Genomic DNA, 50,977 nt, shown 5'->3' with positions numbered 1-50,977 from the left:
CCAGCACGACCGCTGTAGCAGGCCAGCCGCGCCTGCGCCGCCACCGCGCAGGGCTCGCCCTCGCCGATGGCCACGCCCCAGCGCAGCGCCAGCTCGCGCCAGGCGGTGGCGGCGTCGGGGCGCGCAGCTGCCAGCAGGGCGGCGACATCGTCGGCCGGCGGGGGTGAGGCCGCGGCGGCCGACGAAGCCGATGCAGTCGCCGCGGCGGGCATGGAGGCAGGCGCCGAAGCCGCCGCCGTCGCATTCGGCGCGCTGGCCGCCGCCGCAGCCTTGGATGGCGAATCCCCACGCGGCCACAGCCCCAGGCCGGCCGCCGCGGCAGCCACTGCGGCCAGCGCCGCAGCGACCACCCAGCGCCGGCCGACCGGCGGCGGCGCGCGGTCGAAGACCTCGCGCGCTGCCTGTACCACTGTGCGCCGGTCGGCGCGCGCCTGGCCGCCGCCATAGGCGCCGAGCAGGGCGCGGTCGGCGAGCAGGTTGATGCGCCGCGGGATGCCGCCGCTCAGGCGGTGGATGGCGCGGCGCGCATCGGCATCGAAGGGCAGGCGCCCGCGCAGGCCGGCCACCACCAGACGGTGGGCCAGGTACTGGCGCGTCTCGTCGAGCGAAAGCGCGCCCAGGTGGTAGCGGGCGATGATGCGCTGGGCCAGTTGCTCCAGCCCCGGCTGGGCCAGCATGCTGCGCAGCTCGGGCTGGCCGATCAGCACGATCTGCAGCAGCTTGCGTTCGGCCGTCTCCAGGTTGGTGAGCAGGCGCAGCTGCTCCAGCACCTCGGCGCTCAGGCTCTGCGCCTCGTCGATGACCAGCAGCGCCTGGCGGCCCTGGGCATGGGCCTCGAGCAGGAAGAGGTTGAGCGCATCGACCTGGGCCTTGAGGCCGGACGGGGCGGCCGGCGGCGCGATGCCGAACTCGGCGCACACCGTCTGCAGCAGTTCGGCCACGCTGAGCTTGGGGTTGAAGACATAGGCCACGACGCAATGCGACGGCACCTGCTCCAGGAAGCAGCGGCCCACCGTGGTCTTGCCGGCGCCGATCTCGCCGGTCAGCAGCACGAAGCCGCCGCCCCCGCCCACGCCATAGAGCAGATGGGCCAGCGCCTCGCGGTGGCGCTCGCTCATGAACAGGAAACGCGGGTCGGGCGCGATCGAGAAAGGTTCGCGGTCGAGACCGAAGTGCGCTGCGTACATGGCCGCACGATAGCAAGCCGCGCAACAAGCTTGTCCGGGCGTGCGGCGGGGAAACGCTTTGTGTCCGGCGTGAAATACCTCACGAATCGTCGCCGACACTGCGCACCCCACCCCGGAGCCGCCGATTTGGACCCGACCCCTCTGCTGCGCACCAGCCTGCTCTACATCCATCTGCTGCTGTGCGCGTTTGCGCTGCACCGCGTGCTGAGCACCGACTGGCAACTGCTGCGGGGCCGCATCAGTGCGCGCGCCCTGCAGACCGCCAGCCGCCATATCGCCTGGCTGTTTGCCGCGCTGTGGTTCACGGGCCTGGCCCTCATCGCCGTCGACACCGGCTTCGACACCGAGGTCATCGCCCAGCGGCCCAAGCTGGTGGCCAAGCTGCTGGCAGTGCTGGTGCTCACGGCCAACGGCCTGCTGCTGAACAAGTGGTGCCTGCCTCGCCTGGTAAGCGAAAGGCCGTTGGGCCGCGGCGAGGCCGCGCTGCTGATGTGCAGCGGCGCCCTCAGCACCGCAAGCTGGCTGGTCGCCGCCTTCTACGGCGTGGCGCGCGCCCTCACCGGCTGGGCCATCGAGCACCACCTGGCGCTGTACGGCGCGGTGGTGGCCATCGCGATGATGGCGGCCCTGCCCCTGGCCGGCCGCCTGCACGAGGGCCGCGCCGAACGCGCCAAGCGGTTGCGCCAGGGCCAGCGGTTGCCGCGCAGCGCAGCCCCGCCCGCGGCGGTGGCGCGCCAGGCGGCCTGAGCCGCTTCACGCCGCCCGGACGGCGATGATCACAACCGCCAGACGCGCGGCGCTTCTTCAGCCAGGCCCCAGGCGAGGCCGCGCCAGGCGGCGCGCACCCGCATCAACAGGGCCAGCGCCGGCTCGACGCCCGGCGCCAGCACGCGCAGCACCAGCACCTGGGGCTGGACCGCAGTGACACCGGCGACGAGGGCGGCAGCACCATGGGCAGCCGGAGACTGGCCGGCCATGGCCTCGCGCGCCGCTTCGAGCAACGCTTCACGGCGCGCCGACACCAACGCTTCTCCCGCCGCAAACCACAGCGTGGCCAGCACGCGGCGGCCGGCCCAGCCCAGCTTTGAATCGAGCAGGGCCCCATCATCGGCAGCCACGAGGCCGCGATCCAGCCACACGCCGGGCAGTTCCAGGTGCTGGCGGAACCAGCCGCTCGCGAAGGGCCGGCCCGAGGCCGGCAGGCCCAGGGCCAGCAGTTCCCAGCCCATCATCTCGGCGCCGGGCGCGAGCTCGGCCACGGTCTCGTTGTCGGCGCGACAGCCGGGGTAGGCCAGGGTCTCCAGCGGCAGCCATTCCAGGCGCGCGCCGGCGGCCACCCGCAGGCGTGCGCGCTGCGACGCGGGCTCGCCGTCGCTGCGGTAGTAGCGCGTGGCGCCGGCGGTGGTGATGAGGGCGTGGGCACCGGCCTCGACGCGGGCGTCTATGCGCAACTCATCGCCACCGGCGATGCCGCCCGGCGGATGCACCAGCACATGGTGGCAGATGCCCGCGCCCTCGGGGTAGAGGGCCTGCAGCACGCGCAGCGGGCCATGGTGCAGGTCGTGGGCGCGCGTGGCCGCGCCGTCGCGCCAGTAGCGCAGCTGGAGCTCGCCCTGCCAGCTCATCGCCGACAGCCCGCGTCGATCAGCACGGCGGCAGGTCGAAAGGCATGCGCGCGATGTCGCGGATGGTGGCCGCTGCCGTGGTCTTCATGCGGCGAGGCCTTCAACGAGCTGGCGCAGGGCGGCGACGCACAAGTCGGCGTCGTCGGCCGTCACCGTCTCCAGCGGGTTGTGGCTGATACCGGCGTTGCCGCCGCGCACGAAGAGCATGGCCTGGGGCAGGGCCTCGTGCAACTTCATCGCGTCGTGGCCGGCGCCGCTGGGCAGGCGGTGCAGCGGCAGGCCCAGTGCGGCCACGGCCGCCTCCCAGCGCGCCTGCCACGCCGGCGCGCTGGGTGCCGCGGCGGCGCTGGCGATCAGCTCGGTCTGGAAGGCGAGGCCGCGCACGCGGCAGATGCGCGCCAGCTCGGCCCGCACGTCGGTGGCCAGGGCATCGCGGGCGGTGTCGGTGGTGGCGCGCAGGTCGAGGCTGAAGCGGCAGCGACCGGGCACGACATTCACCGAGCCGGCCGGCACCTCGAGCATGCCCACGGTGCCCACGACATCAGGCACGGCGGCGGCGCGCTTCTCGACGAAGAGCATCAGCTCGGCCACGGCGCAGGCGGCGTCGCGGCGGGCGTCCATGGGCGTGGTGCCGGCGTGGCTGGCGCGGCCGATCACCTCGCCGCGGTAGCGCAGGCTGCCGTTGATCGAGGTGACCACGCCCAGCGGCAGATCCAGCGCGTCGAGCACCGGCCCTTGCTCGATGTGGACCTCGACGAAGGCCAGGTAGCGCGCGGGGTCGCGCCGCAGCGCCGCGATGGCCTCCAGCGTGGCCGGCAGGCCGGCGGCGCGCATCGCCTCGCGCAGGCTGATGCCTTCGGCGTCAAGCTGGTCCAGCCAGGCGGCGTCGAAGCCGCCGACCAGGGCGCTGGAGGCCAGAAAGCTGGTCGGGAAACGCTGGCCCTCCTCCTCGGCAAAGGCGACGACCTCGATGCCGAAAGGCAGGCGGCGCCCGGCCGCGTGCAGCTCGGCCACCAGGGCCATGGGCACGAGGATGCCCAGGCGGCCGTCGTAACGGCCGCCGTTGCGCACGGTGTCGTAGTGCGAGCCGGTCAGCAGCCGCGGCGCCAGAGCCTGGCTGCCGTGGTAGACGCCGACGACATTGCCGACGGCATCAATCCCCACCTCGTCGAAGCCGCATTCCTGCATCCAGGCGCGCAACTGGGCCGCCACGGCGCGGTGGGCTGCGGTCAGGTAGGTGACGGTGAGTTCGCCGCGATCCTTGTAGCCGGGGTCGCTGTGGGCGGCCAGGGCCTCGGCCCAGTCCCAGACACGCTGGCCCAGGGTGGGCGTGAAGCCGAACTTGTCGTTCAGGCGCAGCCGGGCGATGCGGTGGATGTTGCGCAGCGCCTCGGCGAATTCGAAGTCGGGATGGCCGGCCAGGCGGCGCTCGAAAGCGGCGATGATCTCGGCGCGCGCCAGTCCGCTGCCCCGCGGCCCGCGCACGGCCAGGATGAAGGGCCAGCCGAACTTGGCGTTGTAGTCGGCGTTGAGGCGCTGGATGTGGGCAAATTCTTCCGGCGTGCAATCGGCCAGGCCGGCGCGGCCCTGCTCGTGCGTGCTTTCGGCCGTGAGGCTCTGGCTCACCATGGCCTTGCCGGCGAGTTCGGGGTGGGCGCGTATCAGGCGCAGTTGCGTCTCGCGCCCGGCCTCGCGCACCGACAGCACCAAGGCCTGGGCCAGCGCCGCCAGGCTGGCAAAGCCGGCCGCAGGGCGGCGCGCGAAGGCCAGTTCCGCCACCCAGGGCGAGAGTTCGTAGGTGCCATCCAGCAGCGCGACGAAGCCGGCGCGATCAGCGGCATTGAGCTGTGCGAGCGTGAGCATGTCGGTCATCCTGGTAGGGCCGATTCGGCCGGTCTCATCGCCACAGGAAAGCGGTGGCAGGGTCAAAAGGATGCTGGCTGCGCCAGTGGCGCGCGATGTCGATGCGGCGGCAGATCCACACCGCCTCGCGCGACTGCACATGGTCGAGAAAGCGCTGCAGCGCGCCAATGCGCCCCGGCTTGCCGAGGATGCGGCAGTGCATGCCGATGCTCATCATCTTGGGCCTGTCCTCGCCGGCCGGATCGCCCTCGGCGTAGAGCGCCTCGAAGGCGTCGCGCAGGTAATTGAAGAAGTGCTCGCCGGTGTTGAAGCCCTGGGCCTGGACGAAGCGCATGTCGTTGGTGTCCAGCGAATACGGCAGCACCAGGTGCGGCGCCAGCGTGCCGTCGCTCTTCTTCACCTGCAGCCAGAAAGGCAGGTCGTCGCCGTAGTAGTCGCTGTCGTACTCGTAGCCGCCCTGGTCGGCCACCAGGCGGCGCGTGTTGGGGCTGTCGCGCCCGGTGTACCAGCCGGCCGGCCAACGGCCGCCGGTGAGCTCGCTCAGCAGGTTCGTCGCCAGCGCGATGTGCTTGCGCTCGGTGGCCTCGGCCATGTGCTGGTGGTGTATCCAGCGCAGGCCGTGGTTGGCGATCTCGTCGCCGCGTGCCAGGAAGGTCTGCACCAGCTCGGGGTAGCGCTCGAGCGCGCTGCCGACGCCGAACACCGTGAGCGGCAGGCCGCGGCCGTCGAACTCGCGCAGGATGCGCCAGATGCCGGCACGCGAGCCGTACTCGTACATCGACTCCATCGTCATGTGCCGGTTCTCGTAGGCCTGGGCCGTGACCAGCTCTGACAGGAAGGTCTCGGTCGTGGCGTCGCCGTGCAGCGGATTGTTCTCGCCGCCCTCTTCGTAGTTGAGGACGAACTGAACCGCGATGCGGGCGCCGCCCGGCCAGCACGCATGGGGCGGCCGGCGGCCGTGGCCGCGCAGGTCGCGGGGGTAATGGGTACTCATGCGGGTGCTCATGCGGCTCGCCTCGCTGCGTTGGCCAGGGACAGGCAGGGATTGTGCCGGGGCCGGGTTTGCCCAGCGCCCTGCTGGCCAAGCCCTCATGGCGCTACAGTCGGCCGCCATCGCCAAAGGATCGACCAACCATGGGCCACCTCAGCACCCACGTCCTCGACACCGCCCACGGTTGCCCGGCAGCGGGCATGCGCGTCAAGCTGCAGCGACGGGATGGCGATGAGCTCACCACGCTGCGCGACCTGGCGCTCAATGACGACGGCCGCGCCGACGGCCCGCTGCTGGCGGCGCACGAGATGGCGGTGGGCCGCTACCGGCTGGTCTTCGAGGTGGCGCCCTACTTCCGTGCACGCGGCGTCGCCCTGCCCGAGCCGCCATTCATCGATGTGGTGCAACTCGACTTCGGCATCGCCGACGCCGCGGGCCATTACCACGTACCCCTGCTGGTGAGCCCGTGGGCCTACAGCAGCTACCGCGGCTCCTGACGGCGCCCACGGGCACGGGGCTTGCACGCTTGCCGCCATCACCTGGAGGACCTCGATGACCACCCGCCTGCACCGCCTGGCCCTGCTCGCCCTGCCCACGCTGTTGATCGCCGCGGCGCCCGCCCTTGCCGCCTACCCCGAGAAGCCGATCCGCATCGTCGTCACCTTCGCTGCCGGGGGGGCCAGCGACATCGTCGCACGCGCCATCTCCGAGCCGCTGGCCAAGGCCCTGGGCCAGGCGGTGATCGTCGACAACAAGCCCGGCGCCGGCGGCACCATCGGCGGCCTCGAGGTGGCGCGCTCGGCGCCCGACGGCTACACGCTGATGCTGTCGAACTCGACGCCCCTGTCGATAGGCCCGTTCACCGTGCCCAGGCAGCCCTATGACCCGGTCAAGCAGTTCAGCCATGTGGCCATGCTGGGCATCGCCCCGGTGGTCATCATGGCCCATCCGAAGACCGGGCCGGCCGCGCTGAAGGATTTGCCCAGGTTCGCCGCCGCCAACCCGGCCCAGGGCAGCTTCGGCAGCGGCGGGCCGGGCTCCATCGGTCACATCGTCGGCGAAATGATCAAGCACGAACTGAAGTTCGGCATGACCCATGTGCCCTACCGTGGCGGCGCGCCCATGACCACCGACCTCATCGCCGGCACCATTCCGGTCGGTATCGACGTCATCACCGCCTATGTGCCGATGATGAAGGCGGGCCAGATCAAGGGCCTGGCCGTGACCTCGCGCAAGCGCTCTGCACTGGCGCCCGAGGTGCCCACGGTGGTTGAACTCGGCCTGCCGCAGTTGCTGGCCGAGAACTACTTCGGCGTCTCCGGCCCCGCCGGCCTGCCCAAGGAAGTGGCCGACAAGCTGGCCCACGCGCTGGCCGACATCGTGGCCGACCCGGCCATCGTGAAGCGCTTCGAGGAACTGGGCATCGCCACCGTGAAGATGAACAGCGCCGAGTTCAGCGCCTTCGTCGCGCGGCAGGTGGCCGACTGGGCGCCGGCCCTCAAGGCGGCCGACCTCAAGAACAACTGATCCGGGCCCGCAGTCTTCCGGGCCGGCCGTGGAAAGCTATCTGCTCGATTGGGCCGGCCTGCTGCTGCGCTGGACCCATGTCATCGTCGCCATCGCCTGGATCGGCTCGTCCTTCTACTTCGTCTTCCTCGACAACAGCCTGCTCGCGCCGCAGGACCCGGCGCTCGCAGCCAAGGGCGTGGGCGGCGAGCTGTGGGCCGTACACGGCGGCGGCTTCTACAACCCGCAGAAATACCTGGTGGCGCCGAAATCGCTGCCGGAACACCTGCACTGGTTCTTCTGGGAGAGCTATTCCACCTGGCTGAGCGGCTTCGCGCTCTTCACGGTGATGTACCTCTTCAACGCCAGCCAGTTTCTCGTCGACCGCCGCGTCCATGATTGGCAGCCCGGCATGGCGGTGGCGGCCGCACTCGCCTTCCTGCTGCTGTTCTGGCTGGTCTATGACCAGATCTGCCGACGCGTGGGAGAGGCCCGCGGCCAGGTCGGCGGCGACACCCTCGTCGCTGGCCTGGTGCTGGTCTACGTGGTCGGAGCCTCGTGGGCCGCCTGCCAGCTCTTCGCCGGCCGCGCCGCCTTCCTGATGGTGGGCGCGATGCTGGCCACGGCGATGAGCGCCAACGTCTTCTTCTGGATCATTCCGGGCCAGCGCAAGGTGATCGCGCAGATGAAGGCCGGCCAGGCCGTCGAGGCCATCCACGGCCAGCGCGCCAAGCAGCGCAGCGTCCACAACACCTATTTCACGTTGCCGGTGCTGGTGGCCATGCTGTCCAACCACTACGGCTGGCTTTACCAGGCGCGCCACAACTGGCTGGTGCTGGTGTTGCTGATGCTGGCCGGCGCGCTCATACGCCACAGCTTCGTGGTGCGCCACAAGGCGCTGGCCCAGGGCCGGCGCGTACCCTGGGAATATGCGGCGGGGGGCACGACGGTGCTGCTGGGGCTGGCCATCTGGCTGGCACCGGCGCCGCGCCCGCAAGCGGTGGCCAGCGCCCCGCCGGTGACGCTGGCCCAGGTCCACGCCGTCGTGCAGCAGCGCTGCGTGCTCTGCCACAACGCCCAGGTCAACCAGAAGAACGTGGCCCTGCACACCCCCGAGTTGCTGCGCCAGCACGCCCAGGCCGTCTACCAGCAGGCCGTGGTGCTGAGGCTGATGCCGCTGAACAACGCCACCGGCATCAGCGACGAAGAACGGGGCCTCGTCCAGCGCTGGTTCGAAGGCGGCGCGCCCTAGGCGCGTGAGCGGCCAGCGGCCGATTCGGGGTCTACCCGCAGGCCGGCGCCGACGGCGCCTCGGCGTGTCTTGCCTGCGCCAGAATGCCGGCACGACAGGCCAAAACTCCAGGAGACAAGCCCATGTTCGGCCAGATGATGCAGATGCCGCTGCTGATTTCCTCGCTCATCGTCCACGCCGAACGCCACCATGGGGACCAGGAGGTGGTGTCGCGGCGGGTCGAGGGCGACATCCACCGCACCACCTACCGCCAGATCGCCAGGCGCTCGCGCCAGGTGGCGCAGGCCCTGGCCACGCTGGGCGTGTCGCCCGGTGATCGCGTGGCCACCCTGGCCTGGAACGGCTACCGCCACATGGAGCTGTACTTCGGCGTCAGCGGCTCGGGCGCGGTGCTGCACACGCTGAACCCGCGCCTGCACCCCGACCAGGTGACCTACATCGCCGACCACGCCGAAGACCAGGTGCTGTTCTTCGACATGACTTTCTGGCCCCTGATCCAGGCTGTGGCCGGGCGCACCAAGACCATCCGCCACTGGGTGGCGATGACGGACCGCGCCCACATGCCACCGGCCGATCAGGCCGCCAAGGTGGGCGGCCTGCTGTGCTACGAAGAACTGGTCGAGGCCCAGGACGGGCGCTACGAGTGGCCGCGCTTCGACGAGAACACCGCCAGTTCGCTGTGCTACACCTCGGGCACCACAGGCAACCCCAAGGGCGTGCTCTACAGCCACCGCAGCACCCTGCTGCACACCCTGTCGGCCGCCCTGCCCGACTGCCTGGGCGTGAGCGCCGCCGACGTGGTGCTGCCGGTGGTGCCGATGTTCCACGTCAACAGCTGGGGCATCGTCTACATCGCGCCCATGACCGGCGCCAAGCTGGTGCTGCCCGGCGCCGGGCTCGACGGCAAGTCGCTCTACGATCTGTTCGAGAGCGAGGGCGTCACCATCTCGGCCGGCGTGCCCACCGTCTGGCAGGGCCTGCTGGCCTATGTCGACGCCAACGGGCTGAAGTTCAGCACCATGCGCAAGAGCGCCATCGGCGGCTCGGCCTGCCCGCCGGCGATGATCAGGAAGCTCCTCGACGAGTACGGCGTGTACGTCATCCACGCCTGGGGCATGACCGAGATGAGCCCCATCGGCACCGCCGCCGCCTTCAAGAGCCAGCATGTACACCAGACGCCCGAGCAGCGCCTGGCCGTGATGTCGACCCAGGGCCGCGCCGTCTTCGGCGTCGACATGAAGATCGTCGGCACCAACGGCGCCGAACTGCCCTGGGACGGCAAGGAGGCCGGCGACCTGCATGTGCGCGGGCCCTGGATCATGGCCCGCTACTTCAAGAACGAGGGCGGCGACCCGCTGCAGGACGACTGGTTCCCCACCGGCGACGTGGCCAAGATCAGCCCCGAGGGCTACATGATCATCACCGACCGCAGCAAGGACGTGATCAAGAGCGGCGGCGAGTGGATAGGCAGCATCGACCTCGAGAACATCGCGATGGCCCATCCGGCGGTGGCGATGGCCGCATGCATTGCCGCCAAGCACCCCAAGTGGGACGAGCGGCCTTTGCTGGTGGTGATGAAGAAGCCCGGGGCCGAGGTCACGCGCGACGAGCTGGTCGCCTTCTACGAGGGCAAGATCGCCAAGTGGTGGACGCCTGACGACGTGGTCTTCGTCGATGCCATTCCGCTGGGCGCCACCGGCAAGATGCAGAAGATCAAGCTGCGCGAGCAGTTTCGCGACCACAAGCTGCCGACGGCCTGAGGTGCGCGGGTGCGGCCCCGGCCTGGCGCCGGGGGCCGCCGCCCGTCATTCGTTGCCCGGTATGCGCGCCGGATGCAGTTGCACCGGCTTGGCGCGCGACTTGCGCATGCGGATGTTGAGCATCTCCACCGCCAGCGAGAAGGCCATGCCAAAGTAGACATAGCCCTTGGGCACATGGTGGCCGAAGCCCTCGGCCACCAGCACCACGCCCACCACCACCAGGAATGACAGCGCCAGCATCTTGATGGTGGGGTGGTCGGACACGAAGCGGCCAATGGGCCCGGCGAAGACCATCATCAGTCCCACCGAGGCGATGACCGCGGCGATCATGATCTTCACGTCGTCGACCATGCCCACTGCGGTGATGATGGAGTCGAGCGAGAACACCAGGTCGACCAGCATGATCTGCAGGATCACCGCGGTGAAGGTGGCCTTCACCGCGCTGGGGCCGTGTTCTTCCTCGCCTTCCAGCGACTGGTGAATCTCGCCCGTGCTCTTCCAGATCAGGAAGAGGCCGCCCAGGATGAGGATCAGGTCGCGCCCCGAGATGCCCTTGCCGAACACACTGAACAGCGGCGTCACCAGGCCCACGATCCAGGCCAGCACCAGCAGCAGGCCGATGCGCATGAACATGGCCATGAACAGGCCCAGCCGGCGCGCGAACTCGCGCCGCTCCTTGGGCAGCTTGTCGACCAGGATCGAGATGAAGATGATGTTGTCGATGCCCAGCACCAGTTCCAGCGCGGTCAGCGTGGCAAAGGCGATCCAGGCCTGGGGATTGCTCAGTATTTCCATGGCGGCCGATTCTCCGCGAGCGGCCGGCCCGCGCCCCTGAAATCTGCCAGGCAGCCCCACGACGGGTGGGCTCTTGCCCCGCGCACCCCGGGTTGCGAAGCTCAGGCCGCCTCGGCCTCGGTGGCGATGCGCGGCAGTGCGATGCGGAAGGTGGTGCCGGCGCCGGGTTCGCTGCACACCGTGAGACGGCCTCGGTGCTTGGCGACGATGCTGTGCGAAACCGACAGCCCCAGCCCCGTGCCCTGCCCCACCGGCTTGGTGGTGAAGAAGGGCTCGAAGATGCGGCTCAGGTGCTCGGGCGCGATGCCGCGGCCGTCGTCGGCGATCTCGACCCAGACCTCGGTGTCCGAAGCACCCGTGCGTACAGTGATGCGGCCGCGCTGCTCGATGGCCTGGGCGGCGTTGACGAACAGGTTCATGAAGACCTGGTTCAGCTGCGCAGGCACGCACAGGATGGGCGGGATTTCGCCGTACTCCTTGACGACGTTGGCCTTGTACTTGATCTCGTTCCAGACGATGCTGAGCGTGCTGTCCAGGCCCTCGCGCAGATCGGCCCAGACCAGCTCGTCGCTGCTGACATGGGCCAGGTCGCGCAGGTTCTTGACGATCACGCGCACGCGGTCGGCGCCGTCGCGCGACTCGGCCAGCAGCTGCACGATGTCGTGGCGCATGTAGTCGAGGTCGTGCTCGCGCCAGGCCTCGTCCAGCGGCCGCAACTCGGCCGGCCCCAGGTGCTGGCGCGCGCTGCGCATGCACAGGTCCAGCACCGCCAGCAGCTCCTGCACGTATTCGGCCAGCGTGCCCAGGTTGGAGTGGACAAAGCCGATGGGATTGTTCAGCTCGTGCGCCACGCCGGCCGCGAGCTGGCCGATGGAGGCCATCTTCTCCGATTGCAGCAACTGGCCCTGGGCGGCGCGCAGCTGCTGGTTGAGCGCGTCCAGTTCGGCCACGCGCTGCTTGAGCGCCAGATCGGCGCGCCGGCGCCGCACCTGGCGCCAGATGTCATTGCCCAGCAACTGCAGCGTGGCGACCGAAAACTCGTCGTAGTCGGTCTCGGCATTGCCCAGGGCCATCAGCATGCACACGCGCTCGTCCTCGACCACCGGCACGCAGGCCAGGCGGCGCAGCGGCGCGTGGCCCTCGGGCAGGACGCGGCAACCGGCTTGCGCAGCCGAGAGCGCATCGGCGTCGTTGACAACCAGGGCGCCCCGCGAGCGCCACGCCTGGGTCCACAGGCCGGCCTGGTCTATAGCGCAGTGGCGGTCCGGCGGCGCCGCCAGGCCGGGCAACGCACCGGGTGTCCAGGTCACCAATTCGAGGGCCTCGTCGGTGTCGTCGACATAGTGCAGAAAGCCGGCACGGCTGTGCGTCAGGCGCTCGCCTACCTGCAGCGCCTGGGCCACGAAGTCGTGCTCATCCATCTCGCCGCCCAGGGCGTTGAGCTCGAGCATGGCGGCCACGCGCTCGGCAACGCGGTGGCGCAGCGTCACGTCCAGCGTGAGCCCGCCCAGCATGGCGCGGCCGTCGCTGCCCGTGACCCTGAACTTGTGCGATTCGTACCAGCTGTTGCCCAGGGGCTCCTCGACCACCTGGCTGCGGCCCGACTCCAGGACTTCGCGGTCATCGCGGTCGAGCTTGGCGCCGAATTCGCCCGGGTAGATCTCGGCATTGGTCTTGCCGATCACGGTGGCCGGGTCCAGCCCGAGCAGGGTCTGGAAGCCGCGGTTGACCAGCACCGCGCGCAGGCCCTCATCCTTGAGATAGGCGGCGCCGGGAAAGTGGTCGATGAAGCGCTGCGTCATCGCCAAGGCACCGGCGGCCTGGCGTTCGCTGGCCTTGCGACGCGAGATGTCCTGCACGCACAGCGAAAGGCAGCCGGCCATGCCCTCGCCGTCGAAGCTGCGCAGCGACACCAGCACGTCGACCGCACCGCCATCGGCGCGTGCCACGCGCGATTCCACCGCGGCACCGCCAGGACGGCCGGCAAAGATCTCGCCCAGTTCGCCGCTGGCCGCATCGGCGAAGACCGGGGCCACGCTCTCGAGCACCGAGGTGTTGCGCAGCGCCTCCTGGCCGCGGCCCAGCAGGGCCGCCAAGGCCGGATTCACCATCAGCCATTCGCGCGTGGGTGAGATCACCGCCATGCCGATGAGCGCGTGGTCGAAGAACGAGCGGAAGCGGCTCTCGCTGTCGCGCAGCGCACCCTCGTCGGCGCGCTTGCGCGCCCGCTGCACCCAGGCTCGCCAGGCGAAGACCACGCTGCCGCCGACGAAGGCCAGCCAGCCCGCCATGATGGCTGCCGTCTCGGCCTGCAGGCGGCCTCGGTGCTCCTGCGCCGACATCGTCACTTCCAGCGCGAAGCCATAAGTGGCATTGCGGCGCTCGCCCTGTACCCGGTCGGTACCGAGCAGCAGCGCCTGCATGCCTGCCGCCGCGGGCGAGGCGCCCGATGCGCTGGATGCGGCGGGTTCGGCGGCAGGATCGGCCTGCACCAGGCCCTGGCTGCCAAAGCGCACCAGCGGCTGGCCACGAACATTGCGCACGGTGAGCATGTCGCCCGGCTCGCGCAGCATGGCCTCGAAGTCGGCAGCGAAGTGGCGCAGCGAGATGGACGCTGCGACGATGCCCTCGAAGCGCCCCTGGTCATCGGCCAGGCGACGCGCCAGCACCACCACGGGCTGGCCCGTCGTGCGGCCCACGAGAGGCGGCGTGATCATCAGGCCCGCGGCCGCGTCGTCGCGCAGGCGCGCGAAATAGCTGCGGTCGGCCACGCTCAAGGCCGCTTGCTGCGGGCGCGGTGGCCAGTGCTGCACCAGCCCCTGTGCATCGGTGGTGAACAGCACGTTCAGCTCGCCGTGGCGATCGGCAATGCGCGACAGCGCCTGCGAGCGCTCCTGCGCCGTATGCCGCTGCAGCGCCGGATGGGCGTCGACGACGAACTGCAGCGCCATGTCGGCCTTGGACAGCGTGTGCGCGATATTGGCTTCGAGCAGGCTGGCGGTGTTGCTGGCGATCTGGGCCACGCTCTCGTGGTTGATGCGCCGCAACTGCACCATGGAGGCAACGACAACAAGGGCCAGCGCCAGGTTGAGCAGCAGCGTGGCGGCAATCGGCCGCCAGGCGCCGGGGTCGGCCAGGCCGGCACGCCATCCGCTGGCCAGACGGCCCATCGCAGCCTCCCTCAGGCCGGACCGCGCTCGCCACCAGGCTCTGTGCGCTGGCTGCGCCAGTGGCGGAAGGCGTCGCGGATCTCGGTCTTCAGGGCCTCGTCGTCCCAGGGCTTGGCGAGGTAGCGGTAGATGGCGCCGCGGTTGACGGCATCGGTGACGGTGGCCACGTCGGCATAGCCCGACAGCGCAATGCGCACCGTGTGCGGGTACATGGACTTGACGCGGCCCAGCAGCTCGGTGCCCGACATGCCGGGCATGCGCTGGTCCGTCACGATGACCTGCACCGGCTCGTGCGCCAGCAGCTCCAGCGCCTCGGTGCCGTCGGCCGCGGTGAGGATGGCGTAGCCCTCGCGGCGCAGCAAGCGGCGCAGTGCGGTCAGGATGTTGGGCTCGTCGTCCACCAGCAGCAGGCGGTTCTCGCCGGCCACCGGCGCCTGCTCGCCATGCAGGTTGATGCGGTCGCCGCGTGTCAGAAGCGCCGTCACCTCGTCGGCCGGCAGCCCGGGCGCATAGAGAAAGCCCTGCATCTCGTCGCACTCGCGGCCGCGCAGGAAGCGCAGCTGGCCCTCGGTTTCCACGCCCTCGGCGATGACCGACTTGCCCAGCTTGTGCGCCATCGCGATGGTGGCCGAGACGATGGCGGCGTTGACGTCGTTGGTGGTCAGGTCGTGGACGAAGGAGCGATCGATCTTGAGCGTGTCGATGGCAAAGCGGCTGAGGTAGGCGAGCGAGGAGTGCCCGGTGCCGAAGTCGTCCAGTGACAAGCGCACGCCCAGCGCCTTGAGCGCATCGACGGTGCGGATGGCAGCCGGCACGTCCTGCATCATCACGCTCTCGGTCAGCTCGAGATCGAGGCAGCGCGGCGCCAGGCCGCTGCGCCGCAGCGCGCCGCGCACGGTGTCCAGCAGCTCGAGAAAGCGGAAGTGCCGCGCCGACAGGTTGACGCCCATGCGCAGGGCCGGCAGGCCCTGGGCGCGCCAGGCAGCGGCCTGGTGGCAGGCCGTCTCGACCACCCATTCGCTGATGGGGATGATCAGGCCATGGGCCTCGGCCAGCGGGATGAAGTCGCGCGGCGGCAGCAGGCCGCGTTCGGGATGGGCCCAGCGCAGCAGCGCCTCGACGCCGACGATCTCGCCCGAGAACAGGCTCAGCTGGGGCTGGTAGTGCAGCCGCAACTCGTCGCGCTGCAGCGCGACGCGCAGATCGGCCAGCAACTGGCGGCGGCTGCCGCGCTCGGGCGGCGACGCGGCGACCTCCAGGTCGGCCGGCTGGGTCACGAACTCCTCGTGCGGCCATTGCAGCAGCAGCAGCCAGCCGGCCAGGGCCCCTTCTTCACCGTCGCCGCCGCCGGCCACGGTGATCGGCGACAGCTCCAGCGCGACGCGGCCCACGCTGCGCCCCAGGCCCTCGCAATCCAGCCCACCCTGCCAGGCCTGGCCGCCAGCGAGCACCTCGCGCAACTCGTCGGCGCTGGCCGCCGGCCACAGGGGCAGCGCGTCCAGCGCCTGGCCGGTCAGCTGGGCTGCGCCATGGCCGGTGCGGGCGCTCAGCGCCGGATTGGCACGCCGCACGATGCCGGCAGCGTCAGCCACCAGCACGCCCAGGCGGCTGGCAGCGAGCGCGGCGTAGACGCCCTCGCGCAGGAGGGTGGCGTGGCCGTCAGGCATGGGAAGCCTCGTTGCGGTATTGCGGGTTGTCCAGGGGCAGCCTCAGCTCGAAGCAGCTGCCCACACCCGGCGTGCTGCGCACCGACAGGCTGCCCTGGTGCTTGCGCATGATGTCCCAGGCGATGGACAGCCCCAGGCCCGTGCCCTGGCCCACCGGCTTGGTGGTGAAGAAGGGCTCGAAGATGCGGTCCACCACCTCGGGCGCGATGCCGCGGCCGGTGTCGGCCACCTCCACCACCGCCTCGCCGCCGTCGACGCGGGTGGCGAGCGTGATCGTGCCGTGGCCGGCAATGGCCTGGGCTGCGTTGACGAGCAGGTTCATGAAGACCTGGTTGATCTGCGCCGCGATGCAGGGCACGGGCGGCAATTCGCCCAGGTGGCGCACCACCTCGGCCTTGTACTTGATCTCGTTCCAGACCACGTTGAGCGTGCTCTCGAGGCCGGCGTTGAGATCGGCCATCTGCCAGTCCGCGGCGTCGACGTGGGAGAAGTCCTTGAGGTCGTTGACGATGCGCTTGACGCGGTCCAGACCTTCGGTGGATTCCTTCAGCAGCGCCAGCACGTCGTCGCGCAGGTAGTCGAGGTCGGCCGCCTCCAGCACCTGGGCCAGGCGGGCCTGCACCGCGCTGCTGGCCGGCGCGGCCAGCAGCGCGGCCTGAGCGTCGACCACTTCGAGCAGGCGCCGCACATAGCTGCCCAGCGTGCCGAGGTTGGAGCTGACGAAGCCCACCGGGTTGTTGATCTCGTGCGCCACGCCGGCGGCAAGCTGGCCGATGGCGGCCATCTTCTCCGACTGCAGCAGCTGGCTCTGGGTGCGCGCCAGGGTCTCGAGCGCGCGGGCCAGCTCGTTGCGCTCGCGTTGCAGTGCCGCGGTGCGTTCGGCCACTTGCGCCTCCAGCACCTCCTTGCGCGCCGAGACCACGCCGTACAGCCGCGTCATCGCGTCCAGCAGCGGCTGCACCGCGGCGCCGTCGCGCTCGCCCTGCGCCCGCGCGGCCGCCTCGGCCGGCGCCAGGCCTTCGGCAATCAGCCGCATCTGCTGCGCCATCGCGCGGTCGGTGCCGAGGATGTGGAAGGCCAGCCAGCTGGCCAGGAAGTGCTGCAGCGCAGCGCCGTCGACCGCATCCGTGCCCTGGTGGGCGCGCAGCGCGGCCACCTCGGCCACAAAGGCGCGGTGCTGCTCGATGTGGGCCGCCACCGCCACCGGCGCCAGCGCGTGCGCCGCCATCAGGCGTTCTTCGTCGGCGAAGTGGTGGGCCGCGTAGTCGACCAGGCGGTCAAGCAGCGCCGTCTGCGCCGCCGCATCGTCGCCGGCGCCGCCGGCCGTGACCTCATTGACCATCTCGACCAGGCGGCGGTGCTGGGCGTCGACCTCGGCCAGGCCGGTCTCGTAGACAGGTGACCACGCGAAGGCGGTGTTCATGGCGCGATGGCCTCCGCCCCGTTGTCCGGCCCCAGCACGCGCAGCACTTCTTCCATCGTCGTCAGTCCCTGGTCGACTTTCTCGCGGGCGTCGTCGTGCAGCGTGCGCAGGCCGCTGGCCGCGGCCAGGCGCCGGATGTCGAGCAGGTTGGCGCCCGCGGCAATGAGATCGCGCATCGCCATGTCGGGCACCAGCACCTCGTAGAGACCCACGCGGCCGCGGTAGCCGGTTCGGTTGCAGGCCGGGCAACCCAGGCCGCGCCAGTTGCGCAGACCGGCCGCATGCACATGGAAGGGGCCGCCCAGGCGCCGCGCCAGCACATCGTCGCGCGCCACCTCGCTGCGGCAGCCCTGGCAGATCTTGCGCGCCAGGCGCTGGGCGATGATGGCCTCGAGCGCGGTGGCCACGACATAGCGCTTGAGCCCGAAGTCGAGCAAGCGCGTGACCGTGGCGATGGCCGAATTGGTGTGCAGGGTGCTGAACACCTGGTGCCCGGTGAGGGCGGCGTGGAAGGCAACCTCGGCGGTCTCGAAGTCGCGGATCTCGCCCAGCAGCACGACGTCCGGATCCTGGCGCAGGATGGAGCGCAGCACCACCGGGAAGGTGAGGCCTATCTTCTCGCGGATCAGCACCTGGCCGGCCATGTCGAGGTAGTACTCGACCGGGTCTTCGATGGTGACGTAATTCTTGCCCGGGTCGGCGTTGTGCTGCAGCAGCGAGTACAGCGTCGTCGTCTTGCCGCTGCCGGTGGGCCCGGTGGCCAGGATCATGCCCTGGGGCTTGTCGATGGCGCGGTGGATCAGCGCCTGGTCGTGGGTGCCCAGGCCGAGGTTGTCGAGCTGGTGTACGGCGGCATTGCGGTCGAGCAGCCGCATCACGATCTTCTCGCCGTTGATGGTGGGCAGCGACGACAGGCGCAGGTCGACGATGCGCAGCGGCGTCTTCACCGTCAGGCGCCCGTCCTGCGGCCGGCGGCGCTCGGAGATGTCGAGCTCGGCCATGATCTTGAGCCGCGACACCAGCGACTGGTGCAGCGAATGCGGGATCTGGATCTTGTCCTGCAGCACACCGTCGATGCGGTAGCGCACGACCACGCTCTTGGTGCGCGGGTGGACGTGGATGTCCGAGGCGCCCAGCCGTATGGCCTCGAGGATGATGGCGTTGACCAGGCGTATCGCCGGCGGCTCGTCGGTGCCGCGCAGCAGATCCTCGATGGAGGCATCGCCGTCGTCCTCGATGACGATCTCGATGTTGTCTATCGGATCGGCGTTGCCGGTCAGCGTCTCGAGGTCCTTGAAGTCGACCATCTCACTGCCGCCGAAGATCTCGGCCAGCTTGGCCTGGATGGCGCCGCTGGAGGCACCGACCACCTTGATCTGCAGGCCCGAGGTGAAGCGCAAGTCCTCGATCAGGCCCTCGTCCAGCGGGTCGGCCAGCGCGATGGTGAGCTCGTGGCCGTCCAGGTGCAGCGGCAGCACCCACTGGCGCTCGCAGAAGCTGCGCGGCAGCAGGCCGGCGACCTGCGGGCTGACCGTGAACTCGGCCAGCGCCACCTCGTCGATCATCAACTCCTTGCGCAGCACCGCGCGTATCGCCGTCTCGGCCACCCATTCGCGGCTCAGCAGCAGCTTGAGCAGAGGCTCCTTGTGCAGCTGCTGCAGCCGGTGCAGCTCCTGCAGCTGGCCCAGGGTGAGCAGGCCGTGCTTGTGCAGCATCACCGCCAGGCGGCTGCGGTTGGTGACCGCCAGGCGCGACAACGCCTTGATCTCGCGGCTCTTGCGCACGTTGTCGGCCGACAGCTCGCGGTTCTTGCGCAGCAGGTCGAACTGTTCGAGCGCCAACGCCACGGTCAGGCGCAGGTCGTCGTCGTTCCAGGGCTTGAGCACGAACTTGTAGACCGCGCCCTCGTTGATGGCGCCCATCACCGCGCCGGTGTCGGCGTGGCCGGTGAGCATGATGCGTATGGTCTCGGGATAAAGCGCCTTGATCCGCTTGAGCAGATCGCTGCCGTTCATGCCCGGCATCATGTAGTCGCTGATCACCACCTGCACCGGCGCCTCGCGCAGCCGCGCCAACGCCTGCTCGGCGCCCTCGGCGGTGACGACGTCGTAGTTCTCCTGGCGGAAGGCGCGTGTCAGCGCGCGCAGCACGCCGGTCTCGTCGTCGACGATGAGCAGCCGGTAGCGCACGAGGGCCGCCGGCGCGGCCGACACTGCGGCCGGCGCGGCGCCGTCGGCAAAGAGCGCGCTGTAGCGGTTCATGGCGGCGTCAGCGGCAGGCGCACGCTGGCGGTGGTGCCCAGGCCGGGCGCGCTGCGCAGTTGCACGCTGCCGTCGTGGGCGGCCACGATGTCGCGCGCCACCGTGAGGCCCAGGCCCACTCCGCGGCCGACGCCGCGCGTGGTGAAGAAGGGATCGAAGACGCGTGGCAGCACATCGGGCGCGATGCCGACGCCGTTGTCGGCGATCTCGACCCAGAGGTTGGCGTCGTCGCCGCGCGTAGACACTTCGACGCGGCCGTCGGCCTGGCCTTGCACAGCCTGCAGCGCGTTGTTGAGCAGGTTGACGAAGACCTGGTTCAGATGCCCAGGCAGGCACAGCAGGCGCGGCAGGCCTTCGGCATAGCTCTGCACCACCGGGGCGCCGTCGGGTCGGGCCGCGCCGACCAGGGCCACCACGGTGGCGAGCTGGGCATTGAGGTCGACATCCTCCGGGTCGGGCCGGTCGACACCCGAGAAGCCTTTGAGGTCACGCACGATGCGCGCGATGCGGGTGGCGCCGGCGATGCTGTCGGACAGCAGCTCGCCGAGGTCGTCGACGATGTAGCCCAGGTCCAGCTGCTGCCACAGCACCGCCAGCTCCGAGCCGGCGGGCAGCGCCGCCTTGAACTGCTGCAGTTGCGGCAGGTAGCGGCGGCCGCTTTCCAGGTTGCTGAGGATGAAGCCTATCGGGTTGTTGATTTCGTGCGCGATGCCGGCGGCGAGCTGGCCGATGGAAGCCAGGCGTTCGGCCAGGTAAATCTGGCGCTGGCGCTGGTCGAGTTCGGCCACCTGGGCCTGGACGCGCGCCTCCAGCGTCTGTGCCAGCTCGCGGTAGCGCGCCTGCGAGGCCTGCAGCGCCTCGTTGCGGCGGCGCAGCTCGTCGTATTCGCTGCCCATCGCGGCGGCATGCAGATCGCCGGCGCGCACCACCTGGGCGCGCGCATGCAGCAGCAGCTCCAGCAGCACGGTGGCGGCGGCGCCCTGCTGCAGGCGGCCGCGCGGCAGGCGCAGCTGGCACAGCGGCTCGATCTCCAGCCGCACCGGAATCGCCTCGCCCTCGCCTTCTCCCTCGGGCATGGCATGGCCGGCGACGATGCGGCCTCCCAGATCCTCGATGCCCACCGGCGTGCCCGTCAGCATCTCCAGCGCCGAGACCACGCGTGCCAGCGGCAGGCCGCGCACCAGGTCGGCCAGCGTCAGCTCACGGTCGAAGGCCGCGGCCGCGGCGGCAGCAGCGTTCACACCGCGTCCCCGGTGAAGGCGCGCACGAAGCCGGCTTCGTCCAGGCCGTGGCGCGCGCTCAGGCCGCAGGCCTCGTCATGGTGGCGCCAGACCTCGGCCAGCAGGCGCGCAAAGGTGGGCACGACGCCTTCGCCGCGCAGCGCCGAGGCAAAGCACACCGGCCAGGGCGTGGCGGCATAGCGGGCCTGGATCTCGGCCTCGGGCGCAACCTCGGGCAGGTCGCGCTTGTTGAACTGCACCACCAGCGGCAGGTGCTCGAAGTCGAGCCCGACGCGGGCCGCGTTGTCGGCCAGGTTCTGGAAGGCCTCGGCGTTGTTGGCCGCCTCATGGCGCTGTGAATCGGCGACGAAGACCACGCCATCGGCGCGCGACAGCACGGCCTTGCGCGTGCCGTCGTGCTGCACCTGGCCGGGCACGGTAAAGAGGCGCAGCTTGACCAGCAGGCCCGAGGGCGCGCGAAAGCCCAGCGGCAGCAGGTCGAAGAAGAGCGTGCGGTCGCTCTGCGTCTCCAGCGTCATCAGCTCGCCCTTCATTTCGGCGCGCAGCAGCTCGTGCAGCCAGGTCAGGTTGCTGGTCTTGCCGCTCTGCGCCGGCCCGTAGTAGACGAGCTTGAAGGTCAGGCGGGCCGCCGCTTCGTCGAGCTCGGGCATCAGGGGCGGTCCTCAAGCTGGCGCGCCAGGTCTTCGTCGAGCAGCACCGAGCCGTCCTCGGCCCAGCGCACCTGGGTGATGCCGGGCTCCGCCTCCTCCAGCCGGCGGCGCTCGTAGTCCTGCGGCGTGAGCTTGTGCGACTGCAGGCGCAGCAGGTCGGCCATGCGCCGGTTGTCCAGCAGCACGGCGCGGTAGGCCAGCGCCTGGCCCATGGCGGCCACCAGCTCGTAGTCGCTCCAGGGCTTGCACAGGAAGCGCACGATCTGCGCTTCGTTGATGGCAGCCAGCACACCGTTGAGATCGGCATAGCCCGACAGGATCATGCGCGCCGCATCGGGCTGGATCTCGCGCACCGCCTTGAGCAGGGCCACGCCGTCCATGCCCGGCATGCGGTAGTCGGACAGCACCAGATCGTAGGCACGGCTGTGTACCAGCTCGAGCGCGCGCTCGGGTGACTCGGCCATATCAACCTGCAGCTGGAAATCGATGCCGTCAAAGCGGCAAGGCACCAGGCTCAATACGCGCCGCAGCGCGCGCAGCACCCCGGGTTCGTCGTCGACCAGCAGCACACGGCTCATCACACACCTCTTCAATGACGTTTATCGGCACGAACGTGCAGTTGCAGGAGGGCGCCCTCGCGCTGGGCAAACTGCTGGATCTGCTGCACCAGGCGCGTGTCGAGCACGTAGTCGGCCGCCAGCAGCAGGGTGCCGCCGGGTCCGTGGAGGTCGCGCGCCAGCACCATGCCGGCCTTCAGCTCGCCGGCCAGCAGCACGCAGTCGCGCTCGGCTTCGGCCCCGCCACCCAGAAGCTCGACGAAGGCGTCGAACACACGCGGGTCATAGCGGCGGCCGCGCGCTGCCAGCATGGCCTGCAGCGCCTCATCAGAACCCAGCTGGCGCTCGGCGGCCATGCCGGTTTGCAGATCGTCGTGCTCGTTGACGACGGCGACGATGCGCGCGCCCAGCGGTATCGCCTCGCCCTCCAGGCCGTCGGGGAAGCCCAGGCCGTCCCAGCGCTCGTGGTGCGAGCGCACGAAGGCCGCGGCCTGGTGCAGTTCAGCCAGCGGCATCAGCGCGTCCTGGCCCGCCACCGGGTGCTTGCGGTAGCGCTGCTGCTCCTCGGCCGAAAGGCGCGAGGGCGGCTGCGCCAGCAGCCCGTCGGGAAAGCCGATCTTGCCGATGTCGTGCAGCAGGCCGGCGAGCAGCACGTCCTGCTGCGCCCTGGCATCCAGCCCCAGGCGCGCGGCCAGGCGGCGCGCGAGATCGGCGACGCGCCGCGAATGGCCGCCCACCGCGCCCTGGCGCATCTCGATCAGGCTGGAAAACATCTTGATCGAGACCATGAAGTTGCGCTTGAGCTCTTCATTGGCCAAGTTCAGGAAGCCGTTGGTCTGCGCCAGCTCGGCGGTGCGCTGCGCTACCTTGTCCTCGAGCCCCGCGTTCAGCTCGCGCAACTCCTCGTTCTGGCGCCTGATCTGCTCGCTGAGGCGGCGGTTCTCGCGCTCCAGGCCCGCCCATTCCAGCGCCTTCTGCACGATGAGCACGATCTCGCCATCGTCCCAGGGCTTGGCGATGTAGCGGTAGATGGCGCCACGGTTGATGGCCGCCACCGTCGACGAGATGTCGGCATAGCCGGTGAGCAGCAGCCGCACCACCTCAGGCCGGCGCTCGCGCACCGTTTCAAGGAAGCGGGCGCCGTCCATCTCAGGCATGCGCATGTCCGAGATGACGAGATCGACCGGCTCGCGCGCCAGGATCTCCAGCCCCTCGGCGCCGCCGTCGGCGGTGAGAATGCGCCAGCCATGGGGCCGGAACAGCCGCCGCAGGGACGAAAGAATGCCGGGCTCGTCGTCGACGAGCAGCAGCGTGGCCGGCGTCGTCGGAATCGGTTCGCCCAATGTGCGCTCCTCGCGCCCCTTGCGGATGCGAAATCGATTCTCCGCGGCTCCTTCTGCGTCCGCTTGACTCGTGTCAAGCGCCAGCCCGTTGCCGGCCGACAGTCCGTGAACGAAGGCCGGTGCGGGATCGCGTCGGGATCAGGATTGACAGCCCGGCCCGGCGGCGCCATGGTCCGGCCCGCCCCCACGCCAGCGAGGCCCGCATGATCAAGCTCTACCAGTTCGCCCCGGCCTTCGGCCTGCCCAATGCCAGCCCCTTTTGCATGAAGGTGGAAACCTGGCTGCGCATGGCCGGCCTGCCCTACCGCGCGGTGAACAGCGGCGACGTTCTCAAGGCACCCAAGGGCAAGCTGCCCTATATCGACGACGACGGCACCCTGGTGGCCGACAGCCAGTTCATCATCGAGCACCTGAAGTCGCGCCACGGCGTCAAGCTCGACGCAGGGCTTTCACCCGGGCAGCAGGCCCAAGCCACGGCCTTCCAGCGCCTGTTCGAGGAAAACCTCTACTGGGCCGTGGTCCACACGCGCTGGATCAACGAGGCCGGCTGGGCGCTCACCAAGGAGGCCTTCTTCGCCGCCGTGCCGATGCCGCTGCGCCTGCTGCTGCCGACACTGGCGCGGCGTGGCCTGCGCGCCGAACTGCGCGGCCAGGGCATGGGCCGCCACGGCGAGACCGAGATCCACGCCATTGGCTGTCGCGACATCACGGCCGTGGCCGATTTCCTGGCCGACCGGCCTTTCCTGCTGGGCGACCAACCCAGCAGCATCGACGCCACCGCCTACGCCTTCCTGGCCAATCTGCTGTGGGTGCCCATAGACAGTCCCATCAAGCGCCAGGCCCAGGCGCAGCCGAACCTCGAGGCCTATTGCCGGCGCATGAAGGCGCGCTTCTACGCCGCCTGATCGGCCGGCGCCTGCACACGCACCGCCAGTCCGCCCAAGGTGACCGAACGCCCGACCGTGAGGGCCAGGCCATGGACCGCAGCGATGCGGTACACGATGGACCAGCCCAGGCCGCTGCCGCTGGCCGCGCTGCCCGGCACGCGGAAGAAGCGCTGGCCCAGGCGCGCCTGGTCGGCGTCGGCCAGGCCCGGGCCGCTGTCCTCCACCAGCAGTTCGACGCCGTTGCCGGTGCGGGCCACCGCGGCGTGGATGGTGGCGCCGGCCGGGCAGTAGCGGATGGCGTTGTCCAGCAGGTTGCGCAGCAGCACCGCCAGCAAGGTTTCGTCGCCCGCCACCGGACACGGCGTGTCGGCATCGAGTTCCAGCGCCTGGCCCTGGGCCAGGGCGCGCGGTGCCAGATCGGCCATCACGCGGCGCGCCAGCGCGGCCAGGTCCACCACTTGGCCCGGCGGAGCGGACGCGGCCTCGAGGCGGGCCAGCGTCAGCATCTGCTCGACCAGGCGGGTGGCGCGGTCACAGCCTTCCAGCGTGGCCAGCAGCGCGTGGCGGCGCGCACCCGGCTCGGCCTCGCCCAGCGCCACCTGGGCCTGGGTGCGGATGGCGGCGATGGGCGTGCGCAGCTCGTGCGCCGCATCCGCCGTGAAGCGGCGCTCGGCGTCGAGCAGCTGGCCTATGCGTTCAAAGAGGGCATTGAGGGCGTCCAGCACCGGCTGCATCTCGCTGGGCGCCTGCGGCAGCGCCAGCGGCTGCAAAGACTGCGGCTGGCGCTCGGCCAGCGCGCGTGCCAGCCGGCGCAGCGGCGCCACGCCCTGGTGGATGGCCCAGCCCGCGGCCAGAGCCAGGAGCGGCAGCGCCAGCGCCATCGGCCACAGCATGCTGCCCAGCGCGGCCCACAGGATGTCGGCACGCGAGCGCGTCTGCTCGCCGACATACACCTGCACATCGCGATCAGCTCCGCGGGCGGCAAAGACGCGCCAGGAGACGCCGGCGATTGCAGCGGTGCGAAAGCCCTCCTGGAGCGTGGCCATGCGCTCTGGCGGCGCATTGGAAGAGCGCAGCACCAGCCGGCCCTCATGGAAGACCTGGAACGCCACCTTGGGCGCGTAGCGGTGCAGCGTCGGCGCATCGACGCCGCGGTCGTCTTCCTCGCCCTCGAACTCCTGCACCTGCTGCACCACCAGCAGGGCGGCGGCCTGGGCCAGGTGGCTGTCGAGCAATTCGTCCAGCTCGTGGCTCACGTCGGTCCAGGTCAGCACCGCGGTGCCGGCCCAGACCAGGGTCACGACGCCCAGCACCAGGGCCAGCAGGCGTCGCTGCAGGGATTGCGGCCAGCGCATCAGGCGGCCGGTGCGTCGCGCAGCAGCAGGTAGCCCAGGCCGCGCACGGTCTGGATCAGCGCCGGGCCGAGCTTGCGCCGCAGGTGATGTACATGCACCTCGACCGCATTGCTGTCGACCTCCTGGCCCCAGCTGTAGACATGCTGCTCGAGCTGCTCGCGCGAGAGCACGCGGCCGGCATTGAGCATCAGCGCCTGCAGCAGGTCGAACTCGCGCTGCGACAGCGCTACCGCAACGCCGGCCTTGCTGACCGTGCGCGAGGCCGGCATCAGCACCACGTCCTGGGCCAGCAGGCGCTCCTCCACCAGGCCGTGGGCCCGGCGCACGAGGGCGCGCAGCCGTGCCGCAAGCTCGTCCAGGTCAACCGGCTTGACGACGTAGTCGTCGGCGCCGATGTCCAGGCCGCGCACGCGGTCGGGCACCGCATCACGGGCGGTCAGCACCAGCACCGGAATCTTGACGCCGGCGCGGCGCACCGCGGCCAGCGCGTCCAGGCCGTCCTGCAGAGGCAGGCCGAGGTCGAGCACGGCCGCGGCATAGGGCTGGGCCCGCAGTTCGCGCTCGGCCGCGACGCCGTCGCGCACCCAGTCGACCAGAAAGCCCTGCTGGCGCAGGCCGGCGCGCAGGCCGTCGCCCAGCAGCGGATCATCTTCGGCAAGCAGGATGCGCATCGCCTTCGGCCGCCTTCAATCGTCGTCGTCGTGGCCGCGGCCACTGCGGCCGCCGCGGCCACGGCCATGGCCGTCGCGCTGCTCGGTGGCCGCGGCGCCATCCATCAGCCCGCCGGCCGGCGCGCTCTGCCACTGCCACCACCAGAAGCCCAGCACCGCCACCAGCATGACGGTGGCCAGCGCACGCCAGGCGCGGGCAATGCCATCGCCACCGGCGCCGTGCTTGCTGCCGGTGACCATGGCAGCCACCAGGTTCTCGCGGTGCGCCAGGCTGCCGACGATGACGCCGGCCAGGTGTATGCCGACGACGAAGAGCATGAGGTTGGCGGCAATCTCGTGCGCATCTTCCAGCCACTCGCCACCCAGGCCCTCGAACTGGGCCCAGCCGGTGGCGGCCACCGCGGCCGTCAGGCCCAGCAAGGCCACGATGGCCAGCGCGCCGGCCGGGTTGTGGCCGACATGGTGTTCAGGCCGGCCGACGAGCATCGATTTCAGGTAGGCCAGCACCGCCGCCGGCCCGCGCACGAAGCTGGCGAAGCGCGCATGCCGCGTGCCCACGACGCCCCAGACGAGGCGAAAGGCCACCAGACCGGCCATGGTGTAGCCCAGGGTGACGTGCAGCAGGCGAAAGCTTTCGCTGTCGGCCGTGAGCCAGGCACCGGCGAAGCAGGCCACCATCAGCCAGTGGAAGACGCGCACCGGCGCGTCCCAGACCAGGATGCGGCGCGGCGCCGTGCCCTCAGCGGGGGATGCGGATGTTGCGTTCACTGAAATCTCCTTGTTCGGCCTGGGTGTGGCAGGCGCCGCAGTTGCTGGCGCTCTTGATGGCGGGGCGCTTCCAGGCGTCGGCCGCCACCTCATCATGCTCGCGCTGGAACCAGGCGCCCCGCGTGATACGGTCTTCGGGCGGCGCGGCATTCTCCGCCGGGCGCTTGCGCGCGCCGCCGGCGTGGGCCTGCAGCCAGTCGGCGATGGCTTTTTGCGGCGCCGCATCGAGCGAGGCGTCAACGCCGAAGTGCTTGGGCAAGCCGCCCATCAGCCGCTGCCATGATTCGGCCGGCAGCAGGCGGGGCGGAAAGGCGACGTGGCAGGAGCCGCATTCGGCCTTGTAGGCCGGCAGCAGGGCGACGGCGGAGCGGCCTTCGTCGGCGTGGGTGGCGCCGTTGGCAGCGGCCAGCAGCAGGGCGAAGAGGATGGGTTTCATCTGAGGAGTCCGGTGTTCGAAAGGGGACGGCTTCATCGCTTGACCGTCATCAGCCAGGCCAGCACATCGGCCTTTTCGGCTGCACTGCACTCGCGGCCCAGCACATCGTTGCAGTTGCGACGAAACCATTTTTCGGTCTTGGCCGCATCGGTGAAGCGCTCGGGATTGGCCGCTGGCGCCAGCGGCGTGATGGGCTTGCCCGTGGAGGCGTGCTTGCCGGTCTGCACCGGCGGTGCGCCGTGGCAGCTGCTGCAGCGCCATTCGCGGCCGTGAGCGGTGTTGAAGAAGGCCTCGCCGCGCGCCGGCTGCGGTGCCGCAGCGGCCTGGGCAGCAAAGCCGGCGAGCAGTTCGGTGGGCGTGGTGGCGGCCTGGGCGGCATGGAGAGCGGCCAGGCCAGCCAGCGCCAGCATGGCGATGGCCTGGCGGCGCAGGGTCTGCGATGGGAAGCGGGGCATGGGACATCTCCTGTTCGATGCCGTCATGCTGAGCAAGCGCGCTTAGGGCTTTCTTAAAGGTCGGCGGCGGCCAGCCACGGCCCCGGCCTGCACCGTGCGCTCAGACACGCTTAAGCTGGCCGCGCCACGCTGGAGTCCTTGCTCAGCAACCGGAGACCTCCATGCATCCGCAACTCGTCCTCTTCCTGCGCCAGTTCACCGGCGTCGTGCTGGCCACCCTGGTGCCGGTGGTGATGGTCGCCTTCCTGTCCTGGCCCATCATCATGGGCGGACATCCGGGCGAGCCGCGCGACCCGGCGGCCCTGAGTGACGCACACTTCAGCTGAGGTACAACCTAGGCTCCAGTCAGCCTGCGCACCCATGACGACGACAGATTTCGACCTGCGCGGCGACCACATCACGCTGGCCGCCCTGCTCAAGGCCAGCGGCCTGGCAGCCAGCGGCGGTGACGCCAAGGCCCTGGCCACCGGCGGCGGCGTGCAGGTCAACGGCCAGGCCGAGTCGCGCCGCGGCCGCAAGCTGCGCGCCGGCGACGAGGTGGTCTCGGGCGAGGTCTGCATCCGCATCCGCGCTGCCACTTGAGCGCCTGCCCACGGCCGACTCGGCGACACTGGCACCCCGCCCTCACCTCCTGACGCGCCCGTGGACTATCCCCGCTACGACCCGCAATCGCCGCTCACCCCGCTGGACGCGGCCGAAATCGACGGCCTCGACCGCCTGCTGCAGAACCTGCCGGCCGACGGCGTGATGTCGCTGGACGGCGTCGACGGCTACCTGAGCGCACTGCAAGTGGGCCCGCCAAGGCTGCTGGCCACGCTGGCCACCGCCGACTGGCTGCCCGCAGTTTGGGGCAGCGACGGCGAGGACGGCAACGAGGCCGCCGCGCCCTTTGCCAGCAAGCGCCAGCGCAAGGCCACCGTGGTGCTGCTGCTGCGCCATCTGCGCCACCTGGGCGAGCAATTCACGCGCACGCCCGAGGCCTGGGAGCCCATCTTCAGCATCGCCGAAGCGGGCACACGCGAGTTCGCCGACGCACGCGACTGGTGCGCCGGCTTCCTGCAGGCGGTGGATCTGATGCCCGAGGCCTGGGGTGGCGCTTGGGACGATGCGGCGCTGGCGCCGCTGCTGCACCTGGGCGGCGGCCTGGACGGCGTGGACCTTACCGCGACCGAGGATCTGGATGACGCCGAGACGGTGGACCGCCTGAGCCGCGCCGTGCCCGAGGCCGTGCTGCTGCTGCAAGCGCGCCGCGCGGCGCCGTAGAGGCCGCCAGCACAAGCGGCAGGGCCATCATCGGCCCGGCCTCTATTCGGTCTTGTGGCGCTTCTTCTGCCAGGCGATCAGTTCGCCGACGAAACCGCTGCGGAAGCCGACCACGCACACGACGAAGATGCCACCGATGATGACGTTGATCCAGGAGCCCACCTGGTCGGCCAGAAAGTTCTGCAGGCCGATGATGGTGAAGGCACCCACCACCGGGCCGGCGAAGGTGCCCATGCCACCCAGCAGGGCCATCAGCACGACCTCGCCCGAGAGCGACCAGTGGGCATCGGACAGCGTGGCGAAGCCCAGCACCAGAGTCTTGAGCGAACCGGCCAGGCCGGCCAGCATGGTGGACAGCACGAAGGCCAGCAGCTTGTAGCGGTCGACCTCGTAGCCCAGCGAAATGGCACGCGGCTCGTTCTCGCGGATGGCCTTGAGCACCTGGCCGTAGGGCGAATGCACGATGCGGATGATGGCCAGGAAGACCGCCACGAAGACCGCCAGCACGACGTAGTACATGGCGATGTCGTTGGCCAGCGGGATGAGGCCGAAGAGCTTGCCGCGCGGCACGCCCTGCAGGCCGTCCTCGCCGCCGGTGAAGGGCGCCTGCAGCCAGACGAAATAGACCATCTGCGCCATCGCCAGCGTGATCATCGCGAAGTAGATGCCCTGACGGCGGATCGCGATGGCGCCCACGATCAGCCCGATGAAGCCGGCGCCCAGAGTGCCGGCCAGCACGCCCAGTTCGGGCGAGAAGCCGGCCGACCGCACCAGCCAGCCGGTGAAGTAGGCAGCCGCGCCCAGGTAGGCGGCGTGGCCGAAGGACAGCAGGCCGGTGTAGCCCAGCAGCAGGTTGAAGGCGCAGGCGAAGATCGCGTAGCACAGGGCCTTCATCATGAAGACCGGGTAGAGGCCGACGAAGGGCGCGGCCAGCAGCAGCGCGAGGCCGGCGCCCCAGGCCCAGCGCGCACGGCGCCCGAGGGTTGCGTTGAAGTCCATCACTTCTCTTTGCCGAAGAGCCCGGCCGGGCGCACCATCAGCACGATGGCCATGATGACGAAGACGACGATGCTCGAGGCCTCGGGGTAGAAGACCTTGGTCAGGCCCTCGATGAGGCCGAGCGCGAGGCCGGTGAGGATGGAGCCCAGGATGGAGCCCATGCCGCCGATGACCACCACCGCGAAGACGACGATGATGAGGTTGCTGCCCATCAGCGGCGTGATCTGAATCACCGGCGCCGCCAGCACGCCGGCCAGCGCGGCCAGGCCGGCACCGGCGCCGTAGGTGAGCATCACCATCATCGGCACGTTGATGCCGAAGGCCTGCACCAGCTTGGGGTTCTCGGTGCCGGCGCGCAGGTAGCTGCCCAGCCGCGTGCGCTCGATGATCCACCAGGTGGCCAGGCAGATCAGCAGCGAAGCGAAGACGACGAAACCGCGGTAGTTGGGCAGCACCATGAAGCCCAGGTTGGTGGCGCCCTGCAGCAGTTCGGGCACGGCGTACTGCTGGCCCGAGACGCCGAACTGGTCGCGGAAGATGCCCTCGGCAATGAGGGCCAGGCCAAAGGTCAGCAGCAGACCGTAGATGGGGTCGATGTTATAGAGGCGCTTGAGCAGCGTGCGCTCGACCGCCACGCCCAGGGCGCCGACGGTCAGCGGCGCCAGCAGCAACGCCCACCAGAAGCCGATGCCGAACTTCTCCATGGCCAGCCAGGCCACGTAGGCGCCCATCATGTAGAGGGCGCCGTGGGCGAAGTTGACGATGCCCAGCAGGCCGAAGATCACCGCCAGGCCCAGGCTGAGCATGGCGTAGAACGAGCCGTTGACCAGCCCGAGCAGCAACTGGCCCAGGAAGGCCTGCAGGGGGATGCCGAAGATTTCCATGCACTGACCGGTTCAGGGTAGCCGCGGCAGGTTCGCCGCCGCGGCACGGGACGCCGCCTTCAGCGGCACGACATCACTTCCAGGCCGCGCACTTGGTGTCGGCCTTGGTGGTCCAGGCGGCCTCACCCTTGATCGTCTCGACGACGTTGTAGTAGTCCCAGGGCTCGGTCGACTTGTCGGGCGACTTCACCTGCATCAGGTACATGTCATGCACCATGCGGCCGTCGGCACGCACGAAGCCGCCCTTGGCGAAGACGTCATTGACGGGGCTCTTCTTCAGGTGCGCCAGCACCTTTTCGGCATCGTCGCTGCCCACCGCCTTCACCGCCTTGAGGTAGTTCAGTGCCGCCGAGTAGTCGCCGGCCTGGATCGACGAGGGCATGCGCTTGACCTTCTCGAAGAACTGGCGGCTCCAGGCACGCGCCTCGGCGTCCTTGTTCCAGTACCAGCTGTCGGTGAGGTACATGCCCTGGGTGGTCTTGAGGCCCAGCGAATGGATGTCGTTGATGAAGACCAGCAGGCCAGCCAGCTTCATCGTCTTGGTGATGCCGAACTCATTGGCCGCCTTGATGGTGTTGATGGTGTCGCCGCCGGCGTTGGCCATGCCCAGGATCTGCGCCTTGCTGCCCTGCGCCTGCAGCAGGAAGGAGGAGAAGTCGCTCGCCGACAGCGGGTGCTTGACGGTACCGACGATGGTGCCGCCGGCAGCCTTGACGACGGCCGAGGTGTCAGCCTGCAGTGCAGCGCCGAAGGCGTAGTCGGCCTGCAGGAAGTACCAGGTCTTGCCGCCCGCCTTGACCACCGCATTGCCCGTGCCCTTGGCCAGGGCCACGGTGTCGTAGGCCCAGTGGATGGTGTAGGGCGTGCACTGGTCGTTGGTGAGCGCCGAGGTCGCGGCGCCGACCACCAGGAAGGGCTTCTTCTTCTCGGCCGCGACCTTGGACATGGCCAGCGCGGTACCCGAATTGGTGCCGCCGATCAGCATGTCGACGCCCTGGGTGTCGAACCACTCGCGCGCCTTGGCGGCGGCGACGTCGGCCTTATTCTGGTGGTCGGCCGACAGCACCTCGATCTTCTTGCCGTTGATGGCGCCGCCCATTTCGGCCACCGCCATCTTGATGGCCTCGACGCCTGCCGGGCCGTCGATGTCGGAGTACAGGCCCGAGATGTCGGTGATGATGCCGATCTTGATCACGTCGCCCGAGAACTGGGCGTGGGCGGGGGCGCCGACCATGGCGGCCGCGGCCAGCGTGCAGGCGGCGGAAATCTTCTTGAGTTTCATGCGGAGTCCTTGATGTAGGTGTCTAGGGGACGTTGAAGACGGGGCGCTGGATCAGACGCCCAGGTATTCGTGCAGCCTCTCCATGCGCGATGGCAGTTCGGCCTGGGTGAACTCCTGGATCACCTCGCCGTGTTCCATCACGAGGAAGCGGTCGGCCAGCGGAGCCGCGAAGCGGAAGTTCTGCTCGACCATCACGATGGTGTAGCCCTGGCGGCGCAGCATGGTCACCATCTCGGCGAGCTTCTGCACGATCACCGGCGCCAGGCCTTCTGAGATCTCGTCGAGCAGCAGCAGCCGCGCGCCGGTGCGCAGGATGCGCGCCACCGCCAGCATCTGCTGTTCGCCGCCCGAAAGCCGCGTGCCCTGGCTCTGGGCACGCTCTTTCAGGTTGGGGAACATGGCGTAGATGGCGTCCAGGTCCATGCCGCCCTCGGCCAGGCGCGGCGGCAGCATCAGGTTCTCCTCGGCCGACAGGCTCGCGAAGATGCCTCGCTCCTCGGGGCAATAGCCCACGCCCAGGCGCGCGATGCGGTGGGTGGACATCGCCACGGCCTCGGTGCCGCGGATCTTGATCGAGCCCTTGCGGCTGCCGATCAGGCCCATGATGGCGCGCAACGTGGTCGTGCGGCCGGCGCCGTTGCGGCCCAGCAGCGTCACCACCTCGCCCTCGTCGACGTGCAGGTTGACGCCGTGCAGGATGTGCGATTCGCCGTACCAGCCGTTGAGGCCGGTGATCTCGAGCATGCGCTGGGCCATCAGTACCGCCCGGCCGTTCCGAAGGTACTGATAGCCCCCTCGGGGGGGTGAGCCCGCACCGAGCGAGCGCCTGCGCGCTCGCGAGTGGCTGGCGAACGCCAGGCAGCATGCAAGCTGCCTGGCAGCGAACGAAGTGAGCGTGGGGGTTTCATTTCAATGAGCCCCTTGCAGCTCGGTCTGGGCGCTGCCCATGTAGGCCTCGATCACGGCCGGGTTGCGCGACACCACGTCGTAGGGCCCCTCGGCCAGCGTGGCGCCGCGCTGAAGCACGGTGATGGTGTCGGCGATGCTGGCCACGACGCTCATGTTGTGTTCGACCATCAGCACGGTGCGGCTGGCCGCGACGCGCTTGATGAGCTGGCGGATGCGGTCGACGTCCTCCAGGCCCATGCCCTGGGTGGGCTCGTCCAGCAGCATCAGCTTGGGCTCCATCGCCAGCGTGGTGGCGATCTCGAGCGCGCGCTTGCGGCCGTAGCTCAGTTCCACGGCCGGCAGGCCCGCGTAGGGCTCGAGATCGACCTCGCGCAACAGTTCGAGCGCGCGGCCGTTGAGCCCATCGAGCGAGCGCTCGGAGCGCCAGAACTGGAACGAGCCGGCCAGGCGGCTTTGCAGTGCGACGCGCACGTTCTCGAGCACCGAAAGGTGGGGGAAGACCGAGGAGATCTGGAACGAGCGGATGATGCCGCGGCGCGCAATATGCGCCGGGCTGTCGGCCGTGATGTCGACGCCGTCGAACAGGATCTGGCCCGACGAAGGTTGCAAGAACTTGGTCAGCAGGTTGAAGCAGGTCGTCTTGCCAGCACCGTTGGGGCCGATGAGGGCGTGGATGCTGCCGCGCTTCACTTTCAGGTCGACCTGGCTGACGGCCACGAAGCCCCGGAATTCCTTGGTCAGTGCGCGCGTCTCGAGGATGTGGTCAGAACTCATGCTGCGGGTGATTCTGCTTCATTCGCGCAGCGGGGCCGGCAGTGCCGGCCCCGCGAGGCGGTGCAAGGCTTGCGCAGCCTCAGTTGGGAATGTCGATCACGTTGCCGGCGGCGAAGCCGATCACGTCGCCGGGGGCCGGCGTGGCGACGAAATTGCGGATTTGATTGACCGACAAGGCCGGCACCACATCGGGCGTGCCGCCGCGCACGGTGGTGCGCACCACCTGGTTGGGCGGCAGCGCCGCGCCGGTCTTGAGCTTGGCCCACATCGCATCCATGGCGCGGATGAAATAGGGGTGCAGCGGCACGAAACGCATGCCAAAGCCGCTGAACGGGAGGAAGGAGTCGAAGTGCTGGGCATTCTCGACCTCGACATAGCGCAGCTGGCTGGTCGCCTCGCCTTCGACCATGCGATTGAAGGCGACATAGGCGCGCTCCGAGTGGTTGAGCGGCAGCAGTGCGTCGCTGCGGCCAGCCACGATGAGGGTCGGCTTGCCGCGCAGATTGCCATTCAGCAGCACCTCGGCCATGCCGGCGCGCACGCGGTCGCTCTGGACCTTGGTGGGCGTCGTATCGGCAGTCAGAGGAAGTCCGGTGACCGTGTGGATGCCGGTAACGAGCGCGCGCTGGCACTGTGCGCCATCGATGCCGAGATCCCGCACACCATTGAGGGCCGAGGTCGCGAATTGCCAGGCGCGCGGCGCCCCACCCAGGGCGTCATTGACGACCGGCGTCGCGGGTGTGCCATTGGAAGTGCCATTGGCAACGGCAAAGCTCTGCGCAAGGGTCGTCGCCGACACCGGGACCACGGCGCCGGTGACGGGATCAGTCTGCGCCATGCTCATGTTGCAGAGGTTGTCCTCGACACCGAAGCGACCTAGCGCATTGGTGTACATCGTCGAGATGATGGGGGCATTGCCAAGCCCGTAATGGGCGTTGTGCATGGTGTCGTTCTCGGGCGAGAAACCGTAATCGCGCAGCATTTGCAGCGAATCGGCCGACAGCAGATCGCGGGCATTGCCAAGGGTGCGCCCGGGCAGCAAACCCTGAGCGGCCAGCGAGTCGCAGCGGAAGCCGGCGCGCGCCAACATATTGTCTGCGGGCAGGGCCAGACGGTTGTAGAAGCTGATCTCGGTCATCGACACCGCCGGCGCGATGGCGGCGCAGGGCTGGTACAGATTGGCGAAGGTGAAGTAGTCGATCAGCGGCAGGCCGTAGACCGGCACCGCGACACCGCCAACCTTGATGCCGTAGCCCGCCGTGGCACCACCCGGGACACGGGGCTGGGCACTGGGCTCGCCGGCGACGACGGCGTCGATCAGGCCGTCGGCATCCTGCTCGGCCGCGCGCAGCACCGCGGCACCGCCGTTGGACACCGAGGCGGCGATGATGGTCGTGTTGGCCGCGGTGAAGCGCGCATCCTTGCCCGTGCCGCCGACGACGGGCGTGCCGTATTCCTCGTTCAGCGCATACAGGGCGTAGCGGATGCTGGCCAGGGTGTCCAGGCCCCAGTCCTTCTCGGGGTTCTGCTGCGAATGCGCGTGCTTGATCGCCAAGCGGTTGGGGAAATCTCGATTGAAGGATACGAGGTCGGAGATGGCAGCGGCAAAGAAGCTCAGCGCACCGGCGAGCGTGCGCGTGGTGCGCGTGCCGTCCACCTTGTTGACGCTGTCGTCGGTGGGGTCGTAGATACCGACGCCCTTGCCGGCGTCGGTGAGCACGACGGCGCACTTGTGCTTGAGGCCCCATTCGCCGGCGGTGGCGATGGCGCCGTAGACGCCGCGCGAGCCCGAGGAAGGCCCGGCCACGATGCAGGGGTTGGCGGTGTCGAAGCTGGTCGGGATCTGCACCGCGACGACGACGCGCTTGCGGCCGGTGCCGTCATCCAGCGAGGCCAGGTATTCCTTGCCGGGAATCAGGCCTTCGCCCAGGGTGTCGTTGCCGCTGTCGTCGATATTGGGGCCGTAGATGCGACTGTAGCCACCACCATTGGTGGGGTCGACGAGGCCTCGGTAGTTGGAGTAAAGCGCATTGCGGCGCAGTTCGAGCGCGGTGGGCTTGAGCGGGTCGACATAGGCCGGCGCAGCAGCACCGAGACCGGTCTTGCCCAAGCCGCCGGTGAGCAGATCCTGCGTCGCCGCCGTGTCACCCCTGCCGACCGCGGCGGCCGTGTAGCTGGTGACGCTGTGGGTGGTAAAGCCGGCAGGAACGGTGTTGTTGCCCACTGGGTCGCTGCCGCCACCACCGCAACCGACGCCGAGCAGGGGCAAGGCCAGGATCCAGGGTGCCTTGGATAGCAATGTCACTTTCGGTTCTCCTCGGGTGTCACGGTTCGGAACAGACCATTGTGCATGTCCACCATGAATGATCGTCATGCGGGTTTACAGCGTCTTGTCCCCAACGGGAATTACCATCTGCAGCCGTCCTTGCGCAGCGCATCCGCCGCCAGCGGCAGCACGGCCAGCACGCCCATGCCTTCGTAGGCCTTGCGGCAATCGGCCTTGCCGGCCTTCTCGATGTCCTTGGCCAGCTTGTCGGGCAGTTCGGGCGGGCGGGGCAACAGCGGCAGCACGCCGCTGCTGCTGTGGCGCGAGGTCTCGCCGCCGCGCCGCCGTGGCAGATCGAGGTTGAGGCGAGGCGCACTGGCCGGCGCCGATGGCGCGGTAGCGACGTCGTGCCCGAGCCGCGCCCCGGCATCGGGCATGGCCGGGGCTGCCGGCAGCGCGCTGGCGCGCGGCAACTCGGGCAGACCCGCCGGCGTGGCCGCGGGCGCAGCGCGCTCATCGCGTACCAGGGATGGCGCCCTTCCCGCTTCCGTGGCATGTAGGGCACCAGACAGCTGGCGCACTGCGGGCAAGGGCGCGGTGGCGGGCGCCTGGGGCTCTGGCAACGCCGGGGCCAGCACCGGCAAGGGCATCGGCGGCGGCGCGCTGGTGACGGCAGGCGCGAGCGGCTGCAGCGGCGCGATGGCCGCCGGCTGCGGGCGCTGGGCCGGCAACTCGAGGCGGCGCTCGGCCGGCGGCTCTTGTGCCGGTGCCGGTGCCGGTGCCGGTGCTGGGGATGGTGCCGGTGCTGGGGATGGTGGGGGCTGCGTCACCGGCATCGGAGCGACCTCGGTCACCGGCACAGGCTGTGCAGCACGCTCCTGCTGCACGCGCCCAGGGAGTGGAAGCGGGCGGGGCAAAGGCGCTGGAGGCAGGTCGGGCAGATCAGGCAGGCGTTGCAGGGCCGGCGCCGCGTCCAGCGCCGGCACCGGCCGCGCCGACCAGTCGCCAAGGCGGGCCGCTCCCGGCAATTCCTCGGCCTGGGGCCGGGCGGGATCGCGCACTGCACCGCCCCAGCGCGGCTGCGGCGCAGCGCCCGGCGGGCCGCTGGGCGGGGGCGGCAGCGGGGGTTCGCCATCGGCCACGCGGCCACGGGCCGTGCCGCTGAGCGTGACGTTGATGGCCCCCCACATGCCCTGCCCCGGCCGCGCCGTGCCGGCCGGGGCGCTGCCCAGGGCCAGCACCAGCCACAGGTGCAGCAGCACGGCCAGCAGCAGGCAGTGCTCGATGGGGGTCAGGCGGCGCGGGGAGGGCAGCACACCCGGCGCGAAAAGCGAGCGCAGCGGCAGAGAGGACGAGGTGTTCACGCGGCCCGCACCATGGCAGGCGGTCCGGGCGCTGTCAACGCTGGCCCTGCGGGCGGCGCGCCGCTGCAACGTCGCCCGGGCGCCTTGCCCTGCCGCGCATCCGGTGCTCGGTTCTAATGCCGGCTTTTCCTTGGCAGCGACACCATGAACCAGCTCGATCAATTGCGCCAGCACACCGTGGTGGTGGCCGACACCGGCAACTTCCACCAGTTGGCGCAATTCGCTCCGCGCGACGCCACCACCAATCCCTCGCTGATCCTCAAGGCGGTGCAGCAGCCCGAGTACGCGCCGCTGCTGCGCGAATGCGTGGCCGCACAACCGGATGCAGCGCTGCCGGAAATCGTCGACGCGGTGCTGGTGCGCTTCGGCCTCGAGATCCTGCAGGCCATACCGGGCCGCGTCAGCACCGAGGTCGATGCCCGCCTGTCCTTCGACACCGCGGCCACGCTGGCGCGCGCACGGCGCCTCATCGATCTCTATGCCGCCGCCGGCATAGGCCGCGAGCGCGTGCTGATCAAGATTGCCGCCACCTGGGAGGGCATCGCAGCCGCCACCGTGCTGGAGCGCGAGGGCATTCACTGCAACCTGACCCTGCTGTTCGCCTTCTGCCAGGCCGTGGCCTGTGGCGACGCCGGCGTGACGCTGATCTCGCCCTTCGTGGGCCGCATCTACGACTGGCACAAGAAGGCCGCCGGCGCCGCCTGGAACGAGGCCGCCAGCGCCGGCGCCGCCGACCCCGGCGTGCGGTCGGTGCGCGCCATCTACGAGCACTTCAAGTGCCACGGCATCGCCACCGAGGTGATGGGCGCGAGCTTTCGCAACACCGGCCAGATCCTGGCCCTGGCCGGCTGCGACCTGCTGACCATCAGCCCCGAACTGCTGGCCGCGTTGCAGACCAGCGCGGCACCTTTGGCACGCGCGCTGGACGCCGAGGCCGCACGCAAGCTCACACTGCCGGCGGTACACCACGACGAGCGCGACTTTCGCTGGGCGCTGAACGAAGACGCGATGGCCACCGAGAAGTTGGCCGAGGGCATTCGCGCCTTCGCCGCCGATGCGGCCCGGCTCGACCGCCTGATCCTGGACCTGCGCGCATGAAGATCGTCTTCGATTTCGGCGGCGTGCTCTTCAACTGGCAGCCCTCGCGCCTGTTGCGGCGCGAGATACCCGAGGTGGCGCACGACGAGGCCAGCGCCGCGCTCTGGGTGGAGCGCTTCTTCCAGGGCTACGAGGGCGACTGGGGCGAGTTCGACCGCGGCCGCCTGTCCATTGACGAGCTGGTGCCGCGCATCGCGGCGCGCACCGGCCTCGGCCTGCATGAGGTGCAGCGCGTCGTCGACGGCGTGCCGCATGAGCTGCAGCCGCTGGCCGACACCGTGACACTGCTGCGCCGGCTGCGCGACCAGGGGCGCGAACTTTTCTTCCTGTCCAACATGCCCGAGCCCTTTGCGGCCCACCTGGAGCGCGAACACGACCTCGTCGGCTGGTTCGGCGACGGCGTGTTCTCGGCCCGCGTGGGCCTGGTCAAGCCCGAGGCCGCGATCTTCGAGCTGGCAGCGCGTCGCTTCGGCGCCGCGCCGGCCGACCTGCTCTTCATCGACGACCACCTGCCCAATGTGCAGGCCGCCACCGCCTGCGGCTGGGGCGCCATCCAATACACCAACGCGGCCGCAGTTGCAACTGAACTGAGCCGACGCGGCCTGCTTCGACGCGACGAAGCGTGAAGTTACACACGAAATATCCCTGCAATCCCGGGGAAGACGAGGCGCACTGAGAATCGTTCGCTTCGCCAACCCGGCTTTCGGGGCACCGGCGCATCCTCATCAGGGAGGTCGGCATGCGGGATTTCGATGACACGACGCTCTGGCGCATCAGCGCCTTCGAGCGCATGCAGGCCGAGACCGGCAGCAGCGGATTCGCCCGCCTGGGGGCACGCACTCAGCTGCCCAGCACGATGCAGGCCGAACTCACGCACCTGCGGCGGGCGCAGCGCTCGGCCGACGTGCTCGAGGTCGTGGGCCTGTGCGTGCGCCAGCGCGAAAGCGCCCTCGTGCTGCTGCGCCACCGCGGCTTGGTCTGGCCGCTGACCGTCTTTCCCGAGCAGGGCCTTTACCACCTGCCGCGGCCCATCATCGCCTCGCTGCAGCAAGGCAATCTCGATCTCCAGGTCGTGGGCGTCGAGGCGCCCGGCCTGCGCCCGCCCGGCCACGTCATGTCGGAGCGCATCGGCGACAAGGATCTCTACCACCCGCTGGCGCCGCTGCTGGCAGCGCTGGCGCAATTCGTGCCCCGCGCGCAGTTGCTCGAGGAAATCGGCGGGCGCGCCGCCTACCGCCTGGCGGCCGGCTTTGCGCCGGACAGCGGCGAATCGGCCGGCGCGCTGGGGCCGGCACTGCGCCGGTTGCGCAAGGAGATCGCCTCGCTGGCCGAAATCGCGAGCTGGCCCGGCATGGACCGCGAGCGTGCCACCCGGCTGCTCAACAGCATCTACCTGCAGGGCGGGCTGATGGTGCTGCGCGCCCACCACGCGGCGCGCGACGAAACCACGCGGGGCGAGCGCCTGCGCAATTGGCTGCGCCTGGCGCGCTGACCCCGCGCTTGATCCCCGCACCTGATCTGGCGCAAGTCTCGCTGTAACCGAACGTTAAGTTCTCGGCACAAATGCCGAGAATGGGTCAGGCCCACCACCGGCGTGACCCCTTTGAGCGACGACACCCTCAGGCGCAAGTCCTGGCTTGACGGCTTCATGGCCTATCCGCTGCCGGCCGGACAGAGCGAAGCCGACACGCGGGCGAACATCGTCGCCCTCGACCAGGCCCTCTATGCGCTGTGGAAACTGGGCGAGAACCTCGTCTTCGGCTGGATGCTGCAGCCGCGCGGCCTGCTGCTGCTGGTGGCCCGCCACGCGCTGGTGATCGAGTACGTCCAGGCCGCATCCAACGGCGCCGAGGCGGCCCGCCGCGCCGCCACGCTGGAAAGCCTGCTGGCCACCGACGGCCCCATGACGCCGGCGGCCTTTGACCGCGCCGCCACCGATCTGCAACTCGACCCCCTGCTGCTGCCCCTGCCCTTCGAGCCCGAACGCGGCATCGGCCTGGAGGCGATGGCGGCCATCGTCGCGCGCTACGGCATCCGCCTGGTCGAGGACCGCGCCGTCGTGCTGCTCGACGCCGTGGGCTTCTCGCTGCTAACGCCGCTTCAGCAGGTGGTGCAGTTGGGCAGCCTGTCGTGCTCGGTCAACTCGGCCTATGCCACGCTGCTGGGGCGCGAAATCAACATCAATTTCGCGCGCACCACCACCGGCGACGGCTTCTACATCTGGAACCGCGCACGCGGCGTCAACGCCAATGTCGAGCTCTACCAGCTGATGCAGTTCATCCTGGCCGACAACGCCATGGCCCACGAGCAGGCCCGTTCGCCACACTCGGTGCCGCGCCTGCGCACCTGCTTCCACGTCGGCTCGCACTATGAGTTCTACCAGTCCGAGGGGCTCAACCCCACCGCCTTCAGCTACCTGGTGGGCCAGGTCACCATCGAGCTGGCGCGCATGATCGAACGCGCGCTGCCGGGGCAGATCCTGGTCGGCCGCTTCAGCACGCCCATGCTGGACGCCGGCGAAGGCGGCAGCGACGGTGGGAAGCGCACCGTCGTCGACAGCCTGGACTTCGTGGCCCGCACGCGCGAGCCGCTCAAGCGCCTGGACGGTGTCACGCTGGCCGGCGCCCGCGTCGACAGCATCCAGTGCTACCTGACCGGTGCGCGCAGCGGCGACAGCGAGTTCGGCATCAGCGAATTCGAGATCGAGGACAAGCACCACCTGCGCCACCGCGTCTACAACGCCAAGGTCAACATCCACCGCCGCCCCGGCGCGCCCGTCTACCTGGGCCTGCGCGACGAAGACCTGGGCGGCTTCGCGGCGCGCCGCGTTCAGGTGGGGTCGGCGGGCGTCTCGGGCGGCGGCGGGACCGGCGGCGTGGTCAGCGGCGGCTCCAGATCGCCCATCCAGGTTTCGAGCAGGGTGTAGGCCACCGCCAACACCACCGGCCCGACGAAGATGCCGACGAGGCCGAAGGCGAGCAGGCCGCCGATGACACCGGCAAAGATCAGCAGCAGCGGCAGGTCGGCACCGAGCTTGATGAGCCAGGGCCGCAGCACGTTGTCCAGCGTGGCCACGATGGCGGTCCAGACCAGCATGAAGACGCCCCAGCCGGTCTGATCACCCCAGAACAGCCAGATCGCCGCCGGCACCAGCACCGGCAGCACGCCGATCTGGGCGATGCAGAGCATGAAGGAGAGCGCCGTCAACAGCCCGGCGAAAGGAACACCGGCCAGGGCCAGGCCCAGGCCGCCCAGCACCGCCTGCACCGCCGCGGTGATGCCCACGCCCAGCGCGACGCCGCGGATGGCGCCGCCAGCCAGCGCCACAGCGCCCACCGCGCGCTCGCCACCCAGCCGGCGCGCAAAGCGCCGCACATGGTCGGCCGCGCCCTCGCCGGTGGCATAGAGCACGGCGGCGATCAGCACCGTCATCAGCACCTGCAGCAGCAGCAGGCCCACGCTGCCCACCTGGGCGGCGAACCAGCGGGTCAGGTTGCCGGCATAGGGCGACAGCCGCGGCAGCAGCTCGCGCAGGCCCAGCGCCGTGGCCTGGCTCCAGGCACGCTCGATCACGCCGCCCACCAGGGGCAGGTCCACCAGCCAGGCCGGCGGCGCGGCCGGCAAGTGGTAGCCGGCCGCGATCTGGGCCCAGTCGACCAGGCGATCGGCGTTGTCGACGATGGTCACGATGGCCAGCGTGAGCGGCACGATGAAGAGCAGCAGCAGGATGGCGGTCATCGCCGCCACCGCCAGGCCGCGTCGCCGCCACAGCCGCGCCTCGATGCGCAGCATCAGCGGCCAGCTCGCGACGACGATCATCGTGGCCCAGATGGTGGGGCCCAGGAAGGGCCTGAGCACCCACAGCGAAACGCCGAGCAGCGCGCCGATGAAGAGCACGGCAAAGGTGGTGCGGGTGAGGTCGCCCGCGCGCTGCGCGCCCTGCCCGCCTTGCCCGTCATTCGGCTCGCCCTCGCCCATCAGCGCGCTTTCTCGCTGTAGGGCGCGACGCTGACGGCCTCGATGCGGTAGCCGGCGGCGCCCATGTAGGAGTCGGTCTTCACGCTCCTGAGCACGCCGCTGATCCACACCGGGTCCATCGAGCGCACGCCCTTGGCCGGTGATCGAGGCAGCACATGAACGATCTGATTGGCCGGCGGCGGCGGGCTGTGGATGCAGGCGCCGAAGTAGGGCACGAGCAGGAATTCCTTCATGCCGTCCTTGCCTTCTTCCAGCGGCACGACGAAGCCGGGCAGGCGCACGGCCTGGCCGACCATCGCGGTGTTCACGGGCGCGCTGTCCCAGACCTCGCGCATGCGCTTGAGCATCTCGTTGGCGCGCGGGTCGCCGTCCTGCATGGCCTGCATGTCCAGGCCCTTGAATTCCTTGAACGGATCCCAGTCGGCCGGCACCAGGGCTTCCCACTTGATGGTCTGGAAGGCCTCGGCCGCGGCGGCCTTGGGCGCAGCTGGCGCGGCCGGTGCGGCCAGCGGCGGCTTCATCAGCGGCACGCCGTCCTTGGCGGCCTGGGCTTGGGCCAGGGCGGATTGGGCCAGCAGTGCGGCGGCGATCAGGGTCAGGCGCAACATCATCAAGTCCTCGGCGAAAGCCCGTCGGCCAGCGACAGGCGGTAGGCGCGCCAGCCGGGCACCAGGCTGGCAAGCATACCTGCCAGCAGCACGGCGCCGAACAGGCCCACCTGCTCGGGCGTGGGGGCAGCGGCCTGCAGCGCGATGCCGAACTGGCGCTGCACCCAGGGCCCGGCCAGCACCACCGCAGCGGCGGCGGCCAGCAGGCCCAGCAGGGCGCCGGCCAGGGTCACCAGCGCGCCCTCGGCGGCCAGCAGCACCAGCACATGGCGCGGCCCGGCACCGACGGCGCGCAGCACGGCCAGCTCGCGCCGGCGCTCGTTGAGCCCGGCCAGCACCACCGCCACCAGCGAGGCCAGGCTGACCAGGGCGACGAGGCCGCTGATGGCCAGCAGCGCGCGCTCGCCCAGGCCGACCGCGGCCCACAGCTCATCCAAGGCGACGCCAGGCAGCACCGCCAGCAGCGGCTCGGCTTCGAAGTTGGCGACGAAACGCTGCACGACGAAGACCGCCGCCCGGCTCTTGAGCCCCACCAGGGCGGCTGTCACCTGCTTGGGTTCGAGGTCGAACTTGCGCGCGTGCTCGGCGGCGATGGCCACGCCCGGCAGCGGCGCGCCGCCGGCCCAGTCGAGGTGGATGGCCTCTATCGCCTGCAGGCTGACGTGTACGGTGCGGTCCACCGGCGTGCCGGTGCGCGCCAGCACGCCGACCACGGTGAAGGGCTTGTCGCCATGCTCGGGCGCCAGCGTGCCGCCCAGGCCGTGGCTGAGCGTGATGCGCTGGCCCAGCGTGTAGCCGCGCTCGCGCGCCACCTCGGCGCCGATGACGGCTTCAAAAAGCCCGTCCAGCGTGCCGGCGAAGGCGCGCCCTTGCGCCAGCGCCAGCGGCTGGCGCTCGCCATAGGCGAAGTGGCTGAAGTAGTCGGGCGTCGTGCCCAGCACCGGGTGGCCGTGGTGCGAATCGCCCAGCGCGATGGGCACGACCCAGGCCACGGCGCGGTGGGCGGCCAGGGCGCGCAGGCTGTCCATGCGGATGTTGTTCGTGGCGCCGCCGACATGGAACACCGCATACAGCATCAGCTGCACCGGCCCCGTGCGCGCGCCGACCACCAGATCGGTGCCGCTCACCGCCTGCGTGAAGCTGCTGCGGATGTCGGTGCGCAGCCGCTCCAGGCCCAGCAGCAGCGCGGTGGCCAGCGCGATGGACAGCATCACCAGCGCCAGCGTGCCGCGGCGGTTCCAGGCGCTGTGCGCCGCGATGTGCAGCAGCGCGGTCATGCCAGCGCCGTGTTCAATTCGGGCAGCGACAGCCGCTCGTCGAAGCGTGCCGCCAGCCGATCATCGTGGCTGACGAAGACCAGGGTGCTGCCGGCGGCATCGCAGGCCTGCATCAGCATGGCCATGAAGTCGTCGCGCAGCGCCGCGTCGAGGGCGCTGGTGGGCTCGTCGGCAATCACCAGCTCGGGCGCGCCGATGAGGGCGCGCGCCGCCGCCACGCGCTGCTGCTGGCCGACCGAGAGCGCATCGGCACGCCGCGTCCAGGCCGTGTGCGGCAGCGCCACCCGCTCCAGCAGGCCTTTGGCCGCCTGCAGCGGCGAGCCGGCGCAGCGGCTGGCACGCAGGCGCGAGAAGCGGCAGGGCAGGAGCACGTTGTCCAGCACCGTCAGGTAGGGCAGCAGGTTGAACTGCTGGAAGACCACGCCGACATGGTCGGCCCGGCGGGCATCGCGTGCGCTGGCGCGCAGCGCCGCCCAGTCCTGGCCCAGCAGCGCCGTCCGGCCCTGGCGCGCCAGCAGCACGCCGGCCATCAGGCCCAGCAGCGTGCTCTTGCCACAGCCGCTGGGGCCGTGGAGAAAGACCTTGCGGCCGGCGGCGATGTCGAGCCGGTCAATCGCCAGCACCTCGCGGCCGCCACCCGGCCAGGCATAGCGAAGCTCGCGGATCTGCAGCACGCGGGGTTGTTGCGGCCGGCGCTCAGCGCGCCAGCATCACGCGCGACGTGGGCCGGCGCAGTGTGGCGCGCATCTGGCCCTTGGGCGTGGCCACCTGCAGCTCGATGCGCTGCAGGCCGGGAAAGGTCTCGAACAGGCCGACCTCGACGAAACCGGCCCGCCCGCCCTGGCTGCACTTGAAATCGAAGGTGGCGTCGAGATCGCCGTGGCCTTCGCGGCTGTTGGTGGCCGTGCCCAGGCCGAGGGCGGCCGACTGCAGGTCCACGCGCGAGGGCTGGCAGCCGGCGGCCGAATCGATGCGGAACAGGACTTGCGAGGCGCGCAGCCTGGTCAGGGCGGCGGCCACCTTCTCGCGCTCGGCGTCGGTGCGCGGCGCGTGCTCGAAGCCGAGCAGGTTTTCCAGCGGGGTTTCGAGCAGGATGGAGACGCGGGCGGCATCGACCGCGATGTCCAGCCGCGCCACCCCGTGCTCGTGGGCACCGGCGGCCACGGCCGCACCGGCCCCCAGCAGGCCGGTGGCAACGAAGAGGAGGGCGGCGAGATAACGGGGCAAGGGCATGGACTTCCTCAGAACGGTCGGGCCGGCGCGAGCGCCGTGCCCGATTGTGCCGCCCGCCGCATTGCGGCGGTCCAAGCCCGGGTTCAGAGGCCTTGAAGGCGGGGCCGGGACGCCGTGTCGGGCCGCGAGACGCGGCGCGCCAGATGCTGCCAGAGCGAGGCCTGCGGGGCCTGGGCCTCGGCCGCCTCGATCAGGTCTTCGGCGAAGGCCTCGCTGCGGCAGCACGTTGGCGCCGCAGCCGGCGCAGGTTCGGCGCGGCGGCGATCCTCGGGGCGGGCGTAAGGCTTGGGCATGGCGGTCTCGAAGCGGGCGGGGCGGACCTCTTCAATGTGCCAGTGCGATGTGGCAGGGTGGTGAAAGCCACCGCCCAGGCGTCAATCGGCGCGGCGGTGAACCACGGCGGCAATGCCCAACAGGCCGAAGAAGAACATCAGCATCGTTTCGGATTCGGGCACCGGCACCGGCGCCGCCTCCGGACCGGCGATCTCGCGTCCGATCTTGAGCACCACGGCGCGCTCGAAATCGTCGAAGCCGGCGGCGGTGACGACGAAACCGCCGCGCTGCACATACTGGCCATACCAGGTGGTGAGGCCGCCGACGCCGAGATCGCCCTCGATGGCAAGACCGTTGACGACGATGTCGGGCGCCAGGGAGGCGCGCACGCCATCGACCACCTGGTTGCAGGCGGCACTGTTCTCGAAGCAGGAACCCATGCCCGAAAGCAAGGAGTTCTGCACCCCGTCGCCCGAGACATCGATGACGCGGCGGGCACCGGCAAAGTCGTTGTGCTCCATGCCCCAGGCACCGGCCTGGATGCCGCCGGCGACATTGGTGCCGGTGTTCAGGATGGGGCCGCTTCCGGCCACGCCCTCCCATCCGGTGCTGGGGCTGATGGCGGTGAGCGCCGTCGGCCGCGGCCTCGCCAGCGCACCCATGGCGTCGCCGAAGGCGGCCGACTGGGCGCCGGTGGCCAGCGCCTGCCAGCCCAGTTCGCGCATCACCCCCTGCGAGAAAAAGTAGACGCCGACGGCGATGCCGCCACTGGGCGCGAAGGACTCGATGGCGCTCCTGACGCCGGCGTCGTTGAAGGCCGCCCGGTAGCCGTCGAGCTGGAGCTGGTACTCCGAGGTTCCCAGCCCGGGGCAGGCGAAGGCGTCGAAGGCGGTGCTGCAGACGCTGCCCGAGACATCGATCACCAGCGCCAGTTCCAGTGCCACGGAGGTGGTGATGGCGTGGGCGCCACCGGTGGCCAGCAGCGCGCCCAGCGCAACCGCGGCAAGGTTCTTGCGAAACATTGACTGCCCCCTCGCCGAGCGGAACCCGGGCACGCACACAACATCGGCGCATGTCCGCCAGGACCACGGTCATCGGCACCACAAGGATGCCGCCGGCAGGCGCCGGCGCTGGGCGCTGGAGCAGGCAAAACGGCAGGCATTTCAGGCGATGTGCCGGCCCGCAATTTGCTGGCCGAAGGGACCTCGTCCCGCCCCATGGCCTAAGATCACCTGGCCATGCCCGCCACCCTAGAAGGCCAGCTCGTCGTTGCCATTTCCTCGCGGGCGCTGTTCGACTTCGAGGAGGAGAACAGCGTCTTCGAGGCCGGCGACGACCGCGCCTACATGCAGCTGCAGCTGCAGCGCATCGACCAGGCGGCGCCGCCCGGCGTGGCCTTCTCGCTCGTCAAGAAGCTGCTGGCTTTCAACGAAGGCCTGCCGGTCGGCCAGGCGCGTGTCGAGGTGGTGATCCTCTCGCGCAACGACCCCGTCAGCGGCCTGCGCGTCTTCCGCTCGGCCCAGCTCGACGGCCTGCCGGTGCAGCGCGGCGTGTTCACGCGGGGGCGCGAGCCCTGGCGCTACCTGCGCCCGCTGGCGGCCAATCTCTTTCTCAGCACCAACGAAGCCGACGTGCGCCAGGCCCTGGCCGCCGGCGTGCCGGCGGCGCGCGTCTACCCGCAGAGTGCCCACGCCTCGGCCGCCCACCCGGACGAGGTGCGCATCGCCTTCGACGGCGACGCCGTGCTGTTTTCCGACGAGGCCGAGCGCGTCTACCAGGCCCAGGGCCTGGACGCCTTCCAGAGCCACGAGCGCGAGCGCGCCGCCACGCCGCTGGCGCCAGGCCCCTTCAAGCCCCTGCTCGAGGCCCTGCACCGCCTGCAGCGCGAGCCCGGCGCGATGCGCCTGCGCACGGCCCTGGTGACGGCGCGCAGCGCGCCGGCCCACGAGCGCGCCATCCGCACGCTGATGGACTGGCAGATCGAGGTCGACGAGGCCATGTTCCTGGGCGGCCTGGCCAAGGGCCCCTTCCTGCGCGAGTTCGAGCCGGATTTCTTCTTCGACGACCAGACTGGCCACATCGAGAACGCGGCCCTGCATGTACCGGCCGGCCATGTGGCGGCCGGCGTCTCCAACGACGGCTAAGCCGCCTCAGCGGCGCAGCAGCAAGAAGGCGACGGCGGCCACGGCCAGCGCTGCTGCACCCAGAGCCGGCAGCAGCCAGGCCGGACGCGGCGCGGCCTGCGGCACGGGCGCGGCGGGCGCCGCGGACACCGCCGCTGGCGCCACCTTGGCGTCGAAAAGCCGCCGCAGCTCGGCCATGGATTGCGGCCTCGCCTCGGGGCGCACCGCGAGGCCGGCATCGATGGCGGCCAGGAAGGGCTCGCCATAGCGGCCTCGGGCGGCCTCGCGCGCCGGCACCTGCTCGTCCTTGACCGCACGCGCGATGGCGGCCTTGGGCATGCGCCCCACGGCCGCGGCATAAAGCACGGCGCAGAGGGCGTAGACATCGGTCCAAGGCCCCTGGCGCAGGCTTTCGTCGCTCTCGTACTGCTCCACCGGCGAATAGCCGCTCTTCAGGATGGAGGTGAGGTTTTGCGTGGCGTCGCCGATGACGCGCCGCGCGGCGCCGAAATCCAGCAGCACCGGGCGCGGCATCTGCTCGAGGTAGCTGCCGGCGTGGCGGTCGTACAGCATGAGGATGTTGTCGGGTGCCACGTCGCGGTGGTAGCAGCGCTCGCCGTGCATCACGGCCAGCGCCTCCATCATCGGATAGGCCAGCTCGCGCAGCCAGGCCTCGCTGGGCGGCGCGCCGAGGTCGGTGAGCCACTTCTTGAGCGTGATGCCCTCGTAGTAAGGCATCACCATGTAGGCGGTGCCGTTCTCGGCCCAGAAGCGGTAGACCTTGACCAGCGAGGGATGCTCGAAGGCGCCCAGCAGCCGCCCCTCGTTGATGAAGCTCTGCAGGCCCTTGGCGTAGAAGGCCTCGAAGCGCGGCAACCGCGGCACGACCTCGCCGTCGGGTGCGCGCATGGCCAGCGTGGCGGGCAGGTATTCCTTGAGCGCGACGCGGCGGTCGAGCCGGGTATCGCGCGCCAGGTAGACGATGCTGTAGCCGCCGACGCCGAGCACGCGCTCGATCACGAACTCCTGCAGCTTGTGGCCGGGGGCAAGTTCGCTGCCGCGATCACGCCGCGGCATCAGCACCGTGCGCTGCTCGGCCCGCTCGCGGGCGCCGTCGTCGTCGTCGGACATGGCAGGCAGGCCTTTGCTGATCAGGGTTGTGACGGGAAGTCGCCGCCCCAGGCCCAGACCAGGCGCTCGGGGGTGATGTATCGGCGCCAGGCGGCGTTGACCTGCTCGAGGCTGAGCGCGGCGATGGCGTCATCGACCTGCTGCGCCACCGCGAAGCGGCGCCCCAGGTAGAGATTGCCGGCCAGTTGCGACGCCACCGCGGCGTCCTGCGCCCGCCCCAGGCGGCGGTTGGCCAGCAGGCCGCGGCGGCCTTCTTCCAGTTCGGCCGCGGTGAAGCCGTCCTTCAGCGAGCGCGCGATCTCCTGCTGGAAGGCGGCCTCGACCTTGGCCTGGTTCTGGGGCGCGAAGATGGCGCTGAAGACCCAGCGGCTGTGGTCGTCGATGGAGGCCCACTCCAGGCCCGAGCGCACGTCGTAGCTCAGGCCTTCGGTCTCGCGGATGCGCTTCCACAGCCGTGAATTGCCGCCGCTGCCGAAGATGTGGTTGGCCAGCGTGAGCGCAGCGTAGTCGGGGTGGCGGTCGGACAGCGGCAGCGCGAGCGCGCCACGCAGGTTGGCATTGGCCTTGTCGGGCGTGCGCTCGAAGAAACGCGCAGGCGCAGCCGCCACCAGCGGCTGCGGCACGCGGCGGTAGGCCTGTGCACCGGCGGTCGGCGCGCGCCAGTCGCCCAGCGCGGCAGCGAGCGCCTTCTTGGCGGCGGCGGCGTCGAAATCGCCCACCGCCGCGAACTCGCCCTTGGCGGCGCTCACAAAGCGGCGGTGGAAGGTCTTGACCTGGTCCAGCGTGACGGCCTTGAGGTCGGCCTCGAGTTCGTCGAAGCTCTGGGCATGGCGCAGGTCGCCGCGCGGATAGGGGTTGCCGTGGCGGGCGATCAGCTTGGCGATCACCGCGTCGGGCTCCTTGCGCTGGCGCTCGATGCTGGTGAGCCACTGGCGGCGCGCCTCTTCCAGTGGCTCGGCCGGGAATGCCGGCTCGCGCAGCAGGCGCCCCACCAGGGCAATCACGGCGGGCAGGCGCTCGCGCCGGGTGGTGATGCTCACGCTCAGGGTCTGGTCGCTGGCGCCGAAGCCGACCTCGGCCTGCAGGCGGTCGAACTCGTCGGCGATCTGCTGGCGCGTGAGGCCGGCGCCGCCCTTGTCGAGCAGGCTGGCGGCCAGGGCAGCCACGATCTCCTGGCCCATCAGGCTTTTCTCGTCGCCGTAGTGCAGGCGCAGCCGCGCATTGACGACGCGGCCACGCGAGCCCTTGGGCAGCAACGCCAGTTCCAGCCCGCTGGCCAGCCGGCCGCGCTGGGTGCGTGCGTCCAGCGTGGCCGGCGTGGGGTCGAAGGCCTCGGCCTGGGCCGCGGTGGCATCGCCCTTGTAGTCCTTGACCTGGCTTGCGGCATCGACGCGCGTGGCCTGGGGTGCGCGCTCGGGCTTGGTCGTGGGCAGGTAGAGGCCGACGCTGCGGTTGTCGGGCCTGAGCCAGGTGGTGGCAACGCGGTTCACGTCGGCCAGCGTCGCGCGGCGCACGCGGTCGCGCTGCAGGAAATACAGGCGCCAGTCGCCCAGGGCCACGGCCTCGCTCAGCTCGATGCCAATGCGCTCGGGGTCGGTGAAGCCGTTGTCCCATTGATTCAGCCAGCTGGTGCGGGCGCGCTCCAGTTCCTC

The 50,977-nt window shown here is 70.3% G+C and carries 48 protein-coding genes (1 of these 48 only partly in view); 14 read left to right on the top strand and 34 right to left on the bottom strand.

What is annotated here, in order from left to right; all coding sequences use genetic code 11:
• On the bottom strand, positions 1 to 1,187 hold a 1,187-nt coding region (locus JMV16_RS19740), incomplete at its 3' end, for an ExeA family protein (RefSeq protein WP_201496007.1).
• 126 nt (positions 1,188 to 1,313) lie between these two features.
• On the opposite strand from JMV16_RS19740, the gene JMV16_RS19735 reads away from it, so the two are divergent.
• Positions 1,314 to 1,934, top strand: a complete 621-nt coding sequence (locus JMV16_RS19735) for a hypothetical protein (RefSeq protein WP_201496006.1) — start codon at positions 1,314 to 1,316, stop codon at positions 1,932 to 1,934.
• A gap of 29 nt (positions 1,935 to 1,963) precedes the next feature.
• Here the strand turns inward: JMV16_RS19735 and JMV16_RS19730 are convergent, their stop codons facing one another.
• From JMV16_RS19730 to puuE, 3 genes are all read right to left on the bottom strand, one after another.
• Positions 1,964 to 2,812, bottom strand: a complete 849-nt coding sequence (locus JMV16_RS19730) for an urease accessory protein UreD (protein ID WP_201496005.1) — start codon at positions 2,810 to 2,812, stop codon at positions 1,964 to 1,966.
• An 84-nt stretch (positions 2,813 to 2,896) separates the two neighbouring features.
• Positions 2,897 to 4,675, bottom strand: coding sequence for a 2-oxo-4-hydroxy-4-carboxy-5-ureidoimidazoline decarboxylase (gene uraD / locus JMV16_RS19725; protein WP_201496004.1), 1,779 nt, complete (start codon positions 4,673 to 4,675; stop codon positions 2,897 to 2,899).
• A gap of 34 nt (positions 4,676 to 4,709) precedes the next feature.
• Positions 4,710 to 5,669 (bottom strand): allantoinase PuuE, encoded by a 960-nt coding sequence (gene puuE / locus JMV16_RS19720; RefSeq protein WP_201496003.1) that lies wholly within the window; start codon positions 5,667 to 5,669, stop codon positions 4,710 to 4,712.
• A 140-nt stretch (positions 5,670 to 5,809) separates the two neighbouring features.
• Here puuE and uraH point away from each other — a divergent pair, with 140 nt between their 5' ends.
• From uraH to JMV16_RS19700, 4 genes are all read left to right on the top strand, one after another.
• On the top strand, positions 5,810 to 6,163 hold the full coding sequence (gene uraH, locus JMV16_RS19715; protein ID WP_201496002.1) for a hydroxyisourate hydrolase: 354 nt from the start codon (positions 5,810 to 5,812) through the stop codon (positions 6,161 to 6,163).
• Positions 6,164 to 6,218: 55 nt separating this feature from the next.
• A complete protein-coding gene (locus JMV16_RS19710; protein ID WP_201496001.1) occupies positions 6,219 to 7,193 on the top strand; it encodes a Bug family tripartite tricarboxylate transporter substrate binding protein in 975 nt (324 codons plus the stop codon).
• A 28-nt stretch (positions 7,194 to 7,221) separates the two neighbouring features.
• Positions 7,222 to 8,424: a urate hydroxylase PuuD gene (locus JMV16_RS19705; protein ID WP_201496000.1), complete on the top strand. Its 1,203-nt coding sequence runs from the start codon at positions 7,222 to 7,224 to the stop codon at positions 8,422 to 8,424.
• A gap of 122 nt (positions 8,425 to 8,546) precedes the next feature.
• Positions 8,547 to 10,184 carry a 3-(methylthio)propionyl-CoA ligase gene (locus JMV16_RS19700; protein WP_201495999.1) on the top strand — a complete coding sequence of 546 codons (1,638 nt, stop codon included), beginning with the start codon at positions 8,547 to 8,549 and terminating at the stop codon, positions 10,182 to 10,184.
• A gap of 45 nt (positions 10,185 to 10,229) precedes the next feature.
• Here the strand turns inward: JMV16_RS19700 and JMV16_RS19695 are convergent, their stop codons facing one another.
• The 9 genes from JMV16_RS19695 to JMV16_RS19655 all read right to left on the bottom strand — a co-directional run bounded on the left by JMV16_RS19695 (position 10,230) and on the right by JMV16_RS19655 (position 23,291).
• Positions 10,230 to 10,979, bottom strand: a complete 750-nt coding sequence (locus JMV16_RS19695) for a TerC family protein (protein WP_201495998.1) — start codon at positions 10,977 to 10,979, stop codon at positions 10,230 to 10,232.
• Between the two features lie 101 nt (positions 10,980 to 11,080).
• Entirely contained in the window at positions 11,081 to 14,149 is a 3,069-nt protein-coding gene (locus tag JMV16_RS19690) for an ATP-binding protein (RefSeq protein WP_201495997.1), read from the bottom strand.
• An 11-nt stretch (positions 14,150 to 14,160) separates the two neighbouring features.
• Entirely contained in the window at positions 14,161 to 15,816 is a 1,656-nt protein-coding gene (locus tag JMV16_RS19685; RefSeq protein ID WP_201495996.1) for an EAL domain-containing protein, read from the bottom strand.
• A complete protein-coding gene (locus tag JMV16_RS19680) occupies positions 15,809 to 17,239 on the bottom strand; it encodes a bacteriohemerythrin (protein WP_201495995.1) in 1,431 nt (476 codons plus the stop codon). The genes JMV16_RS19685 and JMV16_RS19680 overlap by 8 nt, the downstream gene beginning before the upstream one ends.
• Positions 17,236 to 19,500: an ATPase, T2SS/T4P/T4SS family gene (locus tag JMV16_RS19675; protein WP_201495994.1), complete on the bottom strand. Its 2,265-nt coding sequence runs from the start codon at positions 19,498 to 19,500 to the stop codon at positions 17,236 to 17,238. The genes JMV16_RS19680 and JMV16_RS19675 overlap by 4 nt, the downstream gene beginning before the upstream one ends.
• The gene (locus JMV16_RS19670) at positions 19,497 to 20,741 is read right to left on the bottom strand and encodes a sensor histidine kinase (RefSeq protein WP_201495993.1); all 1,245 of its coding nucleotides are present in this window, start codon (positions 20,739 to 20,741) and stop codon (positions 19,497 to 19,499) included. Before JMV16_RS19670 ends, JMV16_RS19675 begins: the two co-directional genes overlap by 4 nt.
• Complete coding sequence (locus JMV16_RS19665) at positions 20,738 to 21,391, bottom strand: GTP-binding protein (protein ID WP_201495992.1); 654 nt, start codon at positions 21,389 to 21,391, stop codon at positions 20,738 to 20,740. The genes JMV16_RS19670 and JMV16_RS19665 overlap by 4 nt, the downstream gene beginning before the upstream one ends.
• Positions 21,391 to 21,969, bottom strand: a complete 579-nt coding sequence (locus JMV16_RS19660) for a response regulator (protein WP_201495991.1) — start codon at positions 21,967 to 21,969, stop codon at positions 21,391 to 21,393. The genes JMV16_RS19665 and JMV16_RS19660 overlap by 1 nt, the downstream gene beginning before the upstream one ends.
• Positions 21,970 to 21,980: 11 nt before the next feature.
• Entirely contained in the window at positions 21,981 to 23,291 is a 1,311-nt protein-coding gene (locus JMV16_RS19655; RefSeq protein WP_236580618.1) for an HD domain-containing phosphohydrolase, read from the bottom strand.
• Positions 23,292 to 23,494: 203 nt separating this feature from the next.
• Between JMV16_RS19655 and JMV16_RS19650 the strand changes: the two genes are divergently transcribed.
• Positions 23,495 to 24,196: a glutathione S-transferase family protein gene (locus JMV16_RS19650; RefSeq protein WP_201495990.1), complete on the top strand. Its 702-nt coding sequence runs from the start codon at positions 23,495 to 23,497 to the stop codon at positions 24,194 to 24,196.
• Here JMV16_RS19650 and JMV16_RS19645 read toward each other — a convergent pair.
• Genes JMV16_RS19645 through JMV16_RS19630 form a run of 5 tightly spaced genes read right to left on the bottom strand, consistent with a single transcriptional unit; the run spans position 24,184 to position 27,863 of the window.
• Complete coding sequence (locus JMV16_RS19645; RefSeq protein ID WP_201495989.1) at positions 24,184 to 25,533, bottom strand: ATP-binding protein; 1,350 nt, start codon at positions 25,531 to 25,533, stop codon at positions 24,184 to 24,186. The genes JMV16_RS19650 and JMV16_RS19645 overlap by 13 nt on opposite strands.
• A complete protein-coding gene (locus JMV16_RS19640) occupies positions 25,533 to 26,204 on the bottom strand; it encodes a winged helix-turn-helix domain-containing protein (RefSeq protein ID WP_201495988.1) in 672 nt (223 codons plus the stop codon). The genes JMV16_RS19645 and JMV16_RS19640 overlap by 1 nt, the downstream gene beginning before the upstream one ends.
• A gap of 15 nt (positions 26,205 to 26,219) precedes the next feature.
• Positions 26,220 to 26,972 (bottom strand): cytochrome b/b6 domain-containing protein, encoded by a 753-nt coding sequence (locus JMV16_RS19635; RefSeq protein WP_411565052.1) that lies wholly within the window; start codon positions 26,970 to 26,972, stop codon positions 26,220 to 26,222.
• Positions 26,944 to 27,408: a diheme cytochrome c gene (locus JMV16_RS24315; RefSeq protein WP_236580617.1), complete on the bottom strand. Its 465-nt coding sequence runs from the start codon at positions 27,406 to 27,408 to the stop codon at positions 26,944 to 26,946. Before JMV16_RS24315 ends, JMV16_RS19635 begins: the two co-directional genes overlap by 29 nt.
• Before the next feature lie 32 nt (positions 27,409 to 27,440).
• Complete coding sequence (locus JMV16_RS19630; protein WP_201495986.1) at positions 27,441 to 27,863, bottom strand: DUF1924 domain-containing protein; 423 nt, start codon at positions 27,861 to 27,863, stop codon at positions 27,441 to 27,443.
• A 161-nt stretch (positions 27,864 to 28,024) separates the two neighbouring features.
• Between JMV16_RS19630 and JMV16_RS19625 the strand changes: the two genes are divergently transcribed.
• From JMV16_RS19625 to JMV16_RS19615, 3 genes are read left to right on the top strand one after another with little or no spacing between them, the layout of a single operon-like run.
• Positions 28,025 to 28,189 (top strand): hypothetical protein, encoded by a 165-nt coding sequence (locus JMV16_RS19625; RefSeq protein ID WP_201495985.1) that lies wholly within the window; start codon positions 28,025 to 28,027, stop codon positions 28,187 to 28,189.
• A gap of 34 nt (positions 28,190 to 28,223) precedes the next feature.
• Positions 28,224 to 28,445, top strand: a complete 222-nt coding sequence (locus JMV16_RS19620) for an RNA-binding S4 domain-containing protein (RefSeq protein ID WP_201495984.1) — start codon at positions 28,224 to 28,226, stop codon at positions 28,443 to 28,445.
• Positions 28,446 to 28,505: 60 nt separating this feature from the next.
• Positions 28,506 to 29,126, top strand: coding sequence for a UPF0149 family protein (locus tag JMV16_RS19615; RefSeq protein ID WP_201495983.1), 621 nt, complete (start codon positions 28,506 to 28,508; stop codon positions 29,124 to 29,126).
• Positions 29,127 to 29,168: 42 nt separating this feature from the next.
• Here the strand turns inward: JMV16_RS19615 and JMV16_RS19610 are convergent, their stop codons facing one another.
• The 7 genes from JMV16_RS19610 to JMV16_RS19580 form a co-directional block, all read right to left on the bottom strand.
• Complete coding sequence (locus tag JMV16_RS19610; RefSeq protein ID WP_201495982.1) at positions 29,169 to 30,125, bottom strand: branched-chain amino acid ABC transporter permease; 957 nt, start codon at positions 30,123 to 30,125, stop codon at positions 29,169 to 29,171.
• Positions 30,125 to 31,009 (bottom strand): branched-chain amino acid ABC transporter permease, encoded by an 885-nt coding sequence (locus JMV16_RS19605; RefSeq protein WP_201495981.1) that lies wholly within the window; start codon positions 31,007 to 31,009, stop codon positions 30,125 to 30,127. Before JMV16_RS19605 ends, JMV16_RS19610 begins: the two co-directional genes overlap by 1 nt.
• A 73-nt stretch (positions 31,010 to 31,082) precedes the next feature.
• Entirely contained in the window at positions 31,083 to 32,291 is a 1,209-nt protein-coding gene (locus JMV16_RS19600; protein ID WP_201495980.1) for an ABC transporter substrate-binding protein, read from the bottom strand.
• Positions 32,292 to 32,342: 51 nt separating this feature from the next.
• Positions 32,343 to 33,035, bottom strand: coding sequence for an ABC transporter ATP-binding protein (locus JMV16_RS19595; RefSeq protein WP_411565051.1), 693 nt, complete (start codon positions 33,033 to 33,035; stop codon positions 32,343 to 32,345).
• A 165-nt stretch (positions 33,036 to 33,200) separates the two neighbouring features.
• Entirely contained in the window at positions 33,201 to 33,974 is a 774-nt protein-coding gene (locus tag JMV16_RS19590) for an ABC transporter ATP-binding protein (protein WP_201495978.1), read from the bottom strand.
• Between the two features lie 79 nt (positions 33,975 to 34,053).
• A complete protein-coding gene (locus JMV16_RS19585) occupies positions 34,054 to 36,348 on the bottom strand; it encodes a 3-hydroxybutyrate oligomer hydrolase family protein (protein ID WP_201495977.1) in 2,295 nt (764 codons plus the stop codon).
• Positions 36,349 to 36,380: 32 nt separating this feature from the next.
• On the bottom strand, positions 36,381 to 37,604 hold the full coding sequence (locus JMV16_RS19580; RefSeq protein ID WP_201495976.1) for a hypothetical protein: 1,224 nt from the start codon (positions 37,602 to 37,604) through the stop codon (positions 36,381 to 36,383).
• 144 nt (positions 37,605 to 37,748) lie between these two features.
• Here JMV16_RS19580 and tal point away from each other — a divergent pair, with 144 nt between their 5' ends.
• The 4 genes from tal to JMV16_RS19560 all read left to right on the top strand — a co-directional run bounded on the left by tal (position 37,749) and on the right by JMV16_RS19560 (position 41,628).
• Complete coding sequence (gene tal, locus JMV16_RS19575) at positions 37,749 to 38,702, top strand: transaldolase (protein WP_201495975.1); 954 nt, start codon at positions 37,749 to 37,751, stop codon at positions 38,700 to 38,702.
• Positions 38,699 to 39,328 carry an HAD family hydrolase gene (locus JMV16_RS19570; RefSeq protein WP_201495974.1) on the top strand — a complete coding sequence of 210 codons (630 nt, stop codon included), beginning with the start codon at positions 38,699 to 38,701 and terminating at the stop codon, positions 39,326 to 39,328. Before tal ends, JMV16_RS19570 begins: the two co-directional genes overlap by 4 nt.
• A 113-nt stretch (positions 39,329 to 39,441) precedes the next feature.
• Complete coding sequence (locus JMV16_RS19565) at positions 39,442 to 40,194, top strand: hypothetical protein (protein WP_201495973.1); 753 nt, start codon at positions 39,442 to 39,444, stop codon at positions 40,192 to 40,194.
• 111 nt (positions 40,195 to 40,305) lie between these two features.
• Positions 40,306 to 41,628: a hypothetical protein gene (locus tag JMV16_RS19560; RefSeq protein ID WP_201495972.1), complete on the top strand. Its 1,323-nt coding sequence runs from the start codon at positions 40,306 to 40,308 to the stop codon at positions 41,626 to 41,628.
• Here the strand turns inward: JMV16_RS19560 and ydiK are convergent.
• From ydiK to JMV16_RS19525, 7 genes are all read right to left on the bottom strand, one after another.
• A complete protein-coding gene (gene ydiK, locus JMV16_RS19555) occupies positions 41,532 to 42,680 on the bottom strand; it encodes an AI-2E family transporter YdiK (RefSeq protein WP_201495971.1) in 1,149 nt (382 codons plus the stop codon). The genes JMV16_RS19560 and ydiK overlap by 97 nt on opposite strands.
• On the bottom strand, positions 42,680 to 43,288 hold the full coding sequence (locus tag JMV16_RS19550) for a DUF3299 domain-containing protein (RefSeq protein ID WP_201495970.1): 609 nt from the start codon (positions 43,286 to 43,288) through the stop codon (positions 42,680 to 42,682). The genes ydiK and JMV16_RS19550 overlap by 1 nt, the downstream gene beginning before the upstream one ends.
• A 2-nt stretch (positions 43,289 to 43,290) precedes the next feature.
• Positions 43,291 to 44,565, bottom strand: coding sequence for an ABC transporter permease (locus tag JMV16_RS19545; protein ID WP_201495969.1), 1,275 nt, complete (start codon positions 44,563 to 44,565; stop codon positions 43,291 to 43,293).
• Positions 44,562 to 45,239 carry an ATP-binding cassette domain-containing protein gene (locus JMV16_RS19540; protein ID WP_201495968.1) on the bottom strand — a complete coding sequence of 226 codons (678 nt, stop codon included), beginning with the start codon at positions 45,237 to 45,239 and terminating at the stop codon, positions 44,562 to 44,564. The genes JMV16_RS19545 and JMV16_RS19540 overlap by 4 nt, the downstream gene beginning before the upstream one ends.
• Before the next feature lie 22 nt (positions 45,240 to 45,261).
• Positions 45,262 to 45,798 carry a DUF2796 domain-containing protein gene (locus JMV16_RS19535; protein WP_201495967.1) on the bottom strand — a complete coding sequence of 179 codons (537 nt, stop codon included), beginning with the start codon at positions 45,796 to 45,798 and terminating at the stop codon, positions 45,262 to 45,264.
• 83 nt (positions 45,799 to 45,881) lie between these two features.
• On the bottom strand, positions 45,882 to 46,091 hold the full coding sequence (locus JMV16_RS19530; protein WP_201495966.1) for a hypothetical protein: 210 nt from the start codon (positions 46,089 to 46,091) through the stop codon (positions 45,882 to 45,884).
• 81 nt (positions 46,092 to 46,172) lie between these two features.
• Positions 46,173 to 47,093: a DUF1194 domain-containing protein gene (locus JMV16_RS19525; protein WP_201495965.1), complete on the bottom strand. Its 921-nt coding sequence runs from the start codon at positions 47,091 to 47,093 to the stop codon at positions 46,173 to 46,175.
• Between the two features lie 216 nt (positions 47,094 to 47,309).
• Between JMV16_RS19525 and JMV16_RS19520 the strand changes: the two genes are divergently transcribed.
• Positions 47,310 to 48,215 carry a 5'-nucleotidase gene (locus JMV16_RS19520; protein ID WP_201495964.1) on the top strand — a complete coding sequence of 302 codons (906 nt, stop codon included), beginning with the start codon at positions 47,310 to 47,312 and terminating at the stop codon, positions 48,213 to 48,215.
• A gap of 6 nt (positions 48,216 to 48,221) precedes the next feature.
• On the opposite strand, the gene JMV16_RS19515 is transcribed toward JMV16_RS19520, so the two are convergent.
• Positions 48,222 to 49,325 (bottom strand): serine/threonine protein kinase, encoded by a 1,104-nt coding sequence (locus JMV16_RS19515; protein ID WP_201495963.1) that lies wholly within the window; start codon positions 49,323 to 49,325, stop codon positions 48,222 to 48,224.
• A 20-nt stretch (positions 49,326 to 49,345) separates the two neighbouring features.
• Positions 49,346 to 50,977, bottom strand: partial view of a M16 family metallopeptidase gene (locus JMV16_RS19510; protein ID WP_201495962.1) — the 3' portion only. It continues 1,128 nt past the right edge of the window; 1,632 of the gene's 2,760 nt are visible here — the last part of the coding sequence; its start codon lies off the right edge, out of view; its stop codon occupies positions 49,346 to 49,348.

This window comes from Rubrivivax sp. A210, from assembly GCF_904426505.1.
Classification (GTDB): domain Bacteria; phylum Pseudomonadota; class Gammaproteobacteria; order Burkholderiales; family Burkholderiaceae_C; genus Rubrivivax.
The sequence above is the reverse complement of the archived record's forward strand: the minus strand, read 5'-3'. Positions and strand labels throughout refer to the sequence as shown.

What these genes read in the sequence shown, in the direction of transcription:
- JMV16_RS19730 (WP_201496005.1), bottom strand. Translation starts at nt 2,812, where the DNA reads ATGAGCTGGCAGGGCGAGCTCCAGCTGCGCTACTGGCGCGACGGCGCG.
- uraD (WP_201496004.1), bottom strand. Translation starts at nt 4,675, where the DNA reads ATGCTCACGCTCGCACAGCTCAATGCCGCTGATCGCGCCGGCTTCGTC.
- puuE (WP_201496003.1), bottom strand. Translation starts at nt 5,669, where the DNA reads ATGAGTACCCATTACCCCCGCGACCTGCGCGGCCACGGCCGCCGGCCG.
- uraH (WP_201496002.1), top strand. Translation starts at nt 5,810, where the DNA reads ATGGGCCACCTCAGCACCCACGTCCTCGACACCGCCCACGGTTGCCCG.
- JMV16_RS19710 (WP_201496001.1), top strand. Translation starts at nt 6,219, where the DNA reads ATGACCACCCGCCTGCACCGCCTGGCCCTGCTCGCCCTGCCCACGCTG.
- JMV16_RS19700 (WP_201495999.1), top strand. Translation starts at nt 8,547, where the DNA reads ATGTTCGGCCAGATGATGCAGATGCCGCTGCTGATTTCCTCGCTCATC.
- JMV16_RS19695 (WP_201495998.1), bottom strand. Translation starts at nt 10,979, where the DNA reads ATGGAAATACTGAGCAATCCCCAGGCCTGGATCGCCTTTGCCACGCTG.
- JMV16_RS19690 (WP_201495997.1), bottom strand. Translation starts at nt 14,149, where the DNA reads ATGGGCCGTCTGGCCAGCGGATGGCGTGCCGGCCTGGCCGACCCCGGC.
- JMV16_RS19685 (WP_201495996.1), bottom strand. Translation starts at nt 15,816, where the DNA reads ATGCCTGACGGCCACGCCACCCTCCTGCGCGAGGGCGTCTACGCCGCG.
- JMV16_RS19680 (WP_201495995.1), bottom strand. Translation starts at nt 17,239, where the DNA reads ATGAACACCGCCTTCGCGTGGTCACCTGTCTACGAGACCGGCCTGGCC.
- JMV16_RS19675 (WP_201495994.1), bottom strand. Translation starts at nt 19,500, where the DNA reads ATGAACCGCTACAGCGCGCTCTTTGCCGACGGCGCCGCGCCGGCCGCA.
- JMV16_RS19665 (WP_201495992.1), bottom strand. Translation starts at nt 21,391, where the DNA reads ATGCCCGAGCTCGACGAAGCGGCGGCCCGCCTGACCTTCAAGCTCGTC.
- JMV16_RS19660 (WP_201495991.1), bottom strand. Translation starts at nt 21,969, where the DNA reads ATGAGCCGTGTGCTGCTGGTCGACGACGAACCCGGGGTGCTGCGCGCG.
- JMV16_RS19650 (WP_201495990.1), top strand. Translation starts at nt 23,495, where the DNA reads ATGATCAAGCTCTACCAGTTCGCCCCGGCCTTCGGCCTGCCCAATGCC.
- JMV16_RS19645 (WP_201495989.1), bottom strand. Translation starts at nt 25,533, where the DNA reads ATGCGCTGGCCGCAATCCCTGCAGCGACGCCTGCTGGCCCTGGTGCTG.
- JMV16_RS19640 (WP_201495988.1), bottom strand. Translation starts at nt 26,204, where the DNA reads ATGCGCATCCTGCTTGCCGAAGATGATCCGCTGCTGGGCGACGGCCTG.
- JMV16_RS24315 (WP_236580617.1), bottom strand. Translation starts at nt 27,408, where the DNA reads ATGAAACCCATCCTCTTCGCCCTGCTGCTGGCCGCTGCCAACGGCGCC.
- JMV16_RS19630 (WP_201495986.1), bottom strand. Translation starts at nt 27,863, where the DNA reads ATGCCCCGCTTCCCATCGCAGACCCTGCGCCGCCAGGCCATCGCCATG.
- JMV16_RS19625 (WP_201495985.1), top strand. Translation starts at nt 28,025, where the DNA reads ATGCATCCGCAACTCGTCCTCTTCCTGCGCCAGTTCACCGGCGTCGTG.
- JMV16_RS19620 (WP_201495984.1), top strand. Translation starts at nt 28,224, where the DNA reads ATGACGACGACAGATTTCGACCTGCGCGGCGACCACATCACGCTGGCC.
- JMV16_RS19610 (WP_201495982.1), bottom strand. Translation starts at nt 30,125, where the DNA reads ATGGACTTCAACGCAACCCTCGGGCGCCGTGCGCGCTGGGCCTGGGGC.
- JMV16_RS19605 (WP_201495981.1), bottom strand. Translation starts at nt 31,009, where the DNA reads ATGGAAATCTTCGGCATCCCCCTGCAGGCCTTCCTGGGCCAGTTGCTG.
- JMV16_RS19600 (WP_201495980.1), bottom strand. Translation starts at nt 32,291, where the DNA reads ATGAAACTCAAGAAGATTTCCGCCGCCTGCACGCTGGCCGCGGCCGCC.
- JMV16_RS19595 (WP_411565051.1), bottom strand. Translation starts at nt 33,035, where the DNA reads ATGCTCGAGATCACCGGCCTCAACGGCTGGTACGGCGAATCGCACATC.
- JMV16_RS19590 (WP_201495978.1), bottom strand. Translation starts at nt 33,974, where the DNA reads ATGAGTTCTGACCACATCCTCGAGACGCGCGCACTGACCAAGGAATTC.
- JMV16_RS19585 (WP_201495977.1), bottom strand. Translation starts at nt 36,348, where the DNA reads ATGACGATCATTCATGGTGGACATGCACAATGGTCTGTTCCGAACCGT.
- tal (WP_201495975.1), top strand. Translation starts at nt 37,749, where the DNA reads ATGAACCAGCTCGATCAATTGCGCCAGCACACCGTGGTGGTGGCCGAC.
- JMV16_RS19570 (WP_201495974.1), top strand. Translation starts at nt 38,699, where the DNA reads ATGAAGATCGTCTTCGATTTCGGCGGCGTGCTCTTCAACTGGCAGCCC.
- JMV16_RS19565 (WP_201495973.1), top strand. Translation starts at nt 39,442, where the DNA reads ATGCGGGATTTCGATGACACGACGCTCTGGCGCATCAGCGCCTTCGAG.
- ydiK (WP_201495971.1), bottom strand. Translation starts at nt 42,680, where the DNA reads ATGGGCGAGGGCGAGCCGAATGACGGGCAAGGCGGGCAGGGCGCGCAG.
- JMV16_RS19550 (WP_201495970.1), bottom strand. Translation starts at nt 43,288, where the DNA reads ATGTTGCGCCTGACCCTGATCGCCGCCGCACTGCTGGCCCAATCCGCC.
- JMV16_RS19545 (WP_201495969.1), bottom strand. Translation starts at nt 44,565, where the DNA reads ATGACCGCGCTGCTGCACATCGCGGCGCACAGCGCCTGGAACCGCCGC.
- JMV16_RS19535 (WP_201495967.1), bottom strand. Translation starts at nt 45,798, where the DNA reads ATGCCCTTGCCCCGTTATCTCGCCGCCCTCCTCTTCGTTGCCACCGGC.
- JMV16_RS19530 (WP_201495966.1), bottom strand. Translation starts at nt 46,091, where the DNA reads ATGCCCAAGCCTTACGCCCGCCCCGAGGATCGCCGCCGCGCCGAACCT.
- JMV16_RS19525 (WP_201495965.1), bottom strand. Translation starts at nt 47,093, where the DNA reads ATGTTTCGCAAGAACCTTGCCGCGGTTGCGCTGGGCGCGCTGCTGGCC.
- JMV16_RS19520 (WP_201495964.1), top strand. Translation starts at nt 47,310, where the DNA reads ATGCCCGCCACCCTAGAAGGCCAGCTCGTCGTTGCCATTTCCTCGCGG.
- JMV16_RS19515 (WP_201495963.1), bottom strand. Translation starts at nt 49,325, where the DNA reads ATGTCCGACGACGACGACGGCGCCCGCGAGCGGGCCGAGCAGCGCACG.